At 56.6% G+C, this 56,211-nt stretch carries 55 protein-coding genes and 1 pseudogene (2 of these 56 only partly in view); 16 read left to right on the top strand and 40 right to left on the bottom strand.

Features of this window, described 5'->3' with window-relative positions:
- From M0808_RS28555 to earP, 3 genes and pseudogenes are all read right to left on the bottom strand, one after another.
- A pseudogene (locus tag M0808_RS28555) lies at positions 1-7 on the bottom strand (metal ABC transporter ATP-binding protein); its annotated part reaches 116 nt to the left of the window's first position; the annotation flags it as partial.
- 51 nt (positions 8-58) lie between these two features.
- Positions 59-628 carry an elongation factor P gene (locus tag M0808_RS07660; protein WP_003226785.1) on the bottom strand — a complete coding sequence of 190 codons (570 nt, stop codon included), beginning with the start codon at positions 626-628 and terminating at the stop codon, positions 59-61.
- Between the two features lie 48 nt (positions 629-676).
- Positions 677-1,819, bottom strand: a complete 1,143-nt coding sequence (earP, locus tag M0808_RS07655; RefSeq protein ID WP_247840560.1) for an elongation factor P maturation arginine rhamnosyltransferase EarP — start codon at positions 1,817-1,819, stop codon at positions 677-679.
- Positions 1,820-1,943: 124 nt separating this feature from the next.
- Here earP and M0808_RS07650 point away from each other — a divergent pair, with 124 nt between their 5' ends.
- Together M0808_RS07650 and M0808_RS07645 are read left to right on the top strand one after the other, a co-directional pair.
- Positions 1,944-2,354 (top strand): hypothetical protein, encoded by a 411-nt coding sequence (locus M0808_RS07650; RefSeq protein ID WP_041069540.1) that lies wholly within the window; start codon positions 1,944-1,946, stop codon positions 2,352-2,354.
- Between the two features lie 2 nt (positions 2,355-2,356).
- On the top strand, positions 2,357-2,839 hold the full coding sequence (locus tag M0808_RS07645; protein WP_247840558.1) for a GreA/GreB family elongation factor: 483 nt from the start codon (positions 2,357-2,359) through the stop codon (positions 2,837-2,839).
- Between the two features lie 9 nt (positions 2,840-2,848).
- Here the strand turns inward: M0808_RS07645 and cysB are convergent, their stop codons facing one another.
- From cysB to M0808_RS07620, 5 genes are all read right to left on the bottom strand, one after another.
- Entirely contained in the window at positions 2,849-3,823 is a 975-nt protein-coding gene (gene cysB / locus M0808_RS07640) for an HTH-type transcriptional regulator CysB (RefSeq protein WP_007908591.1), read from the bottom strand.
- 113 nt (positions 3,824-3,936) lie between these two features.
- The gene (locus M0808_RS07635; protein ID WP_027613453.1) at positions 3,937-4,440 is read right to left on the bottom strand and encodes a universal stress protein; all 504 of its coding nucleotides are present in this window, start codon (positions 4,438-4,440) and stop codon (positions 3,937-3,939) included.
- Positions 4,441-4,538: 98 nt separating this feature from the next.
- Positions 4,539-5,444 carry a 5'-nucleotidase gene (locus M0808_RS07630; protein WP_027613454.1) on the bottom strand — a complete coding sequence of 302 codons (906 nt, stop codon included), beginning with the start codon at positions 5,442-5,444 and terminating at the stop codon, positions 4,539-4,541.
- A gap of 28 nt (positions 5,445-5,472) precedes the next feature.
- Positions 5,473-6,429 carry a putative 2-dehydropantoate 2-reductase gene (locus tag M0808_RS07625; protein WP_027613455.1) on the bottom strand — a complete coding sequence of 319 codons (957 nt, stop codon included), beginning with the start codon at positions 6,427-6,429 and terminating at the stop codon, positions 5,473-5,475.
- Positions 6,430-6,816 carry a thioredoxin family protein gene (locus tag M0808_RS07620; RefSeq protein WP_115989230.1) on the bottom strand — a complete coding sequence of 129 codons (387 nt, stop codon included), beginning with the start codon at positions 6,814-6,816 and terminating at the stop codon, positions 6,430-6,432.
- On the opposite strand from M0808_RS07620, the gene M0808_RS07615 reads away from it, so the two are divergent.
- Together M0808_RS07615 and M0808_RS07610 are read left to right on the top strand one after the other, a co-directional pair.
- Positions 6,815-7,258, top strand: coding sequence for a PilZ domain-containing protein (locus tag M0808_RS07615; protein ID WP_003226800.1), 444 nt, complete (start codon positions 6,815-6,817; stop codon positions 7,256-7,258). The genes M0808_RS07620 and M0808_RS07615 overlap by 2 nt on opposite strands.
- 129 nt (positions 7,259-7,387) lie before the next feature.
- Positions 7,388-8,464, top strand: a complete 1,077-nt coding sequence (locus tag M0808_RS07610) for a 3-deoxy-7-phosphoheptulonate synthase (protein WP_027613457.1) — start codon at positions 7,388-7,390, stop codon at positions 8,462-8,464.
- Between the two features lie 60 nt (positions 8,465-8,524).
- Here M0808_RS07610 and M0808_RS07605 read toward each other — a convergent pair whose 3' ends face one another.
- Complete coding sequence (locus M0808_RS07605) at positions 8,525-8,806, bottom strand: GNAT family N-acetyltransferase (RefSeq protein ID WP_003226804.1); 282 nt, start codon at positions 8,804-8,806, stop codon at positions 8,525-8,527.
- A 635-nt stretch (positions 8,807-9,441) separates the two neighbouring features.
- Here M0808_RS07605 and oprI point away from each other — a divergent pair.
- Positions 9,442-9,693, top strand: coding sequence for an outer membrane lipoprotei OprI (oprI, locus tag M0808_RS07600; protein ID WP_025113130.1), 252 nt, complete (start codon positions 9,442-9,444; stop codon positions 9,691-9,693).
- Between the two features lie 122 nt (positions 9,694-9,815).
- Here oprI and M0808_RS07595 read toward each other — a convergent pair whose 3' ends face one another.
- The 3 genes from M0808_RS07595 to M0808_RS07585 all read right to left on the bottom strand — a co-directional run bounded on the left by M0808_RS07595 (position 9,816) and on the right by M0808_RS07585 (position 11,880).
- A complete protein-coding gene (locus M0808_RS07595; protein ID WP_027613458.1) occupies positions 9,816-10,787 on the bottom strand; it encodes a L,D-transpeptidase family protein in 972 nt (323 codons plus the stop codon).
- A gap of 136 nt (positions 10,788-10,923) precedes the next feature.
- A complete protein-coding gene (locus M0808_RS07590; RefSeq protein WP_003226812.1) occupies positions 10,924-11,217 on the bottom strand; it encodes a hypothetical protein in 294 nt (97 codons plus the stop codon).
- 57 nt (positions 11,218-11,274) lie between these two features.
- Positions 11,275-11,880 (bottom strand): arylesterase, encoded by a 606-nt coding sequence (locus tag M0808_RS07585; RefSeq protein ID WP_247840556.1) that lies wholly within the window; start codon positions 11,878-11,880, stop codon positions 11,275-11,277.
- A 10-nt stretch (positions 11,881-11,890) separates the two neighbouring features.
- Here M0808_RS07585 and M0808_RS07580 point away from each other — a divergent pair, with 10 nt between their 5' ends.
- From M0808_RS07580 to greB, 3 genes are read left to right on the top strand one after another with little or no spacing between them, the layout of a single operon-like run.
- A complete protein-coding gene (locus tag M0808_RS07580) occupies positions 11,891-12,574 on the top strand; it encodes an ABC transporter ATP-binding protein (RefSeq protein ID WP_007964778.1) in 684 nt (227 codons plus the stop codon).
- Positions 12,574-15,078, top strand: a complete 2,505-nt coding sequence (locus M0808_RS07575; RefSeq protein WP_247840555.1) for an ABC transporter permease — start codon at positions 12,574-12,576, stop codon at positions 15,076-15,078. Before M0808_RS07580 ends, M0808_RS07575 begins: the two co-directional genes overlap by 1 nt.
- 34 nt (positions 15,079-15,112) lie before the next feature.
- Positions 15,113-15,610: a transcription elongation factor GreB gene (gene greB, locus M0808_RS07570; RefSeq protein WP_016770885.1), complete on the top strand. Its 498-nt coding sequence runs from the start codon at positions 15,113-15,115 to the stop codon at positions 15,608-15,610.
- Between the two features lie 5 nt (positions 15,611-15,615).
- Here the strand turns inward: greB and M0808_RS07565 are convergent, their stop codons facing one another.
- From M0808_RS07565 to M0808_RS07555, 3 genes are all read right to left on the bottom strand, one after another.
- Complete coding sequence (locus M0808_RS07565; RefSeq protein ID WP_003226820.1) at positions 15,616-15,924, bottom strand: hypothetical protein; 309 nt, start codon at positions 15,922-15,924, stop codon at positions 15,616-15,618.
- Between the two features lie 248 nt (positions 15,925-16,172).
- Entirely contained in the window at positions 16,173-16,607 is a 435-nt protein-coding gene (locus tag M0808_RS07560; RefSeq protein WP_007964771.1) for a DoxX family protein, read from the bottom strand.
- Positions 16,608-16,715: 108 nt separating this feature from the next.
- Positions 16,716-18,137 (bottom strand): transglycosylase SLT domain-containing protein, encoded by a 1,422-nt coding sequence (locus tag M0808_RS07555; RefSeq protein WP_247840553.1) that lies wholly within the window; start codon positions 18,135-18,137, stop codon positions 16,716-16,718.
- Positions 18,138-18,372: 235 nt separating this feature from the next.
- Here M0808_RS07555 and M0808_RS07550 point away from each other — a divergent pair, with 235 nt between their 5' ends.
- The 3 genes from M0808_RS07550 to M0808_RS07540 all read left to right on the top strand — a co-directional run bounded on the left by M0808_RS07550 (position 18,373) and on the right by M0808_RS07540 (position 21,453).
- Entirely contained in the window at positions 18,373-19,179 is an 807-nt protein-coding gene (locus tag M0808_RS07550) for a TatD family hydrolase (protein WP_134787025.1), read from the top strand.
- A 213-nt stretch (positions 19,180-19,392) separates the two neighbouring features.
- On the top strand, positions 19,393-20,874 hold the full coding sequence (locus tag M0808_RS07545) for a methyl-accepting chemotaxis protein (protein WP_247840551.1): 1,482 nt from the start codon (positions 19,393-19,395) through the stop codon (positions 20,872-20,874).
- A 213-nt stretch (positions 20,875-21,087) separates the two neighbouring features.
- Entirely contained in the window at positions 21,088-21,453 is a 366-nt protein-coding gene (locus tag M0808_RS07540; protein ID WP_027612458.1) for an Mpo1-like protein, read from the top strand.
- Positions 21,454-21,458: 5 nt separating this feature from the next.
- Here the strand turns inward: M0808_RS07540 and M0808_RS07535 are convergent, their stop codons facing one another.
- The 3 genes from M0808_RS07535 to M0808_RS07525 form a co-directional block, all read right to left on the bottom strand.
- Entirely contained in the window at positions 21,459-22,253 is a 795-nt protein-coding gene (locus tag M0808_RS07535; RefSeq protein ID WP_247840548.1) for an acyl-CoA thioesterase domain-containing protein, read from the bottom strand.
- Between the two features lie 226 nt (positions 22,254-22,479).
- Positions 22,480-23,247 (bottom strand): CHAD domain-containing protein, encoded by a 768-nt coding sequence (locus M0808_RS07530; RefSeq protein ID WP_247840546.1) that lies wholly within the window; start codon positions 23,245-23,247, stop codon positions 22,480-22,482.
- Between the two features lie 79 nt (positions 23,248-23,326).
- Positions 23,327-23,605: a hypothetical protein gene (locus tag M0808_RS07525; protein WP_007963692.1), complete on the bottom strand. Its 279-nt coding sequence runs from the start codon at positions 23,603-23,605 to the stop codon at positions 23,327-23,329.
- A 217-nt stretch (positions 23,606-23,822) separates the two neighbouring features.
- Between M0808_RS07525 and M0808_RS07520 the strand changes: the two genes are divergently transcribed.
- On the top strand, positions 23,823-24,860 hold the full coding sequence (locus M0808_RS07520; protein ID WP_247840544.1) for a patatin-like phospholipase family protein: 1,038 nt from the start codon (positions 23,823-23,825) through the stop codon (positions 24,858-24,860).
- Positions 24,861-25,002: 142 nt separating this feature from the next.
- Here the strand turns inward: M0808_RS07520 and M0808_RS07515 are convergent, their stop codons facing one another.
- The 6 genes from M0808_RS07515 to kdpF all read right to left on the bottom strand — a co-directional run bounded on the left by M0808_RS07515 (position 25,003) and on the right by kdpF (position 33,184).
- Positions 25,003-25,701, bottom strand: coding sequence for a response regulator (locus M0808_RS07515; protein ID WP_007963684.1), 699 nt, complete (start codon positions 25,699-25,701; stop codon positions 25,003-25,005).
- 48 nt (positions 25,702-25,749) lie between these two features.
- Positions 25,750-28,401, bottom strand: a complete 2,652-nt coding sequence (locus tag M0808_RS07510) for a sensor histidine kinase KdpD (protein ID WP_247840542.1) — start codon at positions 28,399-28,401, stop codon at positions 25,750-25,752.
- A 127-nt stretch (positions 28,402-28,528) separates the two neighbouring features.
- Positions 28,529-29,074, bottom strand: coding sequence for a potassium-transporting ATPase subunit KdpC (gene kdpC / locus M0808_RS07505; RefSeq protein WP_097088328.1), 546 nt, complete (start codon positions 29,072-29,074; stop codon positions 28,529-28,531).
- A 243-nt stretch (positions 29,075-29,317) separates the two neighbouring features.
- Positions 29,318-31,381 (bottom strand): potassium-transporting ATPase subunit KdpB, encoded by a 2,064-nt coding sequence (gene kdpB / locus M0808_RS07500; protein WP_247840540.1) that lies wholly within the window; start codon positions 31,379-31,381, stop codon positions 29,318-29,320.
- Between the two features lie 10 nt (positions 31,382-31,391).
- Entirely contained in the window at positions 31,392-33,086 is a 1,695-nt protein-coding gene (gene kdpA / locus M0808_RS07495) for a potassium-transporting ATPase subunit KdpA (protein ID WP_027612451.1), read from the bottom strand.
- Positions 33,087-33,094: 8 nt separating this feature from the next.
- Positions 33,095-33,184 (bottom strand): K(+)-transporting ATPase subunit F, encoded by a 90-nt coding sequence (kdpF, locus tag M0808_RS07490; protein ID WP_007963673.1) that lies wholly within the window; start codon positions 33,182-33,184, stop codon positions 33,095-33,097.
- Between the two features lie 408 nt (positions 33,185-33,592).
- Here kdpF and eat point away from each other — a divergent pair, with 408 nt between their 5' ends.
- From eat to M0808_RS07475, 3 genes are all read left to right on the top strand, one after another.
- Entirely contained in the window at positions 33,593-34,957 is a 1,365-nt protein-coding gene (eat, locus tag M0808_RS07485; protein WP_247840538.1) for an ethanolamine permease, read from the top strand.
- 127 nt (positions 34,958-35,084) lie between these two features.
- Positions 35,085-35,252 (top strand): DUF2897 family protein, encoded by a 168-nt coding sequence (locus M0808_RS07480; protein WP_003226857.1) that lies wholly within the window; start codon positions 35,085-35,087, stop codon positions 35,250-35,252.
- Positions 35,253-35,410: 158 nt separating this feature from the next.
- Positions 35,411-35,968 (top strand): TetR/AcrR family transcriptional regulator, encoded by a 558-nt coding sequence (locus M0808_RS07475; protein ID WP_247840536.1) that lies wholly within the window; start codon positions 35,411-35,413, stop codon positions 35,966-35,968.
- Here M0808_RS07475 and fabF read toward each other — a convergent pair.
- The 4 genes from fabF to M0808_RS07455 all read right to left on the bottom strand — a co-directional run bounded on the left by fabF (position 35,965) and on the right by M0808_RS07455 (position 40,722).
- Positions 35,965-37,239, bottom strand: a complete 1,275-nt coding sequence (fabF, locus tag M0808_RS07470; protein ID WP_150368267.1) for a beta-ketoacyl-ACP synthase II — start codon at positions 37,237-37,239, stop codon at positions 35,965-35,967. The genes M0808_RS07475 and fabF overlap by 4 nt on opposite strands.
- Before the next feature lie 17 nt (positions 37,240-37,256).
- The gene (locus M0808_RS07465) at positions 37,257-38,054 is read right to left on the bottom strand and encodes an SDR family oxidoreductase (protein WP_247840534.1); all 798 of its coding nucleotides are present in this window, start codon (positions 38,052-38,054) and stop codon (positions 37,257-37,259) included.
- A gap of 212 nt (positions 38,055-38,266) precedes the next feature.
- Complete coding sequence (locus M0808_RS07460) at positions 38,267-38,602, bottom strand: ComEA family DNA-binding protein (protein WP_225135864.1); 336 nt, start codon at positions 38,600-38,602, stop codon at positions 38,267-38,269.
- 110 nt (positions 38,603-38,712) lie between these two features.
- Positions 38,713-40,722: a nucleoside-diphosphate sugar epimerase/dehydratase gene (locus M0808_RS07455; protein WP_225135866.1), complete on the bottom strand. Its 2,010-nt coding sequence runs from the start codon at positions 40,720-40,722 to the stop codon at positions 38,713-38,715.
- A gap of 267 nt (positions 40,723-40,989) precedes the next feature.
- Here M0808_RS07455 and M0808_RS07450 point away from each other — a divergent pair, with 267 nt between their 5' ends.
- Positions 40,990-41,985 (top strand): glycosyltransferase family 2 protein, encoded by a 996-nt coding sequence (locus tag M0808_RS07450; RefSeq protein ID WP_225135868.1) that lies wholly within the window; start codon positions 40,990-40,992, stop codon positions 41,983-41,985.
- 178 nt (positions 41,986-42,163) lie between these two features.
- Here M0808_RS07450 and M0808_RS07445 read toward each other — a convergent pair whose 3' ends face one another.
- The 12 genes from M0808_RS07445 to rfbD all read right to left on the bottom strand — a co-directional run.
- On the bottom strand, positions 42,164-43,552 hold the full coding sequence (locus M0808_RS07445) for a glycosyltransferase family 4 protein (RefSeq protein WP_247840532.1): 1,389 nt from the start codon (positions 43,550-43,552) through the stop codon (positions 42,164-42,166).
- Entirely contained in the window at positions 43,516-44,457 is a 942-nt protein-coding gene (locus tag M0808_RS07440; RefSeq protein ID WP_225135871.1) for an NAD-dependent epimerase/dehydratase family protein, read from the bottom strand. Before M0808_RS07440 ends, M0808_RS07445 begins: the two co-directional genes overlap by 37 nt.
- Before the next feature lie 5 nt (positions 44,458-44,462).
- Positions 44,463-46,475, bottom strand: coding sequence for a hypothetical protein (locus M0808_RS07435; RefSeq protein WP_225135873.1), 2,013 nt, complete (start codon positions 46,473-46,475; stop codon positions 44,463-44,465).
- A gap of 3 nt (positions 46,476-46,478) precedes the next feature.
- On the bottom strand, positions 46,479-47,789 hold the full coding sequence (locus M0808_RS07430; RefSeq protein WP_247840530.1) for a hypothetical protein: 1,311 nt from the start codon (positions 47,787-47,789) through the stop codon (positions 46,479-46,481).
- A 10-nt stretch (positions 47,790-47,799) separates the two neighbouring features.
- A complete protein-coding gene (locus M0808_RS07425; RefSeq protein WP_247840528.1) occupies positions 47,800-49,002 on the bottom strand; it encodes a class I SAM-dependent methyltransferase in 1,203 nt (400 codons plus the stop codon).
- Entirely contained in the window at positions 48,999-50,321 is a 1,323-nt protein-coding gene (locus M0808_RS07420; RefSeq protein ID WP_225135878.1) for an ABC transporter ATP-binding protein, read from the bottom strand. Before M0808_RS07420 ends, M0808_RS07425 begins: the two co-directional genes overlap by 4 nt.
- A complete protein-coding gene (locus tag M0808_RS07415) occupies positions 50,311-51,129 on the bottom strand; it encodes an ABC transporter permease (protein ID WP_225135880.1) in 819 nt (272 codons plus the stop codon). The genes M0808_RS07420 and M0808_RS07415 overlap by 11 nt, the downstream gene beginning before the upstream one ends.
- 519 nt (positions 51,130-51,648) lie before the next feature.
- Positions 51,649-52,656 (bottom strand): glycosyltransferase family 4 protein, encoded by a 1,008-nt coding sequence (locus M0808_RS07410; RefSeq protein WP_247840526.1) that lies wholly within the window; start codon positions 52,654-52,656, stop codon positions 51,649-51,651.
- Positions 52,653-53,615, bottom strand: a complete 963-nt coding sequence (locus tag M0808_RS07405) for an SDR family oxidoreductase (RefSeq protein ID WP_225135884.1) — start codon at positions 53,613-53,615, stop codon at positions 52,653-52,655. The genes M0808_RS07410 and M0808_RS07405 overlap by 4 nt, the downstream gene beginning before the upstream one ends.
- Positions 53,612-54,535, bottom strand: a complete 924-nt coding sequence (locus M0808_RS07400; RefSeq protein WP_225135886.1) for a glycosyltransferase — start codon at positions 54,533-54,535, stop codon at positions 53,612-53,614. Before M0808_RS07400 ends, M0808_RS07405 begins: the two co-directional genes overlap by 4 nt.
- Positions 54,536-54,589: 54 nt before the next feature.
- The gene (gene rfbA, locus M0808_RS07395; protein WP_225135888.1) at positions 54,590-55,480 is read right to left on the bottom strand and encodes a glucose-1-phosphate thymidylyltransferase RfbA; all 891 of its coding nucleotides are present in this window, start codon (positions 55,478-55,480) and stop codon (positions 54,590-54,592) included.
- Positions 55,477-56,211, bottom strand: the 3' portion of a protein-coding gene (rfbD, locus tag M0808_RS07390) for a dTDP-4-dehydrorhamnose reductase (RefSeq protein WP_225135890.1). It continues 159 nt past the right edge of the window; only the last 735 of its 894 coding nucleotides appear in the window; the start codon falls outside the window, past its right edge; it ends in the stop codon at positions 55,477-55,479. The genes rfbA and rfbD overlap by 4 nt, the downstream gene beginning before the upstream one ends.

Genomic DNA, 56,211 nt, shown 5'->3' with positions numbered 1-56,211 from the left:
CAGGCACAAAAAAGCCCGACTCAATGGTCGGGCTTTTTCTTTCCGTAAAAAGCAGTGCTTATTTGGCACGGCCTTTGTAGGAACCGCCTTCGCGGGTATCGATCTCGATCATGTCGCCGATTTCGATGAAGTCAGCAACCGACAGCTCGGTACCGTTCTTCAGTTTGGCAGGCTTCATCACCTTGCCGGAAGTGTCACCGCGAGCGGAACCTTCGGTGTAGTCAACCTGACGCACGATGGTGGTCGGCAGTTCTACGGAAACCAGACGCTCTTCGAAGAACACGGCTTCGCAAACGTCGGTCATGCCTTCTTCAACGAAAGGCAGAACGCTTTCGATGTCTTCGGCGTTCAGTTCGTACATGGTGTAGTCAGTGGTGTCCATGAACGTGTAGGTGTCGCCGCTGATGAAGGACAGGGTCGCTTCTTTGCGGTCGAGGATCACGTCGTCCAGCTTGTCGTCCGCACCGTAAACGGTTTCGGTCTTGTAACCGGTCAGCAGGTTCTTCAGCTTGGTCTTCATGATCGCGCTGTTACGGCCCGACTTGGTGAATTCAGCTTTCTGAACCAACCAAGGATCGTTGTCGATACGGATCACGGTACCGGGTTTGAGTTCTTTACCAGTTTTCATTGCGAATATCCGAATTTGGATGGGATTTACAAAAATCTAGGCCGCGTATCATATCCAATTTAGGTAAAACTGTACCAGCGCTGCGGCAAGATCCGCCTGCAAGCCTTGTTCCAGACACCATTGCTCGGCGTTTTCCTGCAGTTCTGGCCAGTGTTTACGGACCTGGAGCCAGTGCTCGCCGATCGGTTTCCCGGCACTCCAGGCCCGCCACAGACCGCTCATCGCCTCGGCAGCGGCCGGGGAAAGCCCTTTGGTGTAGAGCGCGAGAAAGGCATCGAGCTTGTCCAGGTGAATGTCTTCGTCCTGCTGATAGATGTGCCAGAGCATCGGTCGCCCGGCCCACTGTGCACGGACGAACGAGTCTTCACCGCGCACCGCGTTGAAGTCGCAGCACCACAGCAACTGATCGTATTGATCCTGACGGACGAACGGCAGCACCTGCACCGTCAGCGCCTGACGCACGTCCAGATCGCCGACAGCCAACGCATCGACCCCGAGCCAGCGCGCAACGTCACCGAGGATCCGCCCTTCCGGCACCAGCAGATGGGTCGGCGTGCTATCGGCCGCCAACGCATCCAGCCAACTGGCCAGCCCGGCATTTTCGTAGGCAAACAACGAGATCAGCTGTGCGTCAGCTGCGCGATCTACGCCCAGGCCGTGCAGGAATTGTCGCTGCGCAGCCGCGTCCTGCTGAAATCGCCGACGCCGCTCAAGCAGACCGTTTTCACGCAGCAAGCCGCCCGTCCCCGGTTGAAATCCGGGAAAGAAAAAGAATTTCTGTACCGACTTGTACTTCACCGACGGCAAACCGTGACAACCGGTGACCCAGTCTTCGGCGCTGAGGTAATCGAGGTTCATCCACAGCGGTGGCTGTTGCCGCTCGGCCATGGCGTCCATATAGGCGGTTGGCAACTGACAAGCGAACGCGGCGATCACCACGTCCGCCGCCTCCGTCTGCGGCCAGTCGCTCGGCCAATGCCGCACCTCGACGCCCTGCTGCGATTGCTGCGCCAGGTGGATGTCGATCTCGGGGCAGATACGTTCAAAGGCGCGCAGGTCATCGACCCACAGGCGCACCGCCAGCCCATGCTCGGCTACCAGTTGCCGGGCCAGACGCCAGGTCACGCCGATGTCGCCATAGTTGTCGACCACGGTGCAAAAAATATCCCAGCGGGTTTTCGGTATCGGCATGCAAGACTCCCGTTGGCAAAAGCGCTGATTGTCCGCATAAATGACCTCGCGCAGAAGAGCCGACGGCGATTAATCTTCGTGCGACAATCGCCACTTGCCCGCAATCATCCGCCAGGAGGCAGCCATGCCCTATCGTCCCAATCCGCGTCGCCCGTTGCCCGTTCAGCTTAGCGCGCTGCAACTGACCGGCAGCATTGCCCTGGGCATGTGGCTGGGCTTTCTGGCCATTGCCCTGACTTGCTGGCTGATTTCGCGTTTTGTGTTGACCGAGCAACTGGCACCGGTTGCTCAGGCGGTGCAGCAACTGGCCAAGCCGCCAGCGGCCGTTCAGGTACAACCGGACATTCCGCCACAGAGCCCGCTGTTCGAACAGTACGAAGAAAACCTGCGCAAGAACGAGCAGCAGGCGCGCCTGGATCAGGCTCGCGGCAGCAGTCGCAACCAGTCAAATCCGAAATGCCAGTTCTGGCTGCAACAGGACCAGACCGCGCCGAGCGAAAAGAGCCGCGCCAACGTTTTGCAATTCTGCGATTGATCATGAACAAACACACCGTCCACCAACTGATCCTCGACAAACTGCGCGTCGACCTCGACATCGCCGAACGCGCCGCGCAGACCGCTTACGAAACCGCGACCCACGAAGAGAACATCGCCGAGAACAAATACGACACGCTAGGGCTTGAGGCTTCCTATCTGGCGGCGGGTCAGGCGAAACGGGTCGAGGAAATTCGCCAGTCACTGGCGCTGTGTCAGAACCTGACGCTGCGCGCCTACGACGAAAATCGCGGCATCGAGATTGGCGCCCTGCTCGGTCTGAAGGACGAAAAGGGTCGCGAGCAATGGCTGTTTCTAGCCCCGGATGCGGCGGGCCTGAAAGTCGATGTGGTGGGTCAGCCGATTACCGTCATCACCCCGCGCTCGCCGCTGGGCAAAAGCCTGCTGGGCAAGTTCGAGGGCGATGAAGTGGAGATTCTGGTGGCGGGCACCCGGCAACAGTTTGCTGTCACCGAGGTGCTTTGAGGCAGGGTCTTAGTGGACCGGCAGTTCGACGCCGTCGAACAGCTCTTCCAGTTCCTGCTTGTTGTGGCACTGGATGGCTTTGGCCATCACTTCGCGGGTCAGGTGCGGGGCGAACTTCTCGATGAAGTCGCACATGAAACCTCGCAGGAAAGTACCGCGACGGAAACCGATCTTGGTGATGCTCGACTCGAACAGTTCGCTGGCATCCAGCACCACCAGGTCGTTATCGAGCTTGGTGTCGACCGCCATCTTGGCGACGATGCCCACACCCAGGCCCAGGCGCACGTAAGTTTTGATCACGTCGGCGTCGGCAGCGGTGAACACCACTTTCGGCGTCAGGCCGCGATGGCTGAAGGCTTCGTCGAGTTTCGAACGACCAGTGAAACCGAACACGTACGTCACGATCGGGTATTCGGCCAGCGCTTCAAGGGTCAGCTTCGGCAGCTTGGTCAGCGGGTGGCCCTGCGGCACGACCACGCAACGGTTCCAGCGATAGCACGGCATCATCACCAGATCGCCGAACAGCTCCAGCGCTTCGGTGGCGATGGCGAAATCGACGGTGCCGTCAGCGGCCATCTCGGCGATCTGCATTGGCGAACCCTGGTGCATGTGCAGCGCCACGTCCGGGTATTGTTTGATGAAATTGCTGATCACCGGCGGCAATGCATAACGCGCCTGGGTATGGGTGGTGGCGATCGACAGGGTGCCTTTTTTCTCGTTGGAGAATTCCTGGGCAATCTGCTTGATGCTTTCGACCTTGCGCAGGATTTCGCCTGCGGTGGTGATGATGCGCTCGCCGGCCGGGGTGACGCGGGTCAGGTGCTTGCCACTGCGGGCAAACACTTCAACGCCAAGTTCGTCTTCCAGCAGGCGGATCTGTTTACTGATACCCGGTTGCGAGGTGTAAAGGCTTTGGGCGGTAGCGGAAACGTTGAGGTCGTGGTGCGCCACTTCCCAGATGTAGCGCAATTGTTGAAGCTTCATATGTATCCCTCAAAGCAGGTAGACGCCACGGGCATCAGCGACGGTATATAACTATATTAATGGTTTGATGAATAAATCTAGAACTTTTTTATCAAAAGGCCATTATTCCCGCTTCAGCGATCCCCCCGGCGCCGGCGCTCCACCAATGGCACCAGATAAACCGGCACCTTGGCCAATTGCAGGACCCGGGTCGCCGTGCGCCCCAAAGGCGTTTCCGCCCCTACGCCGTGGCTGTGAGTGCCTACGATCAGCAAATCCACAGAGAGTTTCTGCACCTGGTCGAGAATCACCTGCGCCGGATCGCCCTGCACCACACGAACCGCGCAAATCCGCTGCAGATCCTGCTCGCCCTCGTCGCCCAGCTCTTCGCGAAAACTGTCCAGCACCCGTTGCTCGATATTGGCGATGACAGTTTTCAGACCCTGACTGTGAAATTCGTTCAATGCCTGTTCGTCGAGATAACTCTGCAACACCGACTCGGCAAACAGCCCCATGGGTTCCACTGCATGCACCACATACAAGTCGGCATTGAATGTCCGCGCCAGCGCCAAGGCATGCTGCATCACTAAAGGTGCGTAAAGACCGAGGTCAGTGGCATACAGCATCGAACGAATCATATGACCTCCTCGCGTGCCAACATGGCGGAGATTTGATTCAGCTTAGCAGTGCCTTGGCGAGTACGACGTGCGACGCAACGTCTTGAAGCACTGAGGCTTTAGATCGACGGTTCGTTACTGATGCCATGCGGTACGTGACCGGTGGCGACCACTTCGCGGGCCGCCTCGCAGTGGCCGGTCTGATCGTCGAAGAACACATCGGCAGCGAAGGCTTCGAGAAACGCCGATTTGGTCAGCCCGCCGAGAAACAGCGACTCGTCGAGGCGGATGTCCCACTCGCGCAAGGTGCGGATCACCCGCTCATGGGCCGGTGCCGAACGCGCGGTAACCAGCGCCGTGCGGATCGGGCAGTCGTCTTCGGGGAACTCGCGTTGCAGCGCATTGAGTGCCGCCAGAAAGCCCTTGAAAGGCCCACCGCGCAATGGCTCGCGCGCCGACTCGCGTTCCTTGGCCTGAAACGCCAGCAGCCCGCCGGCCTGATAAACGCGCTCGGATTCGTCGGAGAACAACACCGCGTCACCGTCGAAGGCGATGCGCAACTCATCACTGGCCGCGCGACTGGCGCCGCCGGAGAGAATCGTCGCCGCGGCAAACCCGGCGTCCAGCGCGGCGCGCACATCCTCGGCGTGGGTGGACAGAAACAAGTCACAGCCAAACGCTTTGAGATAGGGATACGGACTGCGCCCGCCGACGAAGGCCGCCCGCGAGATGTCCAGCCCATAATGATCGATCGAGTTGAACGCGCGCAGCCCGGTGTCGGCACTGTTGCGCGAAACCAGAATCACCTCGACCCGGGCGCGGTCGAGGCGACTGTTGAGGCTCAGGAGTTTTTCCACCAGCGGGAACGCATCGCCGGGCGCGAGAATTTCGTCTTCGTGTTCAATCTGGTATTGCCGATAGGCTTCGACGCCGCTCGCCAGATAGACCTTATGACTCTCGCTCAGGTCGAACAAGGCGCGAGACGAAATCGCCAGCACCAGTTTGTCATCGATGTTCTTGGCCATGCCTTCCCCCACTCCCCCGAAAACCGACTCAAGTGTTGCGTCGGTCGATAAAACTCAATGTGCGATACAGCGCTTCGATCCGTGGCAACTCACAGCCTGCCGCTTTGGCTGCGGCCAATGGCCGGGCGTAAATCGCTTCCAGCTCCAGCGGCCGTTTATGCAGGAAATCGTGGTACATGCTCGGCCAATAGTCGGGCATTTTCTCGGTCATCATGAACAGGTACTCGGCGTAACCGGGCGGAACGTCGTGACCGCAGGCCCTGGCGCCCTGCACCACTTCGGCCATCAACGCCTGGATCAGCGCGCGACTGTCCGCGTCGGCCATCAGCGGCGTGGTGCCGGCGCCGAGCAACACCGAGAGACCGTTGTAGGGAATATTCCACACCAGTTTCTGCCAGCGCGCCTGTTGCAGATTGGGCATCGCCTGCGAATCGATGCCAGCGGCGCGGAACAGACCGGCACCCTCCTCAACCAGCGCCATGCGCGCCGCTTCATCCGCCGCCGGGCCACTGTGATAGCCGACATTCACCGCACCCAAGGCCTGATGGGTGATGTGTCCCGGCCCTTCGCGATGCACGCAGATCAGGCACAGACCACCGAGCAGATGCAGGGAATCGGGTAGCAACTCGCGCAAGCTGTCTTCGACGTCCAGACCGTTCTGCAGCACCAGCACTTTCGCGCCGGGCCTGGCCGCAGCAATGATCGCCGGGGCCAGACCCGCGCTGCTGGTGGTCTTGGCGCCGACCAGCAACCAGTCGCAAGCCGGCATGTCCTCGGCCTTCGCATACGCCTGCACCGGGTTCAGCGTCAGGGTGCCATGCACGGCACTGTCCACCTGCAAACCACGTTCGGCCACCGCCGAGAATTCACTGCGCAGTAAAAAGTGCACATCGAAACCGGCCCGCGCCAGCATCAGACCGTAAAACCCGCCAATGGCCCCGGTGCCGATAATCCCGATCACCGGTTTGCTGTCTGCTCCCACCATCTATGGCAACTCCTCTGCAATTCGACCCAGCGCCTGCGCCACTGCCGCGTTCAGCGCAACGGCGGTCAGACGCGTGTGCAATGCCCCAAAGAACTCGCCGTCGCGCACCACAAACAGCGCCGGCAAATGAAAGACCTGATAACGCTCCACCAACCCGCCGTTGTCGCCGGCATCGATCCAGCACAGGCGATCCACCGCCAGCTCGAACCCGGGCAACACCTCTCTGGCATAGCGGCAGCTGGAACAGCCGACGCTGGTGAAAATCACCAGCGAAACGCCGCTCATCGCCAGCAGCCGCTGGTCGGCGTCGAAATCGGTCAGCTCGGATTCGACCACTATACTGGGTGAAACAATGTCAAATGGCCGACACAGGGAGTCTGTGCTCATGGGACGTTTCATTCCTCATCCGGACGAAGTGCCGGTTGAATTAACCTTGCTCAAGCCCGAGTGTATTTCCAGGCAACAGCTGCACACTATCAGCCTCGGCGGGATCGCTTGCAATTATCACCGCGCCTGGCGCCACGGCACGGCGCTGCAGGTGCGCATGCCGACACTCAACGCCGAGATCTGTTATCCGGGCTATGTCGCGTGGTGTCTGCGGCGCAAAAAGGGCTATCTGGTGGGGATCGCGTTCACCGATGAGCAGACGCTGTTCAGTGCCCGGATGGGCGAACAGGTGTGCCAGATCGAACGTTATTGCCGCATGAACGAGGCCCACGACGATCTGCAGGATATTCAGGCGCTGGCCCTGCAATGGGTCGAACAACACGCCGACGAGTTCTCCCACGACAGCGTGCGCAAGGCTTTTGCCCAGCCAGTGCTGGATTAAAGCGGCGTTTGCCCATTGTCGAGCCGCGTCTGACGCGCTAAGGTTCGGCTCCCCGACGCGCTTAAATCTGCTGTGCTCCGCCGCGCGGGGATCGCTGGCGGCCGGCACCCGTGACCTGACGAGTAAACGATGGCTGATTTACCGATCAACGACCTAAACGTCGCCTCTAACGAGACCCTGATCACTCCCGATCAGCTCAAGCGTGATATCCCTCTGAGCGATGCTGCGCTGCGCACCGTCACCAAGGGCCGCGAAGTCATTCGCAACATTCTTGATGGCACCGACCACCGTCTGTTCGTAGTGATCGGCCCGTGCTCGATCCACGATATCAAGGCTGCCCACGAATACGCCGATCGCCTCAAGGTGCTGGCGGAGGAAGTCTCCGACACCCTGTATCTGGTCATGCGCGTGTATTTCGAGAAGCCACGAACCACCGTTGGCTGGAAAGGCCTGATCAACGATCCGTACCTGGATGACTCGTTCAAGATTCAAGACGGTCTGCATATCGGTCGCCAGTTGCTGCTGGACCTGGCCGAGAAAGGCCTGCCGACCGCCACCGAAGCCCTCGACCCGATCTCCCCGCAGTATCTGCAGGACCTGATCAGCTGGTCGGCCATCGGCGCACGCACTACCGAATCCCAGACCCACCGTGAAATGGCTTCCGGTCTGTCCTCGGCTGTCGGCTTCAAGAACGGTACCGACGGCGGCCTGACCGTGGCGATCAACGCCCTGCAGTCGGTGTCCAGCCCGCACCGTTTCCTGGGGATCAACCAGGAAGGTGGCGTGTCGATCGTCACCACCAAGGGCAACGCCTACGGTCACGTGGTGCTGCGTGGCGGCAACGGCAAGCCGAACTACGATTCGGTCAGCGTCGCCCTGTGCGAGCAGGCGCTGAACAAGGCGAAGATCAAACCGAACATCATGGTTGATTGCAGCCACGCCAACTCCAACAAGGACCCGGCCTTGCAACCGCTGGTGATGGAGAACGTCGCCAACCAGATCCTCGAAGGCAACCAGTCGATCATCGGCCTGATGGTCGAGAGTCACCTGAACTGGGGCTGCCAGGCCATCCCGAAAGACCTCGCCGACCTGCAATACGGCGTGTCGATCACCGATGCCTGCATCGACTGGTCCGCCACCGAGAACACCCTGCGCGGCATGCACGCCAAGCTCAAGGATGTTCTGCCGAAACGTCAGCGCAGCTGATCAGCGTTTCACGGGCATAAAAAAACGCCGGGCATTGCCCGGCGTTTTCGTGTGTGCGATTCAGATCTTGGCGGCGCGGCGCTGATGACGTTCCATGTAGCGCTCGACGTAGGAGCATGACGGGATCACCGTGTAGCCCATTTCTTCGGCGTACTGCAGCGCGCTTTCGGTCAGCGCTGCGGCAATGCCACGGCCGCGCAAGGCGTTGGGCACGAAGGTGCGATAGATATCCAGGGTCTGTTTCCCCAGATCCATATAGGTCAGGTAGGCACGATGACCGTCCACATTGGTCTCGAACTGATGACCAGCCTGGTCATGGTGGATGGACAACGCCTCGCTCATCACTACTCCTCGCGGGTCTCGAATTCTGACCCCTACCTTACCGATGTTTTTCCGGCGAAGGAACATCTACGCCACCCCGTGCCTGATGGACACCGAGAAAAACCACACCGGTCTCGCGCAATCGAGCACGTCATAAATAGTAGGCACCATTGGCGAAAATGCTCAAGGTGCGCTCGTCATCATGCTCGTTGAACGGGTGACTCCGATGGGCGTAGTGGCAGGCGCGGGGACGATCTTCCCCAGGCACTCGCCTGAACATTGCCGGATGTCGAGACTTAAGACGCAGCCTCTTCTTTAAAGTCACCTCAAGAGCGACAAAGATATGTGAGGTGTCATGCAAAATCGGAACAAAAGTGTAGACGAATTCATCTAGGCAGACTTGGTGCAAGACGCAGAAACAGCACCGGACAACGGGAACTTTTTCTCATTAACACGCTCAGGCCGGGGCCTGCAGCTGGATATTTTTTATACAGCCCGGTTAAAAGTTGCTCGAAAAAGAATCAACGCCTACAATTTTTTTTGCTTCTTGCGCTCCGTCAGTTTACTTACTACAAGTAATGGGTAGTATGTACGCCGGCTATTTCCTCAATCGGAGGAGAAAGCCACTTAATTGAAAGTCCTTGAAGGGGAACACGATGAACAACGTTCTGAAATTCTCTGCTCTGGCTCTGGCCGCAGTTCTGGCTACCGGTTGCAGCAGCGCATCGAAAGAAACCGAAGCACGTCTGACCGCTACTGAAGACGCAGCTGCTCGCGCTCAAGCTCGTGCAGACGAAGCATACCGTAAAGCTGATGAAGCTCTGGCTGCTGCTCAAAAAGCACAACAGACTGCTGACGAAGCTAACGAGCGTGCTCTGCGTATGCTGGACAAAGCTAGCCGCAAGTAATAATCCCTCGGGATTGTTATCAAGCCGACCCATTTTTTGGGTCGGCTTTTTTATTGCCGGTACTTTCCCCCGGGCAATAAAAAACCCGCCGACGCTGCACGCGCCTGCGGGTTTTGATCGACTTACTGCTGCAGGTCGATCGGGGTGTTCGAGACCATCGGCGCCGAGGTATTCGGTGTGCCGATTTCAGTTGGCAGGCCATCTTCGGCCGCTACCACATCACGCACGACATCCCAGTTCACGCGCAGGTTGTTGGTGACATCTTCGCGCTTGAGCATCGCATTGATCACTGCAGTGTGCTTGTCGACCACCGACGGGTTGCCCTTGTCATCGATGGGTGTGTGCGCTTCCAGATAGACCTTGCCGCCACTGCTGCCGAACTTGTACGCATCGTTGAGAATGCGCACCGAAGTGCCGACCGGCACCATGGCCGCCATTTCCAGCACGTTGTTGTTGAACATGCGGAAGCAGCCGTGGCTGGTGCGCATGCCGATGCCGAACTTCTTGTTCGAACCGTGGATCAGGTAGCCCGGAGTGCCCAGGGTGAACTTGAACGGCCCCAGCGGGTTGTCCGGGCCGGCCGGTACCACGTTCGGCAGCGGATCACCGTCGGCGGCGTGCTCGGCCTTGATCGACGCCGGAGGGGTCCAGGTCGGGTTCGGCGTCTTGGCTGTGATCGAGGTGTGCGCGATTGGCGAGCCCCAACCTTCACGCCCGATCCCCAGCGGGAAGGTGTACACCACGTTCCGGCCTTTCGGGTAGTAGTAGAGGCGGTACTCGGCGAGGTTGATCACGATGCCTTCGCGTGGACCCGGCGGCAGAATGAACCGGGTCGGCAGGACGATTTCAGTACCGGCGCCCGGCAGCCAGGCATCGACGCCCGGGTTGGCCGCGACCATTTCCGAATAGCCCAGGTCGTACTTGGTGCCCAGGTCAGCGAAGGTGTCTTCGTATTTGGCCTTGATCACCTGCACCTGGCCGATGATGTCCTCACCGGGTGGTGGCAGGGGAAACTCCAATGCAGCAACGGGACCGGCCACACACAGGGCGGCAAGTGACAGGCAGCGGGTGACGGCAGGAAAGCGCGGCAACATCCGGAAAATCCTTCGCATGATCAACAAGGGTATAAGAGCGCGATTGTACACCGCACCTCGGGAATTCGGGGAGATGCGCCGATGGCCAGCCAGAAGTCTTCATGTAGGAGCTGTCGCAGGCTGCGATTTGTTGATCCTAGAGTTCGAAACGCAACTCAGGCCAGATCGGCGAGGTGCCGCGCTTTTGCGACTCGAGAATCGCCCGGCACAACGAACACAGACGCTGATCCTGAAACACCCGACGATCCACACTCGACCAACGCGGTTGTGCCGGCAGCAGACTGCCACACAACGTGCGATCTGCCGAGCCACCGAGTTCGAGCTGACGGGTCACCAGATGCACCCGCACTTCCTGGCAGGCGAACAGATCCAGCTGTTCGTCAGGCTCGATCAGTTGGTAGGCAAACAGGGACCAGGCAGGACGCGGCATCGGGGGCTCCAAATAAGGGGGCGCCACATTAGCCGAAAGCCTGCCACTAGAAAAGCCTCATAACAGCGGTTTTAGCGTCGGCCAGACATTTTCCAGCAACTTGCCCTGAGCCCCGGCGGCCGGGTGCAGACCATCGGCCTGCATCAGCTCGGGATGCCCACCCACGCCGTCGAGGAAAAACGGCACCAGCGGGATTTTTTTATCGTCGGCGAGTTTGCCGTAGACCTCGGCAAAGGCATCGGAGTAACGCTTGCCGTAGTTGGGCGGCAATTGCATGCCCAGCAGCAACACCTTGGCGCCACTCTGACGCGAGCTGTCGATCATCGCCGCAAGGTTTTGTTGCAATTGCGTTGGCGGCATTCCGCGCAGGCCGTCGTTGCCCCCCAATTCGAGGATCACCAGTTCCGGCTTGTGCTCTGCAAGCAGCGCCGGCAGGCGTGCCTGGCCTCCGGCACTGGTGTCGCCGCTGATGGAGGCATTGACCACTTTGTCGTCAAAACCCTCCTGCTTGAGCCGTTGCTCGAGCAGCGATACCCACCCCAGGCGGGTATCCAGTCCGAAACCGGCGCTGATACTATCGCCAACGATCAGGACAGTACCCGCCGCTGCGTTCTGGGCCATGCACATCAAGGCCAGGCCAGCACTCAAAAACCAAACACGCATCGGATTCTCCATGGGCGCAAGCATTCTCACCGCGAAGAACCTCAGCAAAGTGGTTCCCAGCGCGGAAGGTGAACTGACTATCCTGCACGAACTCAGCCTGGAACTGAACCAGGGCGACAGCCTGGCCATCGTCGGCGCGTCCGGTTCCGGCAAATCCACCCTGCTCGGCCTGCTCGCCGGCCTCGACCTGCCAAGCAGCGGCGAAGTCATCCTCGCGGGGCAAGGCCTGAGCAATCTCGACGAAGACCAGCGCGCGCGAATCCGTGCCGAACACGTGGGTTTCGTCTTTCAGTCCTTCCAGTTGCTGGACAGCCTCAACGCCCTGGAAAACGTCATGCTGCCGCTGGAACTCGATGGCCGCAAAGACGCCCGCGAACGCGCCACCGAACTGCTGCAACGGGTCGGTCTCGGCCAGCGCCTGACGCACTCGCCGCGCCAGCTCTCCGGCGGCGAACAACAGCGCGTGGCGATTGCCCGGGCTTTCGCTGCCGAGCCGGACGTGCTGTTCGCCGACGAACCCACCGGCAACCTCGACAGCCACACCGGCGAGCGCATCAGCGACTTGCTGTTCGAACTGAACAAGGAACGCGGCACCACCCTCGTGCTGGTGACCCACGACGAACGCCTGGCCCATCGCTGCCGGCGCCTGATCCGACTTGAAGCCGGGCTGCTGGTTGCCCCTCTGGAGCCTTGATGGCACGTCTGCCGCTGTTGCGTCTGTTCAGTCTCGCCCTACGTCAACTCATGCGCGATGCCCGCGCCGGCGAATTGCGCGTGTTGTTTTTTGCCTTGGTCGTGGCGGTCGCGGCGAGTACTGCCATCGGCTACTTCGGCGCCCGCCTCAACGGTGCGATGATGCTGCGCGCCACCGAGTTCCTTGGCGCCGACCTGGTGCTTGAGGGCAGCTCGCCGGCCCGCGACGAACAGATCCGCAGCGGCACCGAGCTGCGCTTGAATCATGCGCAGGTGGTGGAGTTTTCCAGCGTCATTGCCACCGACAATGGCATTCAGTTATCGAGCATCAAAGCCGTCGACCGCGCCTACCCGCTGCGCGGCGAGCTGAAAAGTGCCCCGGCCCCGTTTGCCGCTGAAACCTCGGGCGGCGAGCCGCAACCCGGTGAAGCGTGGGTTGAAGCTCGTCTGCTGACTGCGCTGGATCTGAAGATCGGCGACAGCATCGACGTCGGCATGAAAACCTTGAAGCTGACCCGCGTGCTGACTTACGAGCCGGATCGCGCCGGCAACTTCTACAGCCTCACGCCTCGGGTGATGATCAACCTCGACGACCTCGCCGCCACCGGCGTAGTGCAACCCGGCAGCCGCGTGAGTTATCGCGAACTGTGGCGCGGCGAACCGCAGGCGCTGGAAACCTACCGACAACTGCTCAAACCCGGTCTGGCCGCCAATCAGCGCATACAGGATGCGCGCGACGGCAACCGGCAGATTGGCGGTGCACTGGGCAAGGCCGAGCGTTATCTGAACATGGCCAGTCTGGTCGCGGTGTTGCTGGCCGGCGTGGCCGTAGCGTTATCGGCCAACCGCTTCGCCAGCCGCCGCTTCGATGCCAGTGCGCTGTTGCGCTGCCTCGGGCTGTCGCGCCGGGAAACCATGGCGCTGTTCAGTATTCAGCTGACCGTGCTGGGCCTGTTCGCCGCCTTCAGTGGTGCCGTGCTCGGCTGGCTGGCGCAACTGGGACTGTTCGCTCTGTTGCATGATCTGCTACCCGCCGATGTGCCACCGGGCGGCCTGTTTCCGGCGCTCGCCGGGATCGGCACCGGGCTGGTGGCACTGGCCGGTTTCGCCCTTCCACCGCTTGCCGCGCTGGGCCGGGTGCCACCGCTGCGCGTATTGCGTCGCGACATGCTGCCGATTCCGTCGAGCACCTGGATGGTTTATGGCGCAGCGCTGGGTGCGCTGGGCCTGATCATGTGGCGCCTGAGTCTGGATCTGCTGCTGACCTTCGCTCTGCTTGGCGGTGGCGTGGTCGCTGCGCTGGTGCTGGGTGGCTTGCTGCTGTTGTTGCTCAACAGCCTGCGCCGAATGCTCGCCCGCGCGCCGCTGCCGTGGCGTCTCGGCCTGGGGCAGCTGCTGCGTCATCCACTGGCCGCTGCCGGTCAGGCGCTGGCGTTCGGTTTGATCCTGCTGTCGATGGCGCTGATCGCCCTGCTGCGTGGCGAGCTGCTCGACACCTGGCAAAACCAGTTACCGAAAAACGCCCCCAACTACTTCGCCCTGAACATCCTGCCGGCGGACAAACAGGCCTTCACCGATCACTTGATCAAGGTGTCCGCGCAGGCGGCGCCGCTGTACCCGGTGGTGCCGGGACGGCTGATCAGCATCAACGGCGAACCGGTGCAGCAGATCGTCAGCAAGGATTCGGCCGGCGACCGTGCCGTGCAACGTGACTTGAGCCTGACCTGGGCCGCCGACCTGCCGGCCGGTAACAAGCTCACCGCCGGTACGTGGTGGACCGGGCAACCCTCGGACGACGTACCGGGCGTGTCGGTTGAAGGTAAAGTCGCCGAAAGCCTCAAGCTCAAACTCGGCGATCACATGGTGTTCAGCGTCGGCGGGGTCAATCGTGAAGCGAAAGTCACCAGCCTGCGCGAGATCAACTGGGACAACTTCCAGCCGAACTTCTTCATGATCTTCCAGCCCGGCACCCTGAAGGATCTGCCGGCGACTTACCTGACCAGTTTCTATCTGGCCCCCGGTCACGATCAGCAGATCGTCGAGCTGTCGCGGGCATTCCCGGCGGTGACCATCCTTCAGGTCGAAGCCCTGCTCGAACAGCTGCGCAGCATCCTCGCCCAGGTCACCCTGGCGGTGGAATACGTGTTGTTGTTTGTGTTGGCGGCGGGGATGGCCGTGCTGTTCTCCGGCTTGCAGGCAACCCTGGATGAACGCATTCGCCAAGGTGCGCTGCTGCGTGCGCTGGGCGCGCAACGGCAGTTGCTGATCAAGGCGCGGCGCATCGAGTTCGGCTTGCTCGGTGCGGTCAGCGGCTGGCTCGCGGCCATCGGTTCGGAAGTGGTGAGTCTGGTGTTGTATCGCTATGCATTCGATCTGCCATGGCATCCGCATCCGTGGTTGCTGATGCTGCCATTGATTGGCGCCGCGCTGATTGGTGGTGCCGGCGTGTTCGGCACGCGTCGGGCATTGAATGCGAGCCCGCTGACAGTCTTGCGCGAGGGTTGATAGACTCCAGCCTTAGTCACCACAAGAAGTTGCCATGAGCCGTTATCGCCCTCCCCGCACCGCCGGCACCGCGCTGATCACCCCTGAAGGTGAAGCGCGGATGCGCGCCGAATTCCATGAGCTGTGGCATGTGCGCCGCCCGCAGGTAACGCAAGCGGTCAGCGAAGCAGCGGCGCAGGGTGATCGTTCGGAAAACGCCGAGTACACCTACGGCAAGAAAATGCTGCGCGAGATCGACAGCCGCGTGCGATTTCTCACCAAGCGTCTCGAAGCACTGAAGGTCGTCAGCGAAAAACCCAGCGATCCGAACAAGGTCTACTTCGGCGCCTGGGTCACCATCGAGGACGAAGACGGCAAGCAGTCGCGCTACCGCATCGTCGGTCCGGATGAACTGGATCTGAAACTGGGTCTGATCAGCATCGACTCACCACTGGCCCGCGCCTTGATCGGCAAGGCGCTGGACGCCGAAGTCCGGGTACAGACGCCAACCGGTGAGCAGTTTGTCTATATCGTGGCGATCGAATATCCCTGAGCGTTTCAGCGGCGGGTGATCAAACCCTGCCGCGCAACGCGGGTCAGTTGCTTGATCATTTCCGGAGCGTCTTCAGCGCTCGGTGCCTGAATCACCGCCAGGTCAAAACTGTCACTGGCAAACCGCGCCAGCGACTCGCCATCTTCAACGAACTGGATCAGGAACGCGGCAGGACCGCCGCTGCGACGTGGCCAGCCATCGAGATAACGCAACAGCGTCGGCTGATGTTTGCCGCCAAGCAGGATTTTCGGGTTGCGCTGGGTGATATGTGCCGTGATCGGCGCGGGACGTGCTGGAGGGCGTAGTGCATTCATCGTGTCGTGTCTCTGCCTCAAAAGTCTGCATGGCAGGTGAGAGGCAACACCGAACCAGCGCTTTAGCGGTATTTCGAAGCCCTGTTCCGGCTTCTGACGGCAACTGTCTGAGTCACCTGGCGCCCCGCAAGTAGCTGTTTAAATCGGCGCATGAGCAACATCCTAGATAACGTGACCGATGAGTGTCAAGAATCGGCCGCAACAAAAAAGGCCCGCACAATGCGGGCCTTTTGCTTGAGCCAGAGCGCTCAACCGGCGATGGCGCGATCCACCGACAGCTTGCCGGCGCCTTCGATCATCACCGCGAGGCTGCCACCGAGCAGCGCCAGGGCGAACTCGTAACCGTTGTTGGCCATGAACAGACCGTTGCTGATGTGTACGGTGAAGATCGCCACCAGCGACAGGAAGGTCAGACCCAGCGCCGCCGGGCGCACCAGCAGGCCGATGATCAGCGCCAGACCGGCGAAGAACTCGGTACCGCCGGCCAGCGTGGCCATCAGATAACCCGGGTGCAGACCGATGCTGTCCATGTATTGCGCGGTGCCCGCCAGACCGTAACCACCGAACAGACCAAACAGTTTTTGCGAACCGTGGGCGGCGAAGATCACGCCGACCGCGATACGCAGAATGGTCAGGCCGTAACCGGCACGAGTGAACAGAACCTTGTTGATCAGAGAGCTCATGGGGCATTCCTTGTTTTGCGAGAAGTGTGTTGGGATTGGCCGCTATATTAATCAGTTAAATTCATGTTAAAAGCGCAATTATTCCGCCATAACAATCAACTTATTAGATCATTTCCGTGAAGCGACTTTCTGTCCCCGGGGCTCCAGCGACTCCCGCTCCCGGTCGAACGCCAGGTAATACTTGTTCACGCTATTAACATAGCTGACGGGGCCCATGCCCACCTGCTCCATGGCGATGCGCTCGACCTGAAAGAACCACTGGTTCGGATTCAGCCCGCGCCGGCGCGCCTCGGCGCGCATGCCTTGCACCCGCTCCGGGCCGATGTTGTAGGCCGCCAGGGTGAACGCCATGCGCTCGCGCTCATTGAGTTTCGGACTGTTGAAAAACTTGCGGCGAATCATCGCCAGGTACTTGGCCCCGGCCTGCACATTCGCATCGAGATTCTGGATGTTGCTCACACCGACTCGCTGCGCCGCGGACGGGGTAATCTGCATCAACCCGGTCGGACCACTGCCGCTGCGGGCGCTGGGTTGCAGGGCTGACTCCTTGAAGGCCAGCGCCGCCAGATTCAGCCAGTCCATGCTCTGCGCGTCGGCGTGTTTTTGCAGGGTCGGGCGCAGTTTCTCCAGACGCTGGCGGTCAGCCTTGGCCAACGGATAATGCACTTGATAGAGCCGTCGATAAATCCGCAGAAACTCTGCATCCTCGTTCGCCGGCTTCCTGTAGCCGCCCAGGAAACGATCGATGCTCGCCCGCAGCATCGAGGCATCACGGCGCACGAACCAGTATTCCTCACCCGGCTCGCTGATCATCAATTGTCGGTCGAAACGCAGCTTGGGCAGGATCTTGCCCCAACGCTCGGCGATCGGTTGCTCGACGACGGTCAGGTGGAAAATCCCGCCCTGCACCATCTCCAGCACGTCCTCGACCGCCAGCGTCGGATCGACCCATTCGATCTTGATCGGCGCCAGTTTGTGCAACGCCAGTTTCTGATTGAGCTGGCTGACCGCCTCCCCCGCCGCGCTGCCGGTGGGCAAGGCCAGGGTTTTGCCGGAAAGCTGCTCGACCTTGGTGTAACGGCGCTCGCCTTTGATGCCGACCAGCACCAGCGGCACGTTGCTGGCGATCGGCTCACTGCTGGCCACCGCGTGGCCGGGTTGCAGATCAAGCAGCTCGCCGGGCGCGACCAGATCTCCTTCACCACGCTGCAACGCGCCGAGCAGCTGATCCTTGGCTTTGGGAATGATCTTGAGGGTAATTTCCTGACCATCGCGGGCGTGGCCATTGAGGTATTGCTCGAAGGCACGCAGGCGATGGTATTCGACGCCGATGGCCTGACCCTGGACTTCACCGGAACTGTTGCGACTCTGATTGACCAGCACGCGCAACACTCGACTGCTGCGGATCTCCGACAGGTCACGAACCTTGGCGGCCGGCACGGCTTGCTGTGGCCCGGGCAAGCGCGCAACCGCCGTTATCGGCAGCAGCAGTGACGCGCACAACAGGAGCAAAACCGAGGGACGATGCATCCACTCTCCGGAAAGAATGCGGGGTGATTTCACCGCTGAACGGTCGAAATCGCCGACGAAAACAGAGCGCCTGGAGCGCTGGCAAAGTGCGAGAGACTGGCACAGTGATGGCTTTGCTGCCAACCCGGGCTACGTCACGGCATCAAAAGACAGCTATAACTCGTTGTAGTTCTTGGCTTTTCTTATAAATCTACAGCTCTGGTATGCTTTCCGGCCTTCGGCCCGAGGTAGAACCATGCAACTCATCGATATCGGCGTCAACCTGACCAACCCCAGTTTCGCCGAAAAACATCAGGCCGTGCTCGACCGCGCCTACGCTGCAGGGGTCTGCCAACTGGTGCTGACCGGCACCAGCGTCGAGAGTAGCGAGCAGGCGCTGGAGCTCTGCCGGCAACTGGATCAAAGCGGCCAGCGGCTGTTTGCCACCGCTGGCATTCACCCGCATTCGGCCAGTGACTGGAACGCGGACAGCGCGCGCCGTTTGCGCAGCCTGCTGCAAGAGCAAAACGTGGTCGCAGTGGGTGAATGCGGACTGGATTTCAACCGTGATTTCTCGCCGCGCCCGCAACAGGAAAAAGTCCTCGAAGAACATCTGGCGCTGGCAGTAGAACTGCAATTGCCGGTGTTCCTGCATGAGCGGGATGCCAGTCAGCGTCTGCTGGAAATCCTCAGGGACTTCCGCGATCAACTGCCCGCCGCCGTGGTGCACTGCTTTACCGGCGAGCAAAAAGCCTTGTTCAGCTACCTGGATCTGGACCTGCACATCGGCATCACCGGCTGGATCTGCGACGAGCGCCGTGGCACGCATCTGCACCCGCTGGTCAAGGAGATCAAGCGCGGACGACTGATGCTCGAAAGCGACGCGCCGTACCTGCTACCGCGCACCTTGCGCCCAAAGCCGAAGAACGGCCGTAATGAGCCAGCGTATCTGACCGAGGTGCTGCGCGAAGTGGCGCTGCATCGGGGCGAGACCGAGGAAGATCTGGCTGCGCACACAACGGCGTGTGCCCGCGCGTTCTTCAACCTCCCCGCCCTGCCCTGACACGCCAGAATCCCCCTGTGGGAGCGGGCTTGCTCGCGAAGGCGGTGTGTCAGTCATTGTTAATTAACTGAACCACCGCATTCGCGAGCAAGCCCGCTCCCACAAAGGGGCTCAGCGTAGAACCTGTTGACCTGTATCAAGATCTTCAGATCTGCATAGCGGCACAATGCTGGCACCTTGCCAAAACTGTTTCCGCTATCAGAGAAGACCTCCATGGGTGCCTGGCTTAGCAATATCTCGCTGAAATACAAATTCTGGGCGGTCAATGCGGTCGCTTTCGTCACCACCCTGCTGCTGGTGCTGTATGCCGTGCAGCTTGAGCAGCAGGCCCGCAGTCACGCCTCACAGGCTTCCGCTCAGGCCCAGGCACAATTGCTCAAGGCGTGGCCGGCTGGGCAGGCGCTGCCCAAGGCCGATCAGGTGCTGACCTTCAAACGCGGGGAAGCGCCGCGCCTCAAAGATCAACCGCTGCTGGAGATCAGCGATAGCAACGGCTGGAACGAGATCAATCATCTGCCGCTGTTCGGCAGCAACCCGCTGCTGGGCGCTGAAGTGTTCAGTCGTGGCGACGGCGAGCAAGTCGCGGTCATCGCCTATGGCCCAAGTCTGGCGCAAGTGTTCAGTGATCGTTTTGCCAACTACGCGGTGGCGGTGTTCATCCTGATGCTGGCCATGCTCGGCGCTTCGCAACTGCTGATCCGCTTCCTGCTCAGTCAGCTCAACACCTTGAAAGACGTGATGCTGCATGTCGAGAAGAGCGGTGATCTCTCGGCCCGCGTGCCGCTGGCCTGCAAGGACGAAGTCGGGCAAATGGCCAATGCGTTCAACGCGATGCAGGCCGGTTATCAGCGCGTGGTCACCACGGTCGCCAACACCGCGCGGCAACTCGACGTCGGCGCTGCGCGTCTGGCAGCAAGCATGAACGAAGTGCGCCACGGCATGCTCGGTCAACAGAGCGAGACCGATCAGGCCGCCACCGCAATCAATGAAATGACTGCCACGGTTTATCACATCGCCCAGCACGCCGGCGCCACCCGCGATCTGTCGCAGACTGCCGATGGCCTCGCGGGCAGCGGCCAGCAAGTGGTCAGCCGCGTGCAGCAGTCGATTGCCGGACTCTCCAGCGGCGTGCAGCAGACTGCGGAAATGATCCAGCGCCTGGCCGAAGACAGCCAGAAGATCAACGGCGTAGTCAGTGTGATTCACAGCATCGCCGAGCAAACCAACCTGCTGGCGCTGAACGCCGCCATCGAAGCAGCCCGTGCCGGCGAGATGGGCCGCGGTTTTGCGGTGGTCGCCGACGAGGTGCGCAATCTCGCCAAGCGCGTGCAGACCTCCACCGATGAAATCACCACCATGGTTTCGGCGCTGCAGGCCGGCACCCGCGATGCGGTGGACTTCATGCAGGAGAGTTCGTACAAGGCCGACGACTGCGTGCAGCAGGCGCAGGAGGCGGGCGAGGCGCTGGCGGAAATCACCGGCGCGGTGGCGCAGATGCGTGAAAGCAACACCCAGATCGCCGTGGCGGCCGAGCAGCAGAGTCAGGTCGCGGAAGAGATGAATCGGGCGGTGGTGAGCATTCGTGATGTGACCGAAAACACCGTGCAACAGACCGTGGATTCGGCGACTACCAGCAATGAGTTGGCGACATTGGCCGGGGAACTCAACAAGGCCATTGGTCAGTTGAAACTCTAACGACGCCTTCGCGAGCAAGCTCGCTCCCACAGGGGATCCGTGGCGTACACCAATCCCTTGTGGGAGCGGGCTTGCTCGCGAAAGCGTCAGCCGAATCAACATCGAGTCCGGCGATGACGCCTATCACCACCATAGCCAACCTTGATTCGCCGCCCCACCCGCCCCGGACTATTCTTCAAGCATGTGTTCAACATGGATCGAGGAGTAGTCAACATGGGCAAACGTCACCCCAATCTTCCCGCGTGGCAATGGCGCGCGTACCCGAACAATCACCAGCATCCGACCAATCTGGTGCTGCACCTGATTGCCGTGCCGCTGTTCATCGTTGCATTTCTGTTGATCGTGTCCGGCGTGTTCAGCTTGAGTCTGGCCAGTATTGCCATCGGTGTGATCGGTATCGTCGCGGCGCTGGGTCTGCAGCGCCACGGCCACAGCCTGGAGGCGCAAGCCTCCGAGCCGTTCAGTGATCGTAAAGATGCCGTGTCGCGCTTGCTGGTCGAGCAGTTTCTGACCTTTCCGCGGTTCTTTCTCAGCGGCGGCTGGTGGCGCGCCTGGCGGGAGCGCCACCGTCGGCATTGAGTGACTCAGACAAAAATCGTCACGGTCTGCCGACTCATGGCGATCAACTCTCCCTCCGCGCTCCACAGCTTGGCGGCGACATGGCCATAGCCGTCGGCGGCGTATTCGATGTCTGCCAAGTATTTGCACCAGTCCAGCGTGCTCAACTCGCGTAACGGCTGCACGAATTCAATAGTCCAGGTCAGCGTGCTGCCCGGTGCCGGTTTCTTCAGGTACGGCAACAAGGCCGGTGGCCACGCATCCACCAGCGCCAGCAGATGCGCCTCATTGACCGGCTCTTCCTTCACATCGCCACGCAAGCGCACCCAGCCGCCCATCTGCCGCGAAGTGTTCCCGGTGAAAGGCATGCCGCCGACACTCCAGCGCATCGCCAGATGGCGCATGAACTCCGGGGTCACGCCCTTGATGTACGGCAACTCCTGGCATTCTTCCCAGTGTTTCATTTCAGCTGCCGGATAGGCCTCGACTGCGACTTCCGAAGGTCGCGAAGCACCAAAGCTGCCCTGCACGATCGTCACTACCTGACCGTTCTGCACAGCCCGGCCCAGCACTTGGCTGACCGCTTTGCCTTCGCGCAACACATCGACTTCGAAGCTCACCGGGACTTCCGGTTCGACCGGGCCGACAAAGGTGATCGCCAACGAACGCACCGGGCGCTCCGCCGGCACATTCGCGCGCATGGTCTCGTATTGCAACGCCGCCACCAGGCCACCAAAACTGGCCCGACCCTGACCCCACTCGGCAGGAATGGTCACTTCTGGCTGGCGACGAACCGCCTCGATCAGATCGGAAAAGCGCATGACAACCTCGGCAAGCGAAAAAAGGAATGCAGCGATCTTAACCAGCATGGCAGAGCGCCGCAGCGTCTATTCCGGTCAAATGGACGGACAGAAAGGCCTTAAGGTCAGGAAGATAATCGAATGTGGGAGCGGGCTCGCTCGCGAAAGCGGTGTATCAGTAGACACATCTGTGACTGACACACCGCTTTCGCGAGCAAGCCAGCTCCCACAGGGGATCTGAGTGGATTCAGGATTTGAAGCAGCTTGAACTGAGTTTTTCCAGCACCCGATCGGCCTTGGCTTCAGCCTTGATCAGGCCCGCCTGCCAGGTCGCGACGCAGGGTTGCAGATCGCTTTCCAGTTCGGCCCGCGCCAGCCACTGCCAGCAATCGTGCCAGTCACCCAGCGCGCCCTGCGCCGACTTCAGCCGCTCCAGCGCCGGCTCAGGCAGGCGATCCAGTTCCGGATAGGCTTCGATGCCATACCGCACGCGCTTGATCAGCAAGCGCAGACGATGGCGGTCGTGGGCCGGATCGTGCAGCGCCTCGTCGAGTTTCTTCCATTGTTTGTGCAGGCGTTTTTCGATGCGTTTGCCCAGGCCCTTGAGCAGCCCCTGACGCTCGGAGGCACGCAAGAAACGCGGGAAAGCGTCGAGGATGATCAGCAGCGAAGCGACTTCGGCGCTCGCTGCCAATGCTGGATAGGCTTCGTCCATTTGCGCCATGCGTCGCTGCGCCGCTTGCGGTTGATCATGCTTGAGCAGGTACGCCGCCAGTACCTCGCGATCGCGCCACGGGGTGGTCAACTGACCGACCGCCGAGGCGGCACCTTCCAGTTGCTCGACTCCGGGCAAACCACGCAAGGGTCGCAACAGGCTGCGCAAGCGCCGCACCGTGGTGCGCAAGTCGTGCAGCGCCTCGGGGTCAGTACGCGCAGTCAGGCGCGCCTGACAGGCCAGCAATCGCACTTCCAGACTCAGGACATGAGCCACCAACCGATCCACCAACGCAGACATCCCTTGCTCCTGATTCACATGGCTTGAAGGATGAGTCTGCCGTGAGAAGGCAGGCGCATCCTTGCGTCAAGTCAGCAGCTTAGCGTCCGGCGCGGGATTCGCGAATATAGAAACGGGCTTTCTCGGCCTTGTTGCTGCAGCCTTCAAAGCCTTCGAATTGCTGCTGAGTCTTGGCCGCCGTCAGCAGCGACAGCGCCTTGGAGTAGCTGACCGTGCCGGCGAAACCTTCGGCCTTGGCCAGGTCCAGCTCATGCCACGCCGCATCGAGCTGACTGCCGCAGCTGTCGCGATAAGCAGTCTTGCCAGCGCAACCGGCCAATGCCAGCGCGATCAACGGCACACAGATCCAGGCTTTCATCACTCACACCTCAAAATAGGTCAACAGTCGTGCAGGTAAGACGTTGCGGCGCGGGAAAAGTGCCTTGGCGCCCCATGAATCTGCGGTGACCAGAGCATAGCGCCGAGTGGTCACGGAGTATCGAAAAAACGACGCCCCGGCTGCCCCCAACGACCCTGGCGATTGTCGCCCGCCCCCGGATGGGTGCATTGTGAAGCCTTGTCGGGGAGGAAGCTTGATGAAAAAGCGTGTCGCACTGGTGCTGGGCTCCGGAGGCGCCCGGGGCTACGCCCATATCGGAGTCATTGAGGAGATCGAAAGACGCGGTTACGACATTGCCTGCATTGCCGGTTGTTCGATGGGCGCGGTGGTCGGCGGGATCTATGCCGCAGGCAAACTCGACGAGTACCGCACCTGGATCGAAACCCTCGATTATCTGGACGTGCTGCGGCTGGTAGACGTGAGTTTTCGCCTCGGGGCGATACGTGGCGAAAAGGTCTTCGGGCAGATCCGCAAGATCGTCGGCGAGATCAATATCGAAGACCTGCGCATTCCCTACACCGCCGTCGCCGCCGACCTGACCAACCAGCAGGAAATCTGGTTTCAGGAAGGCTGTCTGCATCAGGCGATGCGCGCCTCGGCGGCGATTCCCAGCCTGTTCACCCCGGTGATGCAGGGCAACCGGATGCTGGTGGACGGCGGCATTCTCAACCCGTTGCCGATCGTTCCGGTGGTCTCCAGCCACTGCGACCTGATCATCGCGGTCAACCTCAACGCGACCAACCAGCGCCACTACAAATTGCCGGTGATTCAGCGCCCGCCAGCCTTTCGTTCGCGCTTCGACAGTTTGCTCAGTTCGCTGGGTTCGAAGATGCCGTTCCGCCGCAAACAGGCCGAACAGTTGCTGTTGCTGGAACAGGAAGCGCTGCGCTCGGAGGCGGCGGACATCAACCCATGGCTGGAAGGCAGCGAACCGGAAAGTCAGCAACCGGCAGCGGCACCCGAGCGCGAAGGCGCGCCGAAGTCCGCCACCGGTTCTTTCATCATCGACAACGTCGGGCCGGCGTCACTGTTGGACCTGATCAACCAGAGTTTCGAGGTGATGCAGACCTCGTTGGCGCAATACAAGATCGCCGGCTATCCGCCGGACATCCTGATCAACGTGCCGAAGCGCGTGTGCCGGTTTTTCGAGTTCTACAAGGCGCCGGAACTGATCGCGCTGGGGCGGGAGATTGCGCGGGATACGCTGGATCGGTATGAGAGTGAGCAGGGCTGAAATCACGGCTGGCTGTCAGGGCCTCTTCGCGAGCAAGCCCGCTCCCACAGTGGCCGGTGTGAAACACAAAATTTCAATCACACCGAAGAACCCTGTGGGAGCGGGCTTGCTCGCGAAGGCGTCAGCTCAGCCACCCCAAAACCTACAGGCTGTTCTCACTCAACAGCCGATACCCAACCCCAGCCTCCGTCACAATAAACCGCGGCCGCGTCGGATCATCCGCCAGCTTCTGACGCAAATGCCCGACCACAATCCGCAAGTAGTGACTGTCCTCGGTATGCGTCGGCCCCCAGATATCCTTGAGCAATTGCTGCTGGGTGATCACCCGGCCCGGATGCCGTGCCAGTTGCGCCAGCACCGCATATTCCTTGCGGGTCAGCGCCACTTCGGCACCGTCGAGCAGCACTCGTCGATAGGCGAGGTCCACGGTCAACGGGCCGAACGTCAGCGCCGCTTGCTGGGCCTCGCCGGCCGGTGCCTGACGCAACAGCGCACGGACCCGGGCGAGGAATTCCTGAATGCCGAACGGCTTGGTCACGTAATCATTGGCGCCGCCATCCAGCGCCTGGACTTTCTGCCCTTCGCTGGCGCGCACCGAAAGCACCAGCACCGGCGCGGTGGCCCACTCGCGAAACTCGCGCAGCACCTGCTGGCCGTCCATGTCCGGCAGGCCGAGGTCGAGCACCAGCAAGTCGGGCTTGTTCAGCGCCGCCTGGGCCAGCCCCTCGGCGCCGGTGCCGGCCTCGAGCACTTTGTAGCCTTGTGAGGCGAGGCTGATGCGCAGGAATTTACGGATCTGCGGTTCGTCATCGATGACCAAAATGGTCGCGGTCTGGCTCATGAATTCACATCAACACAAAAGATTGGCAAGAGAGTAGCGCAGTCGCGATCAGGCTTCATTGTCCATCCCCGGTTGCGTCTGCAACGGCAGGTGCAGGGTGATGCTGGTGCCGCGCCCGTCGATGCCGTCGGCGACGCTGATCCGGCCGCCATGCGCGCCGACCATGCCCTGACAGATCGCCAGCCCCAGACCGGTGCCCTGCCCGCCGCGATCGCCACGAGCGGCGGTGTAGAACATGTCGAAAATCTTCGCCCGCTCCTCTTCGGGAATCCCCGGGCCTTCGTCGCTGACCGTGAAGAAGATCTCTTCGTTATTGGCACCAGCACTCAATTGCAAACGCCCGTGTGGCGGCGAGAAGCGTGCGGCGTTTTCCAGCACATTGACCAACGCCTGCTCGATCAGCGCCGCATGCACGAACAGCAGCGGCAACTCGGACGGCACATCGGTGCTGACCTGCAACGGCGCGAGCACCGCACGCAGGCGATTGAGCGAACTGCCGACGATGTCCGCCGGCGCTACCCAGTCGCGCGCGAGCTTCAATGCACCATGGCCGAGGCGGGTCATGTCCAGCAGGTTCTGAATGTAGCGGTCGAGGCGTTCGGCTTCGTCGCGGGTGCCTTCGAGCAACTCGCGGCGATCCTCCAGCGGAATGGCTTCGCCGAGGGCCAGCAGGCTGTCGATGCTGCCGCGCATGGCGGTCAGCGGTGTGCGCAGATCATGCGATACCGAGGCCAGCAGCGCACTGCGCAACTGCTCGGTTTCACCGTGCAGGCGCGCGGCTTCCAGATCGTCCGCCAGTTGCGCCCGCGCCAGTGCCTGAGCCAGTGGCTGACTCAACGCGGTGAGCAGGCGTCGACGCTGGCCGCTCAAGGTCTGGCCCTCTTTGGCGCAGACCCCGAGCAGCGCCAGCGGCCCGTCTTCCACCGACAGCGGCCACCACCACCAGCGACCGAATGGCAGCGTGCCGGTGCTCATGCCCGCCGGTTGATCGTGCTGCCAGGCCCAGTCGGCGGCGGCGCGTTCCGATTCGCTGAATTCCAGCGGCCCGCCGGTCTCGACTTTCCAGCCGCCCTGCCCGTCGCGGTTGAGCAGGCACAATTGCAGATCGCTCCAGCCGTTGAGGTGCTGCGCGGCGGCGCTGATCACCGCCTGACGATCCGTCGCCGCAGTCAGTTTGCGCGACAGATCGAGCAGCTCCGTGGTCTCTTCCTGCGTGTCGCGCAACGCCTGCAACTGCCGCCGCTGACGCGCCGCGAGGTTACCAGTGAGCGCCGCCATCAGCAGGAAGAACAGCAAGGTCAGAACATCTTCTTCGCGCTGGATGGCGAAGGAAAAATTCGGCGGGATGAACAGGAAGTCGTAAGTCAGAAACGACAATGCCGCGCAGGCCAGCGCCGGGCCCAGACTGCTGCGCACCGCCACCAGCAGCACCGCCGCGAGGAACACCAGCGAGATGTTTGGCAGCGGCAAAATACTCGATACCGCCCACGCCAGGGCACTGGCCAACAGCGTGGCAACCAGCGCCAACAGATAGTCGAACCAGACCAGCGTCGGCGTGGTTCGCAGGCGCTGTTGCGGGTGTTCATGGTCGTTGTCGAGGACGTTGATTTCCAGGCCGTGGGCCTGGCGCAGCAAACGCGCGGCGAGCCCGCCACCGAACAGGCGACGGCGCAGACTCGGCCGCGACTGGCCGACCAGCAGCAGACTCGCCCGGCGTTCGGCAGCATGCTGAATCAGGGTTTTCGCCACTTCACCGGCGCGTAACAACACCACTTCGCCGCCGAGCCGTTCGGCCAGTTGCTGGGCATTTTGCAGGCGCAGGCGCGATTGCTCGTCGCGCACTGTGCCGTTGTCGACATGCACCAGACTCCACGGCAAATGCCGGCGCTGGGCCACGCGGCTGGCGTGACGCACCAGGCGTTCGGCATGCGCATCGCCATCGACGCCGACCAGCAAACGTCCGCGCACCGCCGGAGCCGCCTGGCCGAGTTGGCGATAGCCTTGAGCGAGATCGTTATCGACCTGCGCGGCCGCCGTTTGCATTGCCAGTTCACGCAGCGCGGTGAGGTTGGTCTGGGTGAAAAACGCATCGATCGCCGCCCGCGCCTGCTCCGGCACGTAGACCTTGCCTTCGCGCAGACGCTCCAGCAATTCACGCGGCGGCAGGTCGATCAGCAGCAGTTCGTAGGCTTCCTGCAGCACCCAGTCCGGCAGGGTTTCGCGCACCTGCACGCCGGTGATGCCGCGCACCTGATCGTTGAGACTTTCCAGGTGCTGGACGTTGACCGTGGTGTAGACGTCGATGCCGGCGGCGAGCAGTTCCTGAATGTCCTGCCAGCGCTTGGCATGTCGGCTGCCGGGGGCGTTGGTGTGCGCCAGTTCGTCCACCAGCACCAGCTTGGGTTTGGCCGCGAGCAAGCCGTCGAGGTCCATTTCTTCGAGCATCACGCCACGGTATTCCGAGCGCACCAGCGGCTGCTGCGGCAAACCGCCGAGCAGCGCTTCGGTTTCCGCACGACCATGGGTTTCGACGACACCGGCAATGATTTTCACGCCCTGGCGCAATTGCGTGTGCGCGGCCTGGAGCATGGCGTAGGTCTTGCCGACCCCGGGGGCGGCGCCGAGGAAAATCTTCAGCCGGCCACGGCCGTCGCGGGGCAGGTCTGCTAACAGCGCGTCGGCGCGGCCGGAGTCGCTCATGCTTGATCTCTTCAGTCAGATGTTTATGTGTTGCCAGTTGTGGCCTCTTCGCGAGCAAGCTCGCTCCCACAGGTTCAGTGTTGCTCTTGTGGGAGCGAGCTTGCTCGCGAATGGCCGCGCCGCAGAATTACAGTTTTTCCAGCGCCATGTTCAGCTCCAGCACGTTCACCACCGGCGGCCCCACCAGCGGCTGTTCGATGTGCGCATCGAGCAGTTGCTGCAAGGTCGCCACCGGCAAGTTGCGCGCTTGCGCGACACGCGCCAGTTGATAGGCAATTGCCGCCGGTGGCAAGTGCGGATCGAGGCCGCTGCCGGAGGTGGTCAGCAACGCCAAGGGCACCGGCCCCTGGCCGGGCACCTGCAACTTGTTGGCGTCGTCGATCACCCGCGTGGCCAGCGCCGGATTGCTCGGCGCGAGGTTGCTGGCGCTGCTGGACACGGTGGCAAAGGCGCCCGCCGAAGGGCGCGGATGGAACCACGCATCACCGACGAAATCTTGGGCGATCAACGACGAGCCGCGCACCTTGCCATCGGCGTCGTGCACCAGGCTGCCGTTGGCCTGTTCAGGGAAAGCGACCTGCGCAACACCGGTCACCACCAGTGGATAGGCCACGCCGGTGATCAGGGTCATCAGCACCAGCAGGCTCAGGGCCGGACGTATCATTGTGGACATTGCAAAATCCTCGAATTCGTTGGGCAAACTTTTGCGGGGTACCAAGGAGATCTTTTCCCCCTCACCCCAGCCCTCTCCCCCAAGGGGGCGAGGAGAAAGGGAGCCGATCTCTGCGCTTTTCCAGACCTGAGTTTGTCTCGCTATCCCAGGTCGGTACGCCTCTTACAAACACCTCGATCAGTCCCCTCTCCCTACGGGCGGTCCGACGTTTCGGGAGGGTTAGGGTGAGGGGCTCTTCCAACCTCAAACCAAATGCAAAGCCGTGAGCAGCATGTCGATCGCCTTGATCCCCACGAACGGCACCAGAATCCCGCCCAGTCCGTAGATCAGCAGGTTGCGCCGCAGCAGTGCCGCGGCACTCGCTGCCTGTACGCGTACGCCACGCAGTGCCAGTGGAATCAGCACGACGATGATCAAGGCGTTGAAGACGATCGCCGAGAGGATCGCGCTCTGCGGACTGGTCAAGTGCATGATGTTCAGCACGCCCAGTTGCGGGTAGATCGCGGCGAACAGCGCCGGCAGAATCGCGAAGTACTTGGCGACGTCGTTGGCGATGGAGAAAGTCGTCAGCGCACCACGGGTCACCAGCAATTCCTTGCCGATCTGTACCACGTCCAGCAGCTTGGTCGGGTCGCTGTCGAGGTCGACCATGTTGGCTGCTTCGCGTGCGGCTTGCGTGCCGTCGTTCATCGCCATGCCGACGTCAGCCTGGGCCAGCGCCGGGGCATCGTTGGCACCGTCGCCGCACATGGCGACCAGACGACCGTCGTTCTGTTCGAGACGGATACGTGCGAGTTTTTTCTCCGGGGTGGCCTCGGCGAGCACGTCATCGACGCCCGCTTCAGCCGCGATGGCCGCAGCGGTCAACGGGTTGTCGCCGGTGACCATCACCGTGCGAATCCCCAGTTTGCGCAGCTCGGCGAAACGCTCGCGAATGCCTGGCTTGACCACGTCCTTCAAGTGAATCGCACCCAGCAGCTTGCCGTCAGCGCAGACCAGCAACGGCGTGCCGCCGCTCTGCGCGATCTTGTCGATTTCCCGCGACAGCGCCGGGGCCAGATCGGAGCGTTGTTGACCGAGGAACGACAGCAGCGAATCGACTGCGCCCTTGCGGTACACGCGGCCCTGATAGTCGACACCAGACAAGCGGGTTTCCGCACTGAACGGCACGGCAGTCAACGTATCCAGTGCCGGCTCGGTTTGCGGATGCAGACCGCGCAGGTACTCGACGATGGATTTGCCTTCGGCGGTTTCGTCCGCCAGCGAGGCAAACAACGCGCCTTCGGCCAGTTCGCGACCATTCACACCCGGCGCCGCATACACCGCGCTGCAACGGCGGTTACCGAAAGTGATGGTGCCGGTCTTGTCCAGCAGCAGCACGTGCACGTCACCGGCCGCCTCCACGGCGCGACCGGATTTGGCGATCACGTTCAGGCGTACCAGACGATCCATCCCGGCAATACCGATGGCGGACAACAGGCCACCGATGGTGGTCGGAATCAGCGTGACCAGCAGCGCCACCAGGAACACCAGCGGCAGGTTGCCGTTGGCGAAGTGGGCGAACGGCTGCAGGGTCACCACCACCAGCAGGAAGATCAGGGTCAGGCCGATCAGCAGGATATCCAGCGCGACTTCGTTCGGGGTCTTCTGGCGCTTGGCGCCTTCGACCAGGGCGATCATGCGATCGAGGGTCGATTCACCGGGGTTGGCGGTGATCTTCACCAACAACCAGTCGGACACCAGGCGCGTGTTGCCAGTGACCGCCGAGCGATCGCCACCGGACTCGCGAATCACCGGCGCCGATTCACCGGTGATCGCCGCTTCGTTGACCGCAGCAATCCCTTCGATGACTTCGCCGTCACCGGGGATCATCTCCCCCGCTTCAACGCGCACCACGTCACCTTTGCGCAGGCTGGCGGCAGGCACCACCTGGAAGCTGCCGTTGGCCAGTTTGCGCCGCGCGCTGAGGCCTTCACTGCCAGCCTTGAGGCTGTCGGCGCGGGCCTTGCCGCGACCTTCGGCCAAGGCCTCGGCGAAGTTGGCGAACAGCACGGTGAACCACAGCCACAGGGCAATCTGCGCGGCGACGAACGTCGGCACGACATTGTCCGGGATGAAGCACAGCACGGTGGTGAAAATCGCCGTCAGTTCGACCACCAGCATCACTGGCGAACGCACCAGTTGGCGCGGGTCGAGCTTGACGAAGGCTTGCACCAGCGCCGGACGCCACAGGGCCGAGATCGCGGTTTTCGGTGCTTCTGCCGACTGGGTCGGCACCGCAGGTTTTGCAGGAACATGCATATTCATGATCGATTCCTTAGAAGCCCATGCTCAAGTGTTCAGCAATCGGACCGAGCGCCAGAGTCGGCAGGAAGGTCAGGCCGCCCACCAGCAAAATGGTCACGGTCAACAGGGTCACGAACAGCGGGCCGTGGGTCGGGAAGCTGTTCTGGCCGATCGGTGCGGTTTTCTTCATCGCCAGGCTGCCGGCCAGGGCCAGTACCGGCAGGATGTAACCGAAGCGACCGATCAACATGCCCAGACCGAGCATCAGGTTGTGGAACGGCGTGTTGGCGCTCAGGCCACCGAACGCCGAACCGTTGTTCGCGCTGGCCGAGGTGTAGGCATAGAGCAACTGGCTGAAACCGTGCGGGCCGGGGTTGCTGATGGTCGCCGCCGGGCCAGGCAGAGCCGCCGCGATGGCGCCGAGTACCAGCACGCCCACCGGCATCACCAGCAAGGTCACCACCAGCAATTGCACTTCCCGCGCCTGCAATTTCTTGCCCAGGTATTCCGGGGTGCGGCCAATCATCAGGCCGGCGAGGAACACCGCGATCAGCACGTTGAGCAACATGCCGTAGAGCCCGGCACCGACGCCGCCGAAGATCACTTCGCCGACCATCATGTTGACCAGCGCCACCATGCCGCTAAGCGGGTTGAGGCTGTCGTGCATGCCGTTGACCGAACCGTTCGACGCTGCGGTGGTGGTCACCGACCACAGCACGGTGGCGGTGGTACCGAAGCGTGCTTCCTTGCCTTCCAGCGGCGCGGTCTGTTCGACCGCGACATTGTTCAGCGCCGGGTTGGGCTGATATTCGGCCCACAGCGAAGTCGCGCCGCCGATCAGGAACAGTGCGAGCATGCAGGCGATGATCGCGCGGCTCTGACGCTGGTCTTTCACGTAATGACCGAAGGTGAACACCAGCGCTACCGGAATCAGAATGATCGACGCGAGTTCGAACAGGTTGCTCCACGCGGTCGGGTTCTCGAACGGATGCGCCGAGTTGACACCGAAGAAGCCACCGCCGTTGGTACCCAGTTGCTTGATCGCAATCTGGCTGGCCGCCGGGCCAAGGGGGATGACCTGATCTACGCCCTGCATGGTTACGGCATTGACGTATTGCGCGAAGGTCTGCGGCACGCCCTGCCAGACGAGGTACAGCGCCAGCAGCAGGCACAGCGGCAGCAGGCCGTAGAGAGTGGCGCGGGTCATGTCGACCCAGAAGTTGCCCAGGGTCTTGGTCGACTTGCGACCGATGCCACGGCACAGCGCAACCAGCACGGCGAGACCGGTGGCGGCGCTGACAAAGTTCTGCACGGTGAGACCGACCATCTGGCTCAGATAGCTGAGGGTCGCTTCACCACTGTAGGACTGCCAGTTGGTGTTGGTCATGAAGCTGACCGCGGTGTTGAACGCCTGGGTCCATTCCTGGCCCGGCAGGTTTTGCGGGTTCAGCGGCAGGTGATCCTGAAACAACAGGATCGCGAACAACAGCAGGAAACCGGCGAGATTGAACGCGAGCAAGGCCAGCGTGTACTTCTGCCAGCTCTGCTCAGCCTGCGGATCAACCCCGGCAATCCGATAGCAACCGCGCTCGACCGGGCCGAGAATCGGCGTCAGCCAGGTGCGCTGACCTTCCATCACCTTGTAGTAAAAGCGCCCGAGGAACGGCGCCGGCAGCAAGACCACCGCAAAAAACGCGAGGATCAGCCAATAGTCATAACTGTGCATAGCCGCTCCTAGTTCCGGTCCGCGCGCAACAGCGCAACCAACAGATAAATGAACAGCCCGGCTGCCAACAGCAGGGACACCCCGTCCAGAACGCTCATGGAAGATCTCCGTTTTACGGCGTATTGCCGCGTGTGGAGGCATTGTCGGAAAGGAGGCTGTAAAGGAACGAGACCGAGGGGTGCGGCGGCGCATAAAGAAAGCGTAAAGAGTGGGTTTATGCGTTCGTTACAGGTGGGTTTTGCGTCGTGTTGGCGGGCCTCTTCGCGAGCAAGCTCGCTCCCACAGGGGATTTGTAAACGCCACAGATCCAATGTGGGAGCGGGCTTGCTCGCGAAGACGGCATAACCGACAACATCGCACCCAACTGGCGCACAAAAAACACTCATCCAGCCGCGAACATCCCCGATACGACAGCTTTCAGCGCATTACGACCTGACTCCCAGCAATGGCACGCCCGCTGCACACGCCCTCCCCCGAGCTTTCCAAACCGTTCCGGGAGCATGCGCATGAACACACAACTCAAACCCACGCTTGGCACCTTGCACCTGTGGGGCATCGCCGTCGGGCTGGTGATTTCCGGCGAGTACTTCGGCTGGAGTTACGGCTGGGGCGTGGCTGGCACGCTGGGTTTTCTAGTGACCTCGTTCATGGTCGCCACGATGTACACCTGTTTCATCTTCAGCTTCACTGAACTGACCACGGCGATTCCCCATGCCGGCGGGCCGTTCGCTTACAGCCGTCGTGCGTTCGGTGAGAAAGGCGGGCTGATCGCCGGGCTGGCCACGCTGATCGAATTCGTTTTCGCACCTCCGGCGATTGCGCTGGCGATCGGCGCCTACCTGAATGTGCAATTTCCAGCGCTCGACCCGAAACACGCGGCAGTCGGCGCCTATATCATGTTCATGACTTTGAACATCCTCGGGGTGAAACTGGCCGCGACGTTTGAACTGATCGTCTGCGTGCTGGCGGTGATCGAATTGCTGGTGTTCATGGGCGTGGTCGCGCCAGCGTTCAGCTTCAGTAGCTTTGCGTTGAACGGCTGGGCCGGCTCCGATGTGTTCGGGCCGCCAGCGATTGCCGGAATGTTCGCCGCGATTCCGTTTGCGATCTGGTTTTTCCTCGCCATCGAAGGCGCGGCGATGGCCGCCGAAGAAGCCAAGGATCCGAAGCGCACGATCCCCAAGGCCTACATCAGCGGGATCCTGACCCTGGTGTTGCTGGCGATGGGCGTGATGTTCTTCGCGGGCGGCGTCGGTGACTGGCGCACCCTGGCGAACATCAACGATCCGTTGCCGCAGGCGATGAAGACCGTGGTCGGCGACAACTCCGGCTGGTTGCACATGCTGGTGTGGATCGGTCTGTTCGGTCTGGTGGCGAGCTTCCACGGGATCATCCTCGGCTACTCGCGGCAGTTCTTCGCCCTCGCCCGCGCCGGTTACCTGCCGGCGTCGCTGGCGAAACTCTCGCGCTTCCAGACCCCGCACCGCGCGATCATTGCCGGCGGCATCATCGGCATCGCCGCGATCTACAGCGATGGTTTGATCAACCTCGGCGGCATGACCCTCACTGCGGCGATGATCACCATGGCGGTGTTCGGCGCGATCGTGATGTACATCATGAGCATGCTCAGTCTGTTCAAATTGCGTAAGTCCGAACCCAATCTCGAGCGGACTTTCCGTGCGCCGTGCTATCCGCTGATTCCGCTGATCGCACTGGTGCTGGCAGTGGTGTGCCTGATCGCCATGGCCTGGTTCAATGCACTGATCGGGCTGATTTTCCTTGGCTTCATGGCGGTCGGCTTCGGCTACTTCCTGCTGACCGGGCAACTGCGCGCTGACGCTCCGGCCGATGCGATGCTGACCGGCCGCTGAGGGATTTCGGGTACACCGGGCTTAACCGGCCTAGAATGGAACCACTGCGAACTCACTTCGCTCAAAGTGGTATGCAGCGTCGCTGGTGAAACCCTCGCCCGCCGAGCTGCCATTAAGGAGAGCCGTTATGCCCTGGTATGCCTGGTTGATTCTGGTCGTTGCAATCGGCTCGATCGTTGGCGGATTGATGATGCTGCGCGACACCGCCAACAAGGTTGAACTGACCGATGAAGAACGCAAACGCGTTGCGCAGCGCAACGCCGAAGCGGACATCAAAGACGCGCAGGATCGCTGAACGAAGAACCCCGCCTGAATCGGCGGGGTTTGTTTTTTGTGGGAGTATTAACTCCAAGGATCGTGTTGGACTCAGCGGCGCGCTTTTAAGAAGTAGAAGTACAGTCACCATGTCATTTACCTTGGTTAAGATGGTGGTCTTGTTGCGGAGAGTTCCACATGCGTTACTCGCAAGATCATAAAGCTCAAACCCATCAGCGGATCATCAAGGAAGCCTCGGCGCGATTTCGCAAAGACGGCATCGGTGCTACCGGTCTGCAACCCCTGATGAAAGCACTGGGGCTGACCCACGGCGGCTTTTACTCACACTTCAAATCCAAGGACGAACTGGTCGAGAAAGCCTTGCAGGAGGCAAGCAATCAAGTCGATGGCCTGTGCGCCGAGATCTTTGCCCAAGAACAGCCGCTGCAGGCGTTTATCGACACCTACCTGTCCGAATGGCATCAGACCTCCCCGCACGAAGGCTGTCCGCTGCTGACCATTTCCTCAGAGCTGGGTCTGCGCGGCCAGCCGAGCCCGACCAGTGATGCGGTACTCAATGCCCGACTGAGTCAAATCGAAGGCACCCTCGAGGGCGACAACAACGCCGACCGGGCCATTGTCATCATGTCGACGCTGGTCGGCGCGCTCTTGCTGTCACGCAGTGTCGCTGACGTCGAGCTTGCCCAACGCATCCTCGACGTCACGCGCGATTACCTCAAGCAATCGCAGGACTAAGCCTGCCAGCGCTTGAACAGCACACTGGCATTCACTCCGCCAAAACCGAAACCGTTGGACAGGGCATACTCGATTGGCATCGACCGCGCCTGACCGTGAACGATATCTACACCCGCACTCGCAGGATCGGGATTGTCGAAGTTGAGCGTCGGCGGGACGACCTGATCGCGGATGGCCAACAAGGTGAAGATCGCTTCCAACCCGCCGGCAGCGCCGAGCAAATGCCCGGTGGCGGATTTGGTCGAAGTCACGGCGATTTTATTCTCCGTACCGAACAGCGCCTTGATCGCTGCCAACTCACCAAGATCGCCCACCGGCGTCGAGGTCGCATGCGCATTGAGATGCTGCACCTGATCTGGCGCAACACCCGCCTGAGCCAGCGCCAACTGCATCGCGCGTCGTGCACCGCTGCCGTCCTCCGGCCCGGCGGTGAGGTGATAGGCGTCGGCAGTGGTGCCGTAACCGACCAGCTCAGCCAAAGGCTGCGCGCCGCGGGCCAGTGCATGCTCCAGCGATTCGATCACCAGCAGACCGGCGCCCTCACCCATTACGAAACCATCGCGACCGCTATCAAAGGGTCGTGAGGCACGTTCGGGGGTGTCGTTGTAACCGCTGGACAACGCTCGCGCCGCGGCAAAACCGGCCAGGCTGACCCGATCGATGCAGGCTTCCGCGCCGCCGCAAACCGCGATATCCGCTTCACCGGCACGAATCATCCGCGCAGCATCGCCGATTGCCTGGACCCCGGCAGCACAAGCAGTCACCGGTGCGCCGAGCGGGCCTTTCAAAGCGTGCTGGATCGACACATGACCGGCCGCCAGATTGACCAGAAACGATGGAATGGTGAACGGCGACAGCCGACGCGGGCCACGACTGTCGGTGGTGCGTACGGCGTCGGCGATTGCACCGAACCCGCCAACACCGGAGCCGATGATGGTCGCGGTGCGCTCCTGATCCTTGGCCTCGGACGGCTGCCATCCGGCTTGCGCCAACGCTTGGCGCGCCGCTTCCATGGCAAACAGGATGAAGCGATCCATCTTTTTCTGTTCCTTGGGTGGCGTGGCAAGGTCCGGATCGAAACCGGCCTCGACGTCCTCCGCCGCCGTTGGCACCATCCCGGCGACCCGGGTCGGCAGATCTGCGCTCACCGCCTCCGGCAAATTGCGCAAGCCCGAGCGCCCGGCGAGCAAACGCTGCCAGACAATCTCGAGATCACTGCCCAAAGGCGAAACCAGGCCCATACCGGTGACAACAATTCGACGCTGACTCATACCGCAGTTACCTCTGATCAATTTTTGTAGCGTTGGGCCGCGGAGCTGCGCGACAGATTCGGTGCCATGACATGTCGTGCACGCACAAAGGCCTGCCATTCACCCTCGTCAGGCAGCGACGGGATGGTAATCAACTCGCCCTGATCCAGACCGGCGAGTGCCGCATCGACCATCTCGCCAGCCTCCATCACCATCTCCGCCGGAATGCCGCTGGCATCGATGCCGGAACGCTCCCAGATTTCAGTGCGGGTAACGCCGGGCAGCACCGCTTGCACCTTCACGCCTGTACCTTCCAGCTCGGCGTTGAGCGACTGAGTCAGGCTCAACACGTAGGCTTTACTCGCACTGTAGGTTGCATTGAAGCGTTCTGGAAACAGCGCCACTACCGAGGCGATATTGATGATCGTGCCGCGTCCAGCCTTGGCGAAACTGGCGGCGGCTGCCGAGGCCAGCAACGTCACGGCGGTGACGTTCAATTGGATCAGACGCTCCAGTTGCTCGGCGTCGGAATTGGCCAGCAAACCATCGGCTGCGACCCCTGCGTTATTCACCAACAGGCTGATGCTCGAATCACTGCGCAGGCGTTGCTGGAGTTTGAGGACATCGTTCTTTTGCGTCAGGTCGGCTTTGAGCACTTCGACCTTTACACCGTACGCTTCGCGCAACTGGTTCGCTGCGCTTTCCAGACGCTGTTGATCACGTGCCACCAACAGCAAATCAAAACCACGCGCTGCCAGCCGCTGCGCGTAGATGGCACCGATACCGGACGATGCGCCAGTGACGACAGCGGTACCTTGAGACTGGACTGAACTCATGAGAGCGCTCCTGAAACATATTGGGAGATAGGCCTCCAACGCTCGCTGGCCTGGAGGTGACGGAAATTATTATAGGCATAATCCAAAGACAATATGATACCCATAATTTTCAGCTCACCGACAAACGCGCCGCCCCTCTCTCTGCCGCATCTCTACCACCAGAAAGCAGAAAGGCCGGTCAATGACCGGCCCCTTGGCGTTGAATAATCAGCTTAGTTCACTTCCAGCTTGTCGCGGTTGCGATCCAGGATCGCCTTGCCGATGCCCTTCACTTCAAGCAACTCATCCACGGATGCAAACGGCCCGTTTATTTCACGATATGCAACAATCGCCTTAGCCTTGGCCTCTCCAACGCCCGCCAGCTCTTTTTGAAGGGTGGCGGCATCAGCCCCGTTGAGATCGATTTTCTGGACGTCGGAATTGGCTGACGAATCCATCACCAGAGGGGTCTTGCTCGTATCGGACGGCGCCACAGGCGCAGCGATTGCAGCAATCGAGGCGCTGGTCAGCAGAGCAAAAATCAGGGAGTAGAAATAACCGGTACGCATAAGTGACGCTCCATCATCAATTGAGAAAGCAGCTTTTCCGAAGCTGCTCCTCAAACTTAGGCGATGATCGGGACAAGTCAAAAATGCGTCCGTTACAGGATGTGAAACAATCAGGGCTCGAGGCGGCGCTGCTGGTGGATCCAGTCGACGATCTCGCCGTCGGGGGTGTAGCCGCTGACGGTTTCGCGCAGGAGTTGCCGTACTCTAGAATAGTCATCCCTTTCTACCGCGACCAGCAGCTCATTAAGGCGGATCTTCAGTACATCCCAGGCCAAATGATCCTCATTGGCCGTCATGATCATCGGATGTGCTGTGGACGCCACGTTGTCGCCAATGAGCAACTCTTCATAGAGTTTCTCTCCCGGACGAAGTCCAGTGAACACGATGGATATGTCGCCCTGCAGGTTACGTTCTGAGCGAATGCTCAGCCCCGATAAATGGATCATTTTCTCTGCTAGTTCGACGATTTTTACAGGTTCGCCCATGTCCAGCACAAAGACATCACCGCCCTGCCCCATTGAGCCAGCCTGGATAACCAGTTGCGCAGCCTCAGGAATAGTCATGAAATAGCGAGTAATTTTGGGGTGGGTGACCGTGAGAGGCCCGCCGGATTTGATTTGACTATGGAACAGTGGAATAACAGAACCTGAAGAACCCAACACATTGCCGAAACGCACCATTGTGAACCGAGTCTTGTTGACTCGAGAAACATTGGCATTATCACCGAACAACACTGGTGCAACCTCCCGACTGAGGGCCTGAAGTGTCAGTTCCGCCAAGCGTTTGGTACTGCCCATGACATTGGTGGGGCGCACAGCTTTATCAGTGGAAATCAGAACGAAGTTCGAGACGCCGGACTGGAGCGCAGCCTGAGCAGTGTTGAGTGTTCCAATGACGTTGTTCAGTAATCCTTCGGCAATATTGTGCTCAACCATTGGAACATGCTTGTAAGCCGCAGCATGATAGACCGTATCAACCTGCCAGGTTTTCATGACATCAAGCAATTTGTCCGGATGTCGAATCGAACCGAGGATAGGCAATAATCGTACAGGAGCCGACTCGCGAATGCTCCGTTGCTCCAGCTCTGAGAGAATACTGTAAAGATTGAACTCACTGTGCTCGAACAGCAAAAGTGTCGTAGCCCCTAGCGAGAAAATTTGTCGGCAAAGCTCAGAACCAATTGAACCGCCAGCACCCGTGACCATCACGATCTTGCCCTTGATGCAGCGCTCAAGCAGATCAGGCTGAGCTGGCACTGCATCGCGACCAAGCAAATCGGCGATATCTACTTCCTGGATATCTTCCACCTTGACCCGACCACTGGCCAAATCGGTGAAATTGGGGACGCTACGTACATGAAGTGGGAAACCCTCCAGCAAATTGAGAATTTCTCTACGGCGGGCTCGAGTGGAAGAAGGCAAAGCGAGCAGTATTTCCTGCGCCCCAGTCTCATCGATCATTTGCTGGATATGCTTCGGTTTGTAGACTTGCAGGCCTGAAATTGAACGATCAGAAATACCCGGGTCATCATCGATAAATGCCACAGGTCGCATCACCCGCCCCATCCGCAATGCTGCAACAAGCTGATTGCCCGCAACTCCTGCGCCGTAGATCGCGACTTTGGTCAGACCGTCATCACGGCTGGTGAAGGGAACGTGCTGGGCAGCAGTAAACCAGTCGCCCATGAAATAGTGCCGCATGCAAAGGCGCAGGCCGCCTATGATGACGAGGCTGAGCCACCAATAATTGAAAATGATTGAGCGGGGGACAATAGCCTGATGGTTGCTATACCAATAGACGACAAGCGCCAGAATCAGTGATGAAAGACTGACGGCCTTGATGATGGCGATCAGCGCGTCGTTTCCGAAATAGCGCATGACAGCACGATACATGCCAAAGCGAATGAAAAGCGGAATAGCGACCACTGGAGCGTAGACGAAAAGCCAAAAGTGCGCTCTGACAGGCTCTGTCAAATCCTCAATCCCCAAACGCACCAAAAAAGCGCCCCAAAGCGCCGTCCAGACGAGAAATACGTCAGTGACCACTTGAAGCAGGCGCTTCTTCTGTCGAGGCAATCCCAATAGGAGCGCCCGTAAATTGCCCAATCCGCGTCCTTCCATTTTGATCCCGGTCACTCCCAACCAAGCATGCGTATCATAAAATTTTTTACATCTTTGGCATGTGAATTGCCGGCTTATAGCGAGCAACCCGAAAGAACTCATCCGGCATTAGAGCTCAAAATAGTAGAGATTAAACCTCCCAAGCGGATAAAATACATACCCTTACGCTCTTTATCTGCTGCTCAGTACTGTCGACGTGACGTCAATAGGCCGACAGTCTAATTTTTACGCAACGCCAACGCAATTTCTACCCAAATGCGAGGACGCATGGAGCAGCAACCACCCCGGCCAAATCAATCTGATACAGCGCAAATCGTAGCACCGATTGTCAGATCGCCCTCTTTTCATGAAATAGCCATCCTGCTCTGCACGTATAACGGTCAAGAATTTCTTAAAGAGCAAATAGACTCCATTCTTGCTCAGACGTATAAGAAATGGACATTGTACGTTTCCGATGATGGTTCTACCGACACAACAATAGAATTACTGAAAAAATATCAGCTATTGCTCGGTGAAGACCGAATTATTATTTTTCCGGGTCCTCGCAAGGGATTCGCAGCAAACTTTATGTCCTTGGTAAGAAGCAAAAATATAAATGCAGATTTTATAGCATTTTGTGACCAGGATGATATTTGGGTGAGTAACAAGCTGGAAAGAGGCATGCAACATCTGTCTACTTCCCCTGCCAATGTACCAGCACTTTATTGTTCAAGAACCAGGCTTATTGACGAATATAGAAACATCATCGGATATTCACCTGAGTTCAAACGAGCTCCCGTCTTCAAAAATGCACTAGTACAGAGTATTTCCGGAGCGAACACAATGCTGCTGAACAGCGCAGCGCGCGACCTGCTAAACTTGATTCCAGAATCACAAGAGATTGTCGCACATGATTGGCTAGCCTATCTTCTGACTTCCGCTTGCGGTGGAAAAGTTATATTTGATCTCGAACCAACATTGGAATACCGCCAACACAGTGGCAACATCATTGGTGCCGGTTCTGGCGCGAAAAAAAAGCTAATACGTCTCAGCAAGCTGATCGACGGACGCTTCAGAAAATGGAGCAATTTAAATCTGAAAGCTCTTGAAGTAGTCAAGGACAGGCTGACTGAAGAAAATCAAAAGACTTTGAAAAATTTCAAAACCGGTAGGGAAAGCTCCATACTCAAAAGAATTCGCCTTATGAAAAAATCAGGCATATACCGTCAGACCTTCACGGACAATATCATCCTGATGATTGCAGTCTGCCTGAACAAAATTTAAAAATAAATTTTAGTCAGACTGCATGACTGTACTCACAGAATTCACTGAACAGTGTTCACCGGCTCACGCCATGCCTGATTATTATCAGGCAGATCGGCGACCATGGATATACTAGCCATATAAACGAAATACAGTCACGTCGAGAGATGCACTTAATATTTCAAGCCAAATTATACTTTTACAAACTGGGACTTTGCCCCCAAATCACCAACAACTCATCAACATACGTCGCAATCGATTTAGGGGCCGGTGCACTTAGGGCGAGCCTCTCTAATTTTTTCTGGTCACGTATAAGCGTTTGCAAACATTGGTACAGAGCTTTCGAATTTCCGCGCTGAAACAACAAACCATTAACATCATCTTCGATGGCCTCCGCTATCCCTGGAACATCAGATGCCAAAACCGGACAGCCAGCAGCCTGAGCTGAATAAATAACAAGTGGCGTATTTTCCGTCCATATCGAAGGCACCACCAAAACATCCAACTCACTGAGCACCTCGCCAATTGAACTATTAGGAAAGGTGCCGCAAAACTCAATCAAGGAGTTCCCCTCCGAGCGAGCCCTTAACTCTTGTGAGTACTCAGGAAACTCAGCTTCCGACCCGTATATTTTTAAAGTAGCTGAACCCTTGTCCAAAAGTTGAAAGGCTTCCAAGAGTACATGGCATCCCTTATGAGAAGCGAGCGTCCCTATAAAGCCTATTCTCAAAACAGAGCTAATTACTGCTTTCGCGCTGCGCACAATTGATTGATCAAATTTTATTCCGTATGCGGAAAGAACAACTCTCTCTCTATCAACACCGTACTGTAAAAGAAGGTTTTCAAGCGTACGATTGGGTACCACTATTTTATTCAAACGATTGAGTCGCTGGATATTGGTAGGCAATCTTTTACCCAAAGCTTTTACTTCATTCAAGCTACGTAGATTGAAGTATTTTTGGTCCTGCACACTACGAACAAGAAAATCCCCGACAGCCGAAGGGATAAATTTGACAAGACTTTCAGCTTGAGCGCCTAATGGTTGAGCAGCAAGGTGCATTGCACAATTACCGGCATTAGCGCTAGGTCCGGAACAAGCTTGACCATCTGCGTAGCTCATTCGTGCTTTCGGACAAATGACCCAAAAATCAGTGGGCGTCAAAAAAGCAGGAATAGCTTTTTCAGAAACCTTTGTTATCAAGCTCGATCCCAATCGACTCAAGTGAAAAAAGTGAACAGTATCAGGTTCGAACTCATTTAGTACTCGTTCAAAAATTTCCGCAGCAATTGGATTATCATAATCGAGCTGCATCCTCGACCCGGAAACCAAGGCATGGTCGTTCGAGTGATTATAACGATAGACATGAATGCCGTCATAATCATATTCTTCAACCTCCTTGCCCTTCTCAAGAAGCGCGGAGCTCTCGGGGTGTCCGGTCAAGACTCTTACTTGATGTCCTCTCCCAATAAGCTCTTTGGCAACTGAATAGGTAAGTACCTCAGTACCCGCCGAGAAATCTGGAAAAAATTGATGTACGGTTAATAAAACCTTCATTTTCCTGGCTTTTCCAGCTCTGCCCTCATCCATTTGAGCGTTCTGGAAATCCCTTCTTCAATAGAAACTTGAGGAGTCCAGTTCAGTTCTTTCTGTGCACGCTTGTTACTTAGAATACTCACAGGTACGTCAAATTGACGGCCAGAGGTATAGGCAACACTGGGTACTGCTCCATACGCATCACCGATCAACTGCACTAGTTCATTAAGACTGGTACCGACACCTGAACTAATATTAAAAACACTTTCAGTTCCTGTATATGTAACAGCTTTGGCGAACGCGTCAGCAACATCGCTTACATGAAGAAAGTCCCTTTGAACACTACCATCGCCCCAGATGTCGATAGGTTGCCCCGTTAGTACCTTACTGATAAAGACACCGACAGCACCCTGAGCGGTTTCAACGCGCTGCCTTTCCCCATAAGGATTGGCGACACGCAGGATCACAGGCTTGATATTCCGAAGTTTGCCATACATTAGCAAATATTTTTCAATTGCTAACTTGGTAATTCCGTACGAAACCTCCGGATCAGTAGGGTGTGACTCATCAATTGGGGTGTAACATGGACGTCCGTAAACCGTACCACCCGAAGAAATAAATACAATACGACCAACCTGATGCGTAGTCATCGCTTCGATCATTTGCAAACTAGCAACCAAGTTAGTTTGAACATCATATATCGGGTCATCATTGGAGCTCTTAGGCAATGTGGTCGAGACCAAATGCACGACCACCTCCGCCCCCTTAACTACAGACTCAACGTCTGTCTTGCTCAGCAGGTCACCAGTCACCCAACGGACACTCTCACTTTCGGTAAAATTCCGATAACGAGCAACACGTGGGCGTTCGAAAACCGTAATATCATGTCCGTCAAGCAACAGCCTGTCCACGATAGTAGAACCGATGAATCCACCGCCGCCAAACACTGTAATTTTCATAAGAATCAAGATTTCCTAGTCAGTTTACTTTTTATCTGGCGTGCTCTTTCAATAGCTCCCCAGATCCATAATAAGCCGCGCTGAGATAGGTATCCTTCTGGCCATCCGGTACTTTCCAGCGCTCTGATCAAGGCCTTGACCCCGCCGACTGAAATACAAGCTCTAACCCAGATCGACGTGGGAATTACCGCACTCTTATCATCAAATCGCCCCAAACCAAAACTTTCATTATGATTAAGCTTGAAGAAAGTATCAGCGATGACTGCTGGAGGCATATCAACAATTCCCGCCCAGCAAGCTACCGCCAATTCTTTGAAAGAGTCCGACATTACCGCGTGAGAGCGAATAACATTACCTACGTCACTAGCAGCTTTTATTACACCTTGCTGAAAATAAGTAACAGAGTCGAAAAATATTGAATTCTCCGAGTTTTGAACTAATTTTTCAGCAATAAAAACACCAGCATCCAACTTGTAAGCTACAACGCTCCCGTTTGGAGAGTTACAGAGCATTTCAATAGGTGCTACCTTTGCGAAGAGCGTCGAATCGGATTGAGAGAAATCATTTCTGTCAGGTCCAAAAGCGTACTTCTTGGTATTGCCAGGTTGAACATTGAGGAATTTATCAAGACCAAGATAAAAACCATCAATTCTCACTTCCGGAAGCAAGTAGGCCAAATTATCCTGGATCGTTCCACGCCATCCTATGTCAACAATGGCGGCCTTTCCCTCTCGAGGAAAGCCCTTGGAAGCCAAATAACCCAGCAAAGCATCTCTTTTCAAAGACAACTTTACTTGCAACTTCGCTTTAAACGTTTCATCTCCAAAAAGAGCCTTGAAGCGACTATCCAGCCAAGGATATTGGACATCGATATCTAAAGGAATCCCATAAGATTTGATCAAATCGGAAAAACTGTCGATATCTATTCCCAGGCTACGAAATAGTGCCTGTATTGACTGGGTGCTATAAAGTGTCCAGATGCGCATCAATGCATCTAGGGAAACATCAGGCAATGAAGCGGAAAAGGTTGCGACACGACTGACTTCAAGAAGAACAGCTTCCGGTATCGGAACACCGAATGGATCTTGAACGGCAATCGCATCATAAACCTGTTTAAAAAATTCACCTTCGCGAGTGAAAAAGAATACTTTTTCATGACCTAGCTTTAAGGCTTGCTCCATAATATCGAGCACAAAGCCGATCAATAGCGGCGAGTTAGCAATACCGCTTCTATACAAATCCTTGGCCCGTTGGCTATCGGTTTCCAAGCATGCGTCGTTCGACAGATCACGTAGAACGCTTCTGATAAGAGCTTGGTTATCTTCGAATGCAGACTCTCTTTTCAAACGCAACGCGTGCTGCTCTTTAGGAAGAAAGTGTGTTGTTTGAATCCCAAACTGCTTTGGCGAATGCACATCTGAGTGTGCGTTGTCGCCAATATGCATTACATATTCGGCTTCGATGTTCTCAAGATTCAGCACATGAGGGAAAAGCTTGCCGCTCCGCTTATTCAAACGAACATCACACGAACTATATCCCGAAGATATGTCCTTACCATACCCAACGTGAGTCAATAGGCTCTGCAGCTCCATCGCACCCATGTAGAAATCGGAAACGAATACCTTTTTGGCATCTGGATACTGCTTGAGTACATAAGCGATATCAGGGTCCTGGTAAGAGACTCTACGTTCCTGCGAAACCTCTGCATCAAATAAATCATCGACAATAGAATCAGAATTACTGGCATCCGTAAGAACTGACTTAACCCAACAGGAATAAACCTCGCGCAGTTGGTACTCATCGTCGAACCCCATAACCCTTTGAACTTCGCCAACATGCGCTTCAGCACCTCGCCTGGCATTGAGCAGGGCCTTGACACTTCTAAAATCTTCTTTAATGTCAAAGTAACGAGTTAACAATAAAAAACGGCACGTGTGCACTTTCACCGCATCAGGATGACATACCCTACGAATTAGAGTATCCCAAACATCAATAGTAACCAGCTTTATATTATGCATGCGTCAAACACCAAGACGGCGAAGAACCCGCTTTAAGAAGCGCACCCCTCGTTTAAACAAGCTCACCATTCCTTTCCCTGCTGGCGCGACGTAAGCAGGCTGGCTTAACGTTTTCACTATATCGTGCGTGCTCACGCGTGCAGAACTCACGGAGTGTGGATTTTGCTCGTCCCGAAAACAATTAAACTGGTCCTGAACATGAGCTTCAACAGCCGCTCCTTGACAAGCCGGAGCTACTACCGCAGGTAAAGAATAACGTGTGGGTATCTTTCCGCCAGCTACCTGACGACTACTGACACCCGCATCGATTTCATTAACTATAGACAGAAAAGTAGCAACTTCCTGCTCAGCTCCTCTGCCCTTCATGAAGTTAACACCAAAGTCCGACATTCTTTGTAGTACTTCATTATCAGACAATAAAAACAGGATAGCCTCAGCTATGGACTCAGGTGTCTGGTGAGCAAGCAGCACTCCCCCCTCCGGCAGGTCATAAAGGTTGTTATCTCGATACAGTTCGACAGAAGGCAACCCTGCAGCCATCATATCAAATGGATTGCAAGACGGATTACTGGAACTAAGGCACAGGCCTACGTGGCACTTGTTATATAAATCGTTCAGTCCTTCGAGATTTAACAAGCCTGCATTGGTGTACTCGAACCAAAGCGGCGGGCTCTGATCCGTTCCAACTAGAATAATTTCTACATCCGGTCTCATACTTTTGACAATACCTAATGCCTCAATACCGAGCTGAGGGCATCGCCGAGGTTTGTCATGCTGATAAATAAAGCATATCGCCGGCCGTTCTTTTAACCTTTCCTTGTAGTTCCGTTTCACAGAAAAGCTATTAAGATCAGACGAAAAGTCCAAAAAATGGGGCTGATTACCGTATTGACGATTTAGTTTCGTTGCCAGCCACTTACCATAAGTAATTGTCTGCAAACCGTAAAGGTATGAATTCTCCGCAAATACTGTTCCATCACCAACAGGACTGAAACACGCTTCAAAATCTTGAACGAGATAAAGCTTATTCTTCGCGCTCGAGTCCCTTACGATTTTTGCCGTATCCCAACGCGTCGCCATTACATAGTCATAAAAACCATCAATTTTCGCGTTACAGTAGATATTAAATCCCTTTGCGCCATAAAAATCGAACGCCTCTTTCTTAAGCTGATCCTTTGTCTTAATACCTGCATCGAAGACATATACATCACATTTAAAGCCAGCAGTTGTGAGGGCGTCCGCAAAATTAAAAATCCTCGCCACTCCACCAGAACCTCGGATAGGGGCTGGGGAAATAATCGCAAACTGTTTCATGGACACTTACTCACTTAATCAAACGAATTAATTTTGCAGCCTTAAACAAAAAAGATTTTTTATATCCATCCAATTCTTCGCGGGTGTTTTCAATTGTCAATGTCATATCCTTGATAACAGATTCCATGCTACTGATTTCTGCCTCTTGACTGATGACGACCGCGGATGCAACTTCGAGATTCTTTTCACGCTCATCAATCATAGTTGTCATTACGTTCATCCCCAAAACCTTCTCATCAATGATTTTGGTTTGAGCGTGAACTGTTTGATCTCGCTCAAATATGAGCGACTCCATCAACTTCATACCCTGGATATTGCTATTAATGATCTGCGCCTGAGCTGCAACAGCCTTTTCTCGCTCTTGTATTACCTCGTCACGGAGGAAAACAGCTTGAGCGAAAGCCGTCATGTTACTCATCTTTTCAATCAACTCGTTTGTTTTACTCAACACAGACAGCGTGCTTTTTCTAAAACAAACAGTGACAAAGAAGTTATTCAAATCATAATCAACAGCTTCGACTTGAAAGCCCACACTTTTCGCCATATATTCGAAAGTGGCTTGCGAAGGGAAAAAATAATGTTCCGGATACACATACTGCTTACAGAACATAGGAAGTTGCAAGATAAGGCACCCTCCCTCTCTGAGCATTTCGTATAGCTTACCAACCAGTTGCATTGGGTTTTCCAAATGCTCGAGAACGTGCCAGAGCACTATTGCTTGAACATGTCCGGTAAGCGCCGGCACCACATGATCAAGAAACTGACCTCCGGGAATTTCGAATAGTCTATCTTGAGCCAACCCGTAATGCTGCCGGGCCAGTGCGACGAGTTTTGGTGCAGGCTCGCAACCATAAGCGTTGTAACCTTCATCCAGTAAAGCCCGTAGCAAGCTGCCTCTTCCAGAACCCAGCTCTATAACAAGATTATCCGGATCATTTGAGCCCAAATATGTCTGAAGATCGCCGACAAGATTCTTGACATTTGAGAGGACCTCATCAAGCTCATCTTTACTGCTTTCGTCCCACCAATCCTCATGAAACTTCACTTGCTGCAATGTTGCGCTGACTTCAGGCTCTGAACCGACAATATATTCTGGAATAAATGATTGACAGCAACTGCAAATAGCAACATTAATAGCTACATTATCAGCGCCCCAAAAAGACTCCGAGTATACGAGACCCTCACTACCACAGAGATTGCAAATATTGCTCATCTCGCCACTCCATCGTATTCAAACTTGACAAGATTATTAGTAAACAAACCATGAATAGGCGTATGCGATACACTCTCGAACGCAATCAGGCTGTGCGCCCAGCATTCGACAATATGATTCATAGGGTCAACACCTCGACCCAACCCCAGTGTCAAAGTGTACGCGCCATTGGCAATCGCTGGCCACTTGAAGCTTAGGGAGGCACTCACCTTTCCAGACGAGCTGATTGAAAACCCACGATCTATAGAGAGTGAGTTATCACCACATACATACATTCCATTACGGTCAACAATCAAATAACCAACAATAGCTTCCTCAACCGCCTCAACAGCAATAATGTCCATATCAATCAGAATCACATCACCAGGAAATACAGTCATGCTATCCGAGACGACAGCCACACCATTGACTGTGGTTGAAAAGCTCTCAAATTTGATAGTTTGTTTGCCACCCATAGCCTCAATTGGGACGAGTTTTCTCTCTGGTGACTTTTCGAGCGACGAAATAGCAGTAGACAAAGGGGGATCGGAAACATTCGCTTTAAACACAGCATCTGGCTCGCCATGATTGATTTTCATGAACGTTTCAATGCCTGTTTTTACGTCGCCGTTGAAAATGACTGCTCCTTTGTTCAGCACTATCACACGAGAACAAAAATTATAAATTGCCTGCATATCATGCGTTACTAATAGCTTGGTGCAGGCTTCAAGCTTTTCGCGCATATATCGAATACATTTTTGCTGAAAGAAAATATCACCAACAGCAAGCGCTTCATCAACGATAAGGATGTCTGGACGCAGGTGAGCCTGCACCGCAAATGCGAGCCTCACTACCATACCACTGGAATAAGTTTTTATTGGCTGGTCCATGAACTGCCCGATTTCGGCAAAGCTAGCAATTTCGTCAAATTGACGATCAACTTCCTTTCTTTCCAAACCCAAAACCGCAGCGTTTAAATAAACGTTTTCTCGGCCAGTAAACTCCGGATTAAATCCCGACCCAAGTTCTAGCAACGCAGCAATACGCCCACTGGTGGTAATATCACCACTGGTAGGATTCAATGTGCCACATATCATTTGCAAGAGGGTAGACTTGCCACTACCGTTCCTGCCGATAATCCCTACCGTCTCCCCCTTCAAAATATCAAACGAAACATCACTAAGTGCGCTGAAGGATCGATAATATTGGCCTGGAGCACGACCTAACGCTTGTCGGATTTTCGGCAATATAAACTGCTTCAAGCGATCATGAGATCGTTCGTAAATCTCATAGTGCTTACTTATATTTTTTACGTGAATTGCTACATTGTCAGAGCACATCAGCAAATCCTTTACGAGTCTTTTGAAACCAGAAAAAGCCAAGCCAAGCAAAAAGAACACTGACTACAATATAGATACCTAAAATTCCAAAATCCGGTGCCACACCCCAATATAGAATCCCCCTCACACTCTCAATCACAGGCGTTAAAGGATTCATATAAATGAAAGATCTATACTGCTCTGGTATAGCGGTAACTGGATAAAATACTGGCGAAAGAAACATAAGCGTTGTTGTGAGAATCCCGATAAACTGAGAAACATCTCGCAAAAAAACTCCGAGCGATGCCAGCGCCCAGCTTATTCCCATTATTAAAAACACAAGCGGTAGTAATACGAGTGGCAGATAAAGCATAGTGATATTTGGCCACCCAAAAAAACACAGGTATGCGATCAACCACACCACCATGCTGACTGAAAAATGAAACAGAGCAGAACCTAAATTAACCCAAGGCAATATCTCTAGAGGAAAAAGGACCTTTTTCACATAATTTGGATTACCGACAATAAGCCCCGGTGCGCGAATGATGCATTCTGAAAAAAGACTGAACACCATCAACCCGGCAAAAAGTATGAGTGCAAATTCTGTTTTTGAGTCGCTGCCCACCCCCCAACGAGCTTTGAAAATAATACTGAATACAAACGTGTATACTGTAAGCATGAATAATGGATTAAAAAATGACCACAGGATCCCCATGAATGATCCTCTGTATCGCCCCACAACTTCACGCTTTACAGAGGCATTGATCAAGCCACGATTACGCCAAAGACTAGCTGCCAGTTCACGGGGGCTGGCTGAAAACTTTTGCATCAGGTAAACACCTCTGGGTGCTTAGGGCACACGGTAGCAGCAATTCTTGCTGTTTTGATGGACTGGCTCAGAGATGGCCAATTGAAGTAACGCCACAGATGCACTGTGTCGCGAGCCGCACATAACCGTCGTAAGGTCGCATGCCCGGCAGTTTTTTTCAAGGTAGTTGTCATTATGGAAAGCCAGCAATTCAAGTCTTTTCGCCCCTATACCTCTCCCTCAATGGCTCCACAAGACCTCCGCTTAAGATTTCTTCTTGTTTCCCACCGGCTCCTCGGGCCACGGTAAAAATGCACCAATGGTAGCCCGATGAACGTCATGAAACCGACGCTCTCGTCTCTCCTCGTCGCGACCAGATACCAGAGAACAAGGACCACCCGCCCCATCAGATTTAGCTAACAACGTTCACCACATCCCGCAAATACTCGCGCCTCACAATACCGTAGTCAGACCATAAAACTTTGTGGCCTCAGAAATTATCGAATTGGACACGCCCCCCTTCAGGAATAGCAAATCAATTCAAATTTGAGACTTTCCGGCGCTCATTAAGTATGCGAGACCCGCGAGCGGTATATACGCAATACATATACCGACCAACGCATTAAAAAAACCCTGAACAACAAATACGGATACAGGAAACAAAAACAGCATATTAATTACAACCACACTCATCGCCACCCTTTTATGGCCCCATCTACGCGCCGCGTACTGATAAGCATGAGTGCTATGTGCCTGATACACTTTTTCACCACGAATCAATCGCCGACCAAGCGTCCATGTAGCATCAACAATGAAAACCCCAAGCAATATAATCCAACACCAAATTAATCCAGGCTCAAGCCAGGCAGCTTGAAGAGCCAGCGCCCCAAGAATAATGCCCAGGAAACCACTTCCAGCATCCCCCATGAAAATTCTGGCAGGAGGAAAATTCCAGTACAGGAAGCCCCCCACCGCGGCCGCCAACATTAACGGCCCCGATACTAACTCGACGGAACCTAGTAGAACATAGATCAGAGAGGCACTAAGACACACACTAATTGCTTCGACACTTGCCAAGCCATCGATACCATCCATGAAATTGTATAGGTTCAGCATCCAAACCAGAAACAGCGCTCCCAAGCCCCACCCCCACCAACCGGATGCTAGCGACACACCCATAATCTCGATCGGAGCCACACCGTTAAACCAAAACAAAACCCAAGCCGACGCAGCAAAATGCCCCGTCAGGCGCCACCGTGCAGCTATATGACCATGATCATCTGCAAAGCCAATGAGTGCGACTAATAACCCCGCCCCTATCAAACCAAGCATTACTGGCAACTCGATCCAACCTTGCAAGAATGAGATTGGCAACCCGAGCAAAAAAAACACTACGATAGATACCCCTCCCCCACGAGGCGTTGGGACCGAATGTGAACTACGTTCATTGGGAATATCGAGCAGACTCCGAGCTATGGCGTATCGACGGAAGAAGCCAGTTAAGAAACAGGAGCCGAGAAATATCCCTATCAACAAGAGAACAATCATTTTTTCAGGCTGCTCCTGTAATAGTCGGCCGTCTGGCGTAATGCCTGATCAGCGCTAAGAGGTGGAGTCCAATCAAGTACATCTTGCGTATGCCGGATATCGACTTGTAACGAGCCGCACAGACGCGCATAAAAATTCGACTTGCCCAGTAGATAAGCTGCCACTTTCAACACCACTACAGGTACAGGTAATAACTTAGATGTTTTACCCAACGCAAACGCCATTCGCCGCAGAAGCTGAGTGGTAGATAAATCCTCACCATCACTTACCAGAAATACTTGACCAGCGGCGGCAGGCTTCGAAATACAGGTCACCACCAAGTCGACGAGATTAGCCAAAGCTACGATACTTCGCTTATTTCTAATACTCCCCAGTGGTAAAGGCAATCCACAATTGATCCAGCGCATCATACTAAGGAAATTAGCTTTGACCCCAGGGCCATAAACCAATGGAGGACGAATGATGACCACCTCCATCCCCGATTCCCGACCGATGTTTTGCAGGGCAATCTCGGCTTCGAATTTTGAGATCGCATAGGAATCGACAGGCGCCGGGACATCGGAAGCCTTGAACCTATTGTTACGTTCTGTATGTTCGCCATTAACCTTAACTGAACTAATAAAAATAAAGCGTCTAACACCTGCCCTTACCGCACTTTTCGCTAGGTTAATAGTCCCATCAACATTGACTCGTCGATAGGCTGCCAGACTATCTTCGGCAATCTCGTGCATCACGTGCACTCTCGCAGCACAATGAATGACAACATCAACACTTTTGAGGGATGGCAATCCTGCCGACTGCTCGAGGTCAAAATGAATAACTTGACACAACCCGTTCAACCGCGAGCCCGCCCGAGCTGCTGCAACAGGAATAAACTGATTGTCGAGCAACAACCTGAATACTATGGCCTCTCCGACAAACCCGGTCGCTCCTGTCACTAAAACCTTAGGACAGCTCATTCGAGCCTACCTCCTGTCAATGCAGTCGCCCAACAAACGAAGAAAAAAAATACTTTATCTCGCGCCCGCCGACGGCAACTCCAAAAGCTAAAGGAGAGTTTTATTCGCTGCATGCGAGACAACGCCAACCATTTCTGGACGAATGGGTCCGTGTCTTTTCCGACCAAAAAAGCAATCAATTGAACTTGTGAAAACCACCATCCATCATGGATAGATTTATAACGGCGAATGAGCGAACTCAGCCCCGTATTGGCGCCAACCTGATTGCGATCATGCTGTCGATAATCCATTGAGGGGTTCGGGTCTATAAACCAATTAAAACCATGGCTACGCGCAAAAGCATAGCAATACCAGTCATGCAAACTAACCTCTTGAATGTCGACCCAACTCGCTAACATACTGGCTTTTAGAGGTTCTAACAGCTTTTTGGTCATCACATAAGTACAGCCAGGGCCCGCAGCCTCAAAAAGGAAATCCCAGCCGACTTGTGGCTGAGCCTTATTTAATAACTGCCGCCTACCATCCGGCCAAAACGCGGTGACGTTACTGGAGTAACCATCGACCTTCAAGGTTTGTATAGTACGAACTGCGCGCAGAAGTTTATCAACGTACCACACGTCATCCTGATCCGAAAACGCAAAAAAATCGTATCCATCCAGATCAACGTCGCGCATCAATCGAAAGAAATTGCGCGAAGCACCTCCGAAAATCCCGGCGACTGGCAGAACAACAACCTGCGGGTGAAGCTTCGCATATGCTTCGCACAAAGCCTCAGTTCCATCGCTGGACGGGTCTATACTAAGATAGATGGTTACATCAACTGCTTCCTGGCAAAGGATCGAGTTTAATTGCTCTTCGATCCACTGCGCTCCGTTGTAGGCTGCCAGTAAAACTGCAACTTTAAATTGTTTTCCTGGCATGCCATTCCTGCTTGCACCGGTTAATTGCTATCGCATAAAGATTTGCCTTTCGAATTATCGGGCAGGCGAATCCAAAAGCTTTTGCAAGTACTGACCGTAGCCTGTTTTTTTAAGAGCATCGGCTTGTGCACTCAACTGTTCGGAATTGATCCATCCATTGTGGTACGCAATTTCTTCCAGGCAAGCAACTTTAAGCCCCTGACGCTGCTCAATGGTATGTACGAAGTGACTGGCTTCAAGTAAAGAATCATGAGTACCTGTATCAAGCCAAGCAAAACCGCGCCCCAGCATTTCTACGCTTAGCGTCTTCCGCTCCAGATAAGCCCGGTTCACATCGGTAATTTCCAGCTCACCACGATCCGACGGCTTAATACTCTTTGCGATATCGACCACGTCGTTATCGTAGAAATATAGCCCCGTTACGGCATAGTTGGACTTAGGTGTCAGTGGCTTTTCTTCAATGCTCAACGCACGACCGGATGCATCGAACTCGACGACGCCAAAACGCTCCGGATCGGAAACGTGATAACCGAAAACAGTAGCACCATGCTCTTTAGCACTAGCTGAACGCAAATTGTCGGAAAAGTGCTGACCATAAAAAATATTGTCACCAAGTATCAGACAGCAAGGGTCTTCGCCAATGAACTTCTCACCAATGAGAAAGGCCTGTGCAAGACCGTCCGGGCTTGGTTGTTCGGCATAGATCAAACTGATGCCATACTGGCTCCCATCACCCAACAGCTTTTGAAAGCAAGGCAGATCCTGCGGTGTGGAAATAATCAGAATTTCCCGCATGCCTGCAAGCATTAACACCGACAGCGGATAAAATATCATCGGCTTGTCGTAAATCGGCAACATCTGCTTCGATACGCCGAGAGTCAAAGGATGCAGACGAGTGCCCGAACCACCTGCGAGGATAATGCCTTTACGATTTGTCGTGGTCATTTGTTCAGAACTTCCCTAAGCATTCGGGTTACACCACTTCGCCAATCCGGCAAGTGTAGAGAAAAATTTTCACACAGCTTTTGAGTATTTAACCGTGAATTCAGAGGACGACGCGCAGGTGTTGGGTAAGCAGCCGTATCAACAGGATTGATCGTCTTCACCGCAAACACCTCGCCTTGACTTCTGGAATAATCGATCACGTGGCAAGCGTACTCATACCAAGACACCTCACCAGCAGAGGTCAAATGATAGAGCCCTTCCAGCGCAGGATGTCGTATAGCCTGGTGAATCGCTTGAGCCGTAACATCAGCGATCAACTCCGCCCCTGTAGGCGCGCCAATCTGATCATCAACGACATTCAACGTTTCGCGCTCTTTTGCCAATCGCAACATAGTCTTGGCAAAATTATGGCCCCGCGCCGAATAAACCCAACTAGTGCGAAAGATAAGATGCCGACAGCCACTAGCAAGTATAGCCTGCTCTCCGGAGAGCTTGCTGATGCCATAGCGATTGACCGGCACAGCTACATCCGCCTCTCGCCACGGAGTAGACCCACAGCCATTGAATACATAATCTGTTGAGTAGTGGACCAGCAAGGCATTACACCGACGCGCCTCTTGCGCCATAACGTCTACTGCCTGAGCATTCACCAAGTCTGCCAGCTCATGCTCGGCTTCAGCTCTATCAACAGAATTATAAGCTGCAGCATTGACTATAAAATCCGGCGCAGC

Source organism: Pseudomonas sp. MWU12-3103b, assembly GCF_023100615.1.
Classification (GTDB): domain Bacteria; phylum Pseudomonadota; class Gammaproteobacteria; order Pseudomonadales; family Pseudomonadaceae; genus Aquipseudomonas; species Aquipseudomonas putida_A.
Note: the sequence above shows the minus strand (reverse complement) of the source record. Positions and strands in the feature narration are given on the sequence as shown.

Bases quoted from the DNA above. Each gene is read 5' to 3' on its own strand.
- M0808_RS07425 (WP_247840528.1), bottom strand. From the start codon at position 49,002: ATGAGCAATATTTGCAATCTCTGTGGTAGTGAGGGTCTCGTATACTCG.
- M0808_RS07550 (WP_134787025.1), top strand. From the start codon at position 18,373: ATGCAACTCATCGATATCGGCGTCAACCTGACCAACCCCAGTTTCGCC.
- M0808_RS07555 (WP_247840553.1), bottom strand. From the start codon at position 18,137: ATGCATCGTCCCTCGGTTTTGCTCCTGTTGTGCGCGTCACTGCTGCTG.
- M0808_RS07595 (WP_027613458.1), bottom strand. From the start codon at position 10,787: ATGTTGCCGCGCTTTCCTGCCGTCACCCGCTGCCTGTCACTTGCCGCC.
- M0808_RS07400 (WP_225135886.1), bottom strand. From the start codon at position 54,535: ATGCCAGGAAAACAATTTAAAGTTGCAGTTTTACTGGCAGCCTACAAC.
- M0808_RS07645 (WP_247840558.1), top strand. From the start codon at position 2,357: ATGAACAAACACACCGTCCACCAACTGATCCTCGACAAACTGCGCGTC.
- M0808_RS07585 (WP_247840556.1), bottom strand. From the start codon at position 11,880: ATGCGTGTTTGGTTTTTGAGTGCTGGCCTGGCCTTGATGTGCATGGCC.
- cysB (WP_007908591.1), bottom strand. From the start codon at position 3,823: ATGAAGCTTCAACAATTGCGCTACATCTGGGAAGTGGCGCACCACGAC.
- kdpB (WP_247840540.1), bottom strand. From the start codon at position 31,381: ATGAATATGCATGTTCCTGCAAAACCTGCGGTGCCGACCCAGTCGGCA.
- M0808_RS07545 (WP_247840551.1), top strand. From the start codon at position 19,393: ATGGGTGCCTGGCTTAGCAATATCTCGCTGAAATACAAATTCTGGGCG.
- M0808_RS07440 (WP_225135871.1), bottom strand. From the start codon at position 44,457: ATGAAAATTACAGTGTTTGGCGGCGGTGGATTCATCGGTTCTACTATC.
- M0808_RS07405 (WP_225135884.1), bottom strand. From the start codon at position 53,615: ATGAGCTGTCCTAAGGTTTTAGTGACAGGAGCGACCGGGTTTGTCGGA.
- kdpF (WP_007963673.1), bottom strand. From the start codon at position 33,184: ATGAGCGTTCTGGACGGGGTGTCCCTGCTGTTGGCAGCCGGGCTGTTC.
- M0808_RS07565 (WP_003226820.1), bottom strand. From the start codon at position 15,924: ATGAATGCACTACGCCCTCCAGCACGTCCCGCGCCGATCACGGCACAT.
- M0808_RS07580 (WP_007964778.1), top strand. From the start codon at position 11,891: ATGGGCGCAAGCATTCTCACCGCGAAGAACCTCAGCAAAGTGGTTCCC.
- M0808_RS07435 (WP_225135873.1), bottom strand. From the start codon at position 46,475: ATGCATAATATAAAGCTGGTTACTATTGATGTTTGGGATACTCTAATT.
- M0808_RS07590 (WP_003226812.1), bottom strand. From the start codon at position 11,217: ATGCCGCGTCCTGCCTGGTCCCTGTTTGCCTACCAACTGATCGAGCCT.
- rfbA (WP_225135888.1), bottom strand. From the start codon at position 55,480: ATGACCACGACAAATCGTAAAGGCATTATCCTCGCAGGTGGTTCGGGC.
- M0808_RS07480 (WP_003226857.1), top strand. From the start codon at position 35,085: ATGCCCTGGTATGCCTGGTTGATTCTGGTCGTTGCAATCGGCTCGATC.
- M0808_RS07515 (WP_007963684.1), bottom strand. From the start codon at position 25,701: ATGAGCCAGACCGCGACCATTTTGGTCATCGATGACGAACCGCAGATC.
- M0808_RS07430 (WP_247840530.1), bottom strand. From the start codon at position 47,789: ATGAAACAGTTTGCGATTATTTCCCCAGCCCCTATCCGAGGTTCTGGT.
- M0808_RS07520 (WP_247840544.1), top strand. From the start codon at position 23,823: ATGAAAAAGCGTGTCGCACTGGTGCTGGGCTCCGGAGGCGCCCGGGGC.
- M0808_RS07660 (WP_003226785.1), bottom strand. From the start codon at position 628: ATGAAAACTGGTAAAGAACTCAAACCCGGTACCGTGATCCGTATCGAC.
- M0808_RS07615 (WP_003226800.1), top strand. From the start codon at position 6,815: ATGGGACGTTTCATTCCTCATCCGGACGAAGTGCCGGTTGAATTAACC.
- earP (WP_247840560.1), bottom strand. From the start codon at position 1,819: ATGCCGATACCGAAAACCCGCTGGGATATTTTTTGCACCGTGGTCGAC.
- M0808_RS07530 (WP_247840546.1), bottom strand. From the start codon at position 23,247: ATGTCTGCGTTGGTGGATCGGTTGGTGGCTCATGTCCTGAGTCTGGAA.
- oprI (WP_025113130.1), top strand. From the start codon at position 9,442: ATGAACAACGTTCTGAAATTCTCTGCTCTGGCTCTGGCCGCAGTTCTG.
- M0808_RS07420 (WP_225135878.1), bottom strand. From the start codon at position 50,321: ATGTGCTCTGACAATGTAGCAATTCACGTAAAAAATATAAGTAAGCAC.
- greB (WP_016770885.1), top strand. From the start codon at position 15,113: ATGAGCCGTTATCGCCCTCCCCGCACCGCCGGCACCGCGCTGATCACC.
- M0808_RS07610 (WP_027613457.1), top strand. From the start codon at position 7,388: ATGGCTGATTTACCGATCAACGACCTAAACGTCGCCTCTAACGAGACC.
- M0808_RS07455 (WP_225135866.1), bottom strand. From the start codon at position 40,722: ATGGAAGGACGCGGATTGGGCAATTTACGGGCGCTCCTATTGGGATTG.
- M0808_RS07575 (WP_247840555.1), top strand. From the start codon at position 12,574: ATGGCACGTCTGCCGCTGTTGCGTCTGTTCAGTCTCGCCCTACGTCAA.
- M0808_RS07460 (WP_225135864.1), bottom strand. From the start codon at position 38,602: ATGCGTACCGGTTATTTCTACTCCCTGATTTTTGCTCTGCTGACCAGC.
- M0808_RS07630 (WP_027613454.1), bottom strand. From the start codon at position 5,444: ATGGCCAAGAACATCGATGACAAACTGGTGCTGGCGATTTCGTCTCGC.
- M0808_RS07525 (WP_007963692.1), bottom strand. From the start codon at position 23,605: ATGAAAGCCTGGATCTGTGTGCCGTTGATCGCGCTGGCATTGGCCGGT.
- M0808_RS07625 (WP_027613455.1), bottom strand. From the start codon at position 6,429: ATGGTGGGAGCAGACAGCAAACCGGTGATCGGGATTATCGGCACCGGG.
- M0808_RS07635 (WP_027613453.1), bottom strand. From the start codon at position 4,440: ATGATTCGTTCGATGCTGTATGCCACTGACCTCGGTCTTTACGCACCT.
- fabF (WP_150368267.1), bottom strand. From the start codon at position 37,239: ATGAGTCAGCGTCGAATTGTTGTCACCGGTATGGGCCTGGTTTCGCCT.
- kdpA (WP_027612451.1), bottom strand. From the start codon at position 33,086: ATGCACAGTTATGACTATTGGCTGATCCTCGCGTTTTTTGCGGTGGTC.
- M0808_RS07410 (WP_247840526.1), bottom strand. From the start codon at position 52,656: ATGATTGTTCTCTTGTTGATAGGGATATTTCTCGGCTCCTGTTTCTTA.
- M0808_RS07560 (WP_007964771.1), bottom strand. From the start codon at position 16,607: ATGAGCTCTCTGATCAACAAGGTTCTGTTCACTCGTGCCGGTTACGGC.
- M0808_RS07535 (WP_247840548.1), bottom strand. From the start codon at position 22,253: ATGCGCTTTTCCGATCTGATCGAGGCGGTTCGTCGCCAGCCAGAAGTG.
- eat (WP_247840538.1), top strand. From the start codon at position 33,593: ATGAACACACAACTCAAACCCACGCTTGGCACCTTGCACCTGTGGGGC.
- M0808_RS07620 (WP_115989230.1), bottom strand. From the start codon at position 6,816: ATGAGCACAGACTCCCTGTGTCGGCCATTTGACATTGTTTCACCCAGT.
- M0808_RS07650 (WP_041069540.1), top strand. From the start codon at position 1,944: ATGCCCTATCGTCCCAATCCGCGTCGCCCGTTGCCCGTTCAGCTTAGC.
- M0808_RS07475 (WP_247840536.1), top strand. From the start codon at position 35,411: ATGCGTTACTCGCAAGATCATAAAGCTCAAACCCATCAGCGGATCATC.
- kdpC (WP_097088328.1), bottom strand. From the start codon at position 29,074: ATGTCCACAATGATACGTCCGGCCCTGAGCCTGCTGGTGCTGATGACC.
- M0808_RS07445 (WP_247840532.1), bottom strand. From the start codon at position 43,552: ATGGATGAGGGCAGAGCTGGAAAAGCCAGGAAAATGAAGGTTTTATTA.
- M0808_RS07415 (WP_225135880.1), bottom strand. From the start codon at position 51,129: ATGCAAAAGTTTTCAGCCAGCCCCCGTGAACTGGCAGCTAGTCTTTGG.
- M0808_RS07510 (WP_247840542.1), bottom strand. From the start codon at position 28,401: ATGAGCGACTCCGGCCGCGCCGACGCGCTGTTAGCAGACCTGCCCCGC.
- M0808_RS07605 (WP_003226804.1), bottom strand. From the start codon at position 8,806: ATGAGCGAGGCGTTGTCCATCCACCATGACCAGGCTGGTCATCAGTTC.
- M0808_RS07450 (WP_225135868.1), top strand. From the start codon at position 40,990: ATGGAGCAGCAACCACCCCGGCCAAATCAATCTGATACAGCGCAAATC.
- M0808_RS07465 (WP_247840534.1), bottom strand. From the start codon at position 38,054: ATGAGTTCAGTCCAGTCTCAAGGTACCGCTGTCGTCACTGGCGCATCG.
- M0808_RS07540 (WP_027612458.1), top strand. From the start codon at position 21,088: ATGGGCAAACGTCACCCCAATCTTCCCGCGTGGCAATGGCGCGCGTAC.